Here is a 55,699-nt window from a genome sequence, read left to right on the forward strand (position 1 = left end):
AAAAACAGCAGGGGTGGCAAGCTTTTTTTGTCGAAAACCGCATAAAATCAATAAAAACTTAGGGTATGTCTTTAAAACTTTTGACAATACCCGTTAACATTTAGGGGGGATGATATGATTGAGCAATGCTGGCAAAAGTGGATTGATGCTCGCGATCGCGACGCTTGCGATCAATTGATTGAAAAATATATGCCACTTGTCGATTATCATGTGCAACGTATTGCTTCATCCCTTCCGAAAAGCGTGAAAAGAGAAGATTTAAAAAGTTTAGCCCTACTTGGCTTATATGATGCGCTAGAAAAGTTCGATCCTTCACGTGATTTAAAATTTGATACGTATGCTTCCTTTCGCATTCGTGGCGCGATTTTAGACGGATTGCGCAAAGAAGATTGGCTCCCGCGCAGCGTGCGAGAGAAAGCAAAAAAAATTGAAACGACTATTGAGCAGTTGCAACAAACATATATGCGTGACGTTAGCGCCAAAGAAGTGGCGGAAGCATTAAACATTTCAGAAGATGAAGTGTATGAGGTGATGAGCGAACAGTTTTTCGCCCATGTTTTATCGCTCGATGAGCGGCCGTTTGACGATGAAGATGACCAACCAACGTTTACGATTCGTGATGACCGATCTCCGTCACCTGAAGAACATATGTTGCGTGAAGAACAAATTGCGCAACTAGCGAATATTATTCAACAGCTAAATGAAAAAGAACAGCTAGTCATTAGTTTATTTTACAAAGAAGAATTGACGTTTACAGAAATCGGGCATATTATGGGACTGTCTACGTCACGAATTTCCCAAATTCATGCAAAAGCTTTATTTAAAATGCGTAAACTGATTGAGCAAGCGATATGAAAGTTTTTCATCACTTTTAAAGGAAGTGAGAACATGAGTTTAAAATTAGTCGAGTTACAAGTGGCGTTGCCGAAAACGCATGAACTCGGAAAATGGCAAGAACATATGCAACAGTACGGACAGCTTGCTCAGCAACAGCTTGCAACAGAAATGAAAAAGCAAGATGAGCGCATTCGGCAACAAGTGACGAAAGCGGAACAAAGCGAACGCGGGAAATGGAAAAAAGAGTCTGAGAAAAAAGAAAAAAGTAAACATCCTTACAAAGGAACACACATTGATTTTATCGGATAAGAGGGATCATATGACGACGTTTTTATGGTTGATCAGCTTCGTTTTGCATGGTGTTTCGCTGTTTCTCATTATTCTTTTATCGTTAAAATGGGCAAAAATTAAAGAGACGGAAAGAGAGCAAGCGGAGCTGATTCGCGAAATGGAAACGATGATGACGACATATTTAATGCAGTTTAAAGAGGAAAACGAACGATTTGTTAAACAAATGACATCATCGGCCGTTCGTCAAAAGAAAAAAGAATCTCCCCCTTTGCTTCGAGACGAACAAGTGCGACTTCCAGTTGACGACGTTGTTGACCGAGTAGAGTTATCGTCAACGACGCCGAAGGAAGAGCCCGCGCTCGAGTCGCTCATTTCAGAAGCGTTAAAGCTTCAACAACAAGGAAAAACAATAGATGAAATCGCGAAGGTGTTAAAGCGGGGGAAGACAGAAATAGAGCTTTTGCTTAAATTTCACCAAAAGTAGTTGAATGTGCTTTTTAATTATGATATAGTTCTATTTGGTGTGAATACACACGCTCATCGATTTAAGCAACGGTGCTGCTTTGCAGTCTTGCTTAAAAATGACGTGAGCGGAGGAAAAAAACCATCTAGGAGGATGAAAGATGTCTGTTATTTCAATGAAACAGTTGCTTGAAGCAGGGGTTCACTTCGGGCATCAAACACGTCGTTGGAACCCAAAAATGAAAAAATACATTTTCACTGAGCGCAATGGAATTTACATCATTGACTTGCAAAAAACAGTGAAAAAAGTAGAAGAAGCGTACAACTTCGTTAAAGAGCTTGCAGCAAACGGCGGCAAAATTTTATTCGTTGGTACGAAAAAACAAGCGCAAGATTCTGTGAAAGAAGAAGCAGAACGTTCTGGCATGTTCTATGTCAACCAACGTTGGTTAGGTGGAACGTTAACAAACTTCGCAACGATCCAAAAACGTATTAAACGTTTAAAAGAGATCGAAAGAATGGCTGAAGACGGCACATTTGATGTATTGCCTAAAAAAGAAGTGGTAAAACTAAAGAAAGAATTAGAGCGTCTTGAAAAGTTTTTAGGCGGTATTAAAGAAATGAAAGAATTGCCAGATGCGTTATTTGTTATCGACCCACGCAAAGAGCGCATTGCCGTTGCAGAAGCTCGTAAATTAAACATTCCGATCATCGGAATCGTGGATACAAACTGCGATCCAGACGAAATCGACTACGTCATTCCTGCGAACGACGATGCGATTCGCGCTGTGAAACTTCTTACAGCTAAAATTGCGGATGCGATTTTAGAAGCAAAACAAGGCGAAGAAGCCGTTGTCACAGCTGAGTAAACATGTGAAAGGTGATAAGAGGGGGAAGCCTTTTATCACCTTTTTTTAAGAAAAATCGGGCATACTAAGCATACAAACCGTTTCGGTTTGTGTACATACGATTTTGCACATAAAAAAGGAGGATGTTTCATATGGCAATTACTGCTCAAATGGTAAAAGAATTGCGCGAAAAAACAGGCGCAGGAATGATGGACTGCAAAAAAGCATTAACAGAAACAAACGGTGATATGGAAAAAGCGATCGACTGGCTTCGTGAAAAAGGAATGGCGAAAGCAGCGAAAAAAGCGGATCGTATCGCAGCGGAAGGAACAACGTTAATCGAAGTAGATGGAAATACAGCAGTGATTTTAGAAGTAAACTCTGAAACAGACTTCGTTGCGAAAAACGAAGGATTTAAAACATTAGTAAAAGAATTAGCTGACCATTTATTAAAGCATAAACCTGCAACAGTCGAAGAAGCATTACAACAAAAAATGGATAACGGCGCGACAGTAGAAGAACACATCAATGCAGCGATCGCTAAAATTGGTGAGAAAATTACGTTACGTCGCTTTGCGGTTGTTGAAAAAGGAGACAACGCGGTATTCGGTGCATATTTACACATGGGCGGACGCATCGGCGTATTAACTGTATTAGAAGGTACAACAAATAGCGACATTGCAAAAGATGTAGCGATGCACATTGCCGCAATTAATCCAAAATACGTCTCTCGCGATGAAGTATCTGCAGATGAAATCGCTCGTGAGCGCGAAGTATTAAAACAACAAGCATTAAATGAAGGAAAGCCTGAAAATATCGTTGAAAAAATGGTTGAAGGCCGTTTAGGTAAATTCTTTGAAGACATTTGCTTACTTGAGCAAAGTTTCGTGAAAAACCCAGATGTGAAAGTACGTCAATTTGTAGAGTCTAATGGCGCGACTGTGAAAAGCTTCATCCGTTACGAAGTAGGCGAAGGTATTGAAAAACGTCAAGATAACTTCGCTGAAGAAGTTATGAGCCAAGTTCGTAAGTAATGAAGACAAATAGGGAACACATATGTGTTCCCTATTTTTAAAGAACGGTATGGAGGTTTGCGATGGAAAGCCCAAAATATAAACGTGTCGTTTTAAAATTAAGCGGTGAAGCGTTAGCTGGAGATCAAGGATTTGGAATTAATCCGTCTGTCATTAAATCGATCGCTCAACAAGTAAAAGAAGTAGCTGAACTAGGAGTTGAAGTAGCGGTTGTTGTTGGAGGCGGAAACATTTGGCGTGGAAAAACCGGTAGTGAAATGGGGATGGATCGCGCCACAGCGGATTACATGGGGATGTTAGCAACGGTGATGAACTCGCTCGCGCTACAAGATAGCTTAGAGCAGCTCGGTGTACAAACGCGTGTGCAAACGTCGATTGAAATGCGCCAAGTAGCTGAACCATACATTCGCAGAAGAGCCATTCGTCACTTAGAGAAAAAACGCGTCGTCATTTTTGCGGCGGGAACAGGAAACCCATACTTTTCAACAGATACGACAGCCGCGCTTCGTGCAGCAGAAATTGAAGCGGACGTCATTTTAATGGCGAAAAACAATGTAGACGGTGTATATAGCGCCGATCCGAAAGTGGACAAAAACGCAGTCAAATATGATGAACTATCTTATTTAGACGTCATTAAACAAGGATTAGGTGTGATGGATTCCACAGCTTCGTCGTTATGTATGGATAACGATATTCCGCTCATTGTTTTCTCCATTATGGAAGAAGGAAATATTAAACGTGCTGTATTAGGCGAAAATATCGGAACAATCGTAAGGGGGAAATAACATGCAAGTATTAACAAACGCAAAAGAAAAGATGGATAAAGCCGTTCAAGCTTTTTCACGTGAACTTGCAACGATTCGTGCAGGTCGTGCGAACCCTGCATTATTAGAAAAAATTACAGTCGATTATTACGGCATGCCAACGCCAATTATTCAATTAGCGGGCATTCAAGTGCCAGAAGCGCGCCTTCTTGTCATTCAACCATATGACAAGTCCGTATTGAAAGAAATCGAAAAGGCGATTTTAGCATCAGATTTAGGTTTAACGCCTTCAAACGACGGTTCAGTGATTCGCATCGCCATTCCGCCGCTTACTGAAGAGCGTCGTCGCGAACTCGTTAAGCTTGTGAAAAAATATGCGGAAGAAGCAAAAGTGGCTGTGCGCAACATTCGTCGCGACGCAAACGACGAGTTGAAAAAGCTAGAGAAAAACGGCGAAATTACTGAAGATGAATTGCGCGGTTACACAGAAGATATTCAAAAGCTAACAGACGATCATATCGCAAAAATCGATGCGATCACGAAAGAAAAAGAGAAAGAAGTAATGGAAGTATAAGTCCCTCTATGTTTATAGAGGGTTTTTTGCTATAATTACAAAATAGGGCGCACAGCCTAATTTACGATCGATCGAAGCTGGAGGACATGCGCTTATGTTTGAAAAGATGAAAAGATGGAAAAACAAAGAAGAAGTATATTCAAAAGAAACCGTTTCACAAGGACCGATTCCCGCGCATGTGGCGATCATTATGGACGGAAACGGAAGATGGGCGAAAAAGCGGGCATTGCCACGGATGGCTGGGCATTATGAAGGCATGCAAACGGTGCGAAAAATTACGCGCTTTGCCAACGAACTCGGTGTGAAAGTGTTAACGTTATATGCGTTTTCAACAGAAAATTGGAAACGGCCGAAAACAGAAGTCGATTATTTAATGCAGCTTCCTGAACAGTTTTTAACGACGTTTTTGCCTGAGTTAATCGCAGAAAATGTGCAAGTGCGCGTCATGGGACATAAAGATCAACTACCTTTACATACGTTACGTGCAGTCGATCAGGCGATCGAAGAGACGAAACAAAATACCGGTTTAATTTTAAACTTCGCCTTAAATTACGGAAGCCGTGCCGAAATTGTACATGCCGTTCAAAAACTTGTTAATGATGTACAAAACGGAACGATTGAAGCAAACGATGTCGATGAACAGCTGTTTCATTCCTATTTAATGACGAATGATTTACCTGATCCTGATTTGCTTATTCGCACAAGCGGAGAAATTCGTTTAAGTAACTTTATGCTTTGGCAATTAGCGTATACAGAATTTTGGTTTACGGATGTATTATGGCCAGACTTCACAGAACAACATTTTTTACAGGCGGTACATGAATTTCAACAACGTAGCCGCCGATTTGGAGGCGTATAATTTCATATGAAACAAAGAATTGTGACGGCAATTATTGCAGCTTCAGTCTTTTTACCAATCGTCATATATGGCCGATGGCCATTTTTAGTCTTAACGTATATACTCGCTACGGTTGGTTTATTTGAACTTATTCGCATGAAAAAAATGTCGCTTTTTTCGTTTCCGAGCATTGTTAGTTTTCTTGTATTATGGCTCTTTTTATATCCGTATGAACATATGATAAACATATGGATGCTCATCATCGGGCTCTTTTTGTTGCTCATTTATACGGTCATATCGAAAAATGCGTTTACGTTTGATGATGTAGGATTTATGATTGCTTCTTTACTTTACGTAGGCGTTGGGTTTTATTCGTTTTTTCAAGTGCGTGAAGCAGGATTGTCATACATTTTTTATGCGCTCTTTTTAATTTGGGCAACGGATAGCGGAGCGTACTTTATTGGGCGAGCGTTCGGAAAGCGAAAATTATGGGAGCATATTAGCCCGAATAAAACGGTTGAAGGGGCTGTTGGAGGCATTTTATGTGCGCTTCTTGTCGTCAGTGTTTATGAGTGGCTATCGCCATTTGCTCCATCTTTTCCAATGTTACTCATTGCAACAGTCATTTTATCCGTTTTCGGCCAGCTCGGTGACTTAGTGGAATCCGCGTTCAAACGTCATTACGGAGTAAAAGATTCAGGAGCTATTTTGCCAGGGCATGGCGGTATTTTGGATCGCTTTGACAGTCTGCTATTTATTTTACCAATTTTACATTTGTTTTACCTTATTGCTTAAAAAGGAGTGGACAGTTTGCGAGCAATTAGTTTATTAGGAGCGACGGGCTCGATCGGGAGGCAAACATTAGACGTCATTCGTGCTCATCGCGATGCGTTCCGTCTCGTTGCTTTTTCAGCTGGACGAAATATCGAACAGGCACGGATCATTATTGAACAATTTTCACCGAAAGTGGTATGTGTTGCGCAAAAAGAAGATGCAGACACGTTACAAAGCGAATATATTGGACGAGTGCGCATCGTTTCAGGTGAAGATGGGCTCATTGAAGTAGCGACAATGCAAGAAGCCGACATTGTCGTCAATGCGGTAGTAGGAAGCGTTGGATTAGTGCCGACGTTGAAAGCGATTGAGGCGAAAAAAACAATTGCGTTGGCGAATAAAGAAACGTTAGTTACCGCAGGCCATCTTGTTATGAAGCATGCGGCCGATTACGGTGTGCCGATTTTGCCTGTGGATAGTGAACATTCCGCTATTTTTCAATGTTTACAAGGAGAGCAACAAAAAAATATCGAATGTATTATTTTGACGGCATCCGGCGGTAGTTTTCGCGATCGTACGCGCGAGCAGTTAGAACATGTCACGGTGGAAGAAGCGCTAAAACATCCGAATTGGTCGATGGGAGCAAAAATTACGATCGACTCCGCAACGATGATGAATAAAGGGCTTGAAGTGATCGAAGCACATTGGTTGTTCCATCTACCGTACGAACAAATTGACGTACTTTTACATAAAGAAAGCATCATTCATTCTATGGTGCAATTTCATGACGGAAGCATCATTGCCCAGCTCGGAACGCCAGATATGCGCGTACCGATTCAATATGCGCTAACGTATCCTGATCGTTTTCCGCTACATATCGAACGACTGAACTTGGCTCAAGTAGCTACGTTGCATTTTCAAAAAGTGGACATGAACCGGTTCCGTTGTTTACAATTTGCTTATGAGGCAGGAAACATAGGTGGAACAATGCCGACCGTATTAAATGCAGCAAATGAAGAAGCGGTGGCAGCCTTTTTAAATGGGCGAATATCGTTTTTAGCGATTGAACAATGCATTGAACAAGCGATGGAGCGGCACGTGCCGATTGCCCATCCAGATCTCGAGACGATTCGTGCGGTCGATCGTGAAACGAGACAATATGTAAAATCACTACACATGTAAAAGGTGGTTGAAACGTTGGAAACGGTTATTGCTTTTATCGTCATTTTTGGTGCGCTTGTGTTTTTTCATGAATTAGGGCACTTCATTTTCGCGAAACGGGCAGGCATTTTATGTCGCGAATTTGCGATTGGATTCGGTCCGAAAGTATTTTCAATGAAAAAAGGAGAAACGACATATACGATTCGTTTGCTCCCGCTTGGCGGGTTTGTGCGCATGGCCGGCGAAGATCCAGAAATGATTGACGTGAAGCGCGGTCAAGTTGTCGGCTTATTGTTTCATGCAGACGGAAAAGTGAAAAAAGTGATCGTCAATCATAAAGACGAATATCCCGATGCGAAAATCATTGAAGTGGAACGCGCTGATTTTGAACATGAGTTATATATTGAAGGATATGAAGGCGATGATGAGCGTTTACAACGCTTTGAATTAAGCGATCCAGCTTACATCGTCATCGATCGAGAAGAAGTGCAAATTGCGCCGTACGATCGTCAATTTGGTTCGAAAACGCTCGGACAACGCGCGATGGCTATTTTTGCTGGTCCGTTAATGAATTTTATTTTAGCGCTTGTCATTTTCATTGTTATTGGACTGCTGCAAGGTTATCCAGTGGATAAACCAGTCATTGGTGAATTGACTGAGGATGGCGCTGCACGTCAAGCTGGGTTACAACAAGGGGATATTGTCATTTCCATTGATGGCCAGACGATGTCTTCTTGGACGGATGTTGTGACGGTGATTCGAAAAAGCCCAGAAAAACCGCTCCAATTTCAAGTGAATCGCAACGGTCAAATGATCGATCTTACCGTCACACCAGAAAAGAAAACGATCGAAGGCGAGACGATCGGTTTGATCGGTGTATATGGACCGATGGAAAAATCGTTTTTCGGAGCGATCAAACAAGGAGCGTTAGAAACGTACTATTGGACAAAAGAAATTATCGTTGGATTAGGACATTTATTAACAGGAAAATTTTCATTTGATATGTTATCTGGACCTGTTGGCATTGCCGTTTCGACTCATAAAGTTGCCCAATCCGGCGTGTATTACTTAATGAAATGGGGAGCGATTTTAAGCATTAACTTAGGGATTATTAACTTGCTTCCACTTCCGGCGCTTGATGGGGGACGGTTAACGTTTTTTGCGATTGAAGCGTTGCGCGGAAAACCGATTGATCGCCAAAAAGAAGGCATCGTACACTTTATCGGATTTGCTCTTCTTATGTTGCTTATGCTTGTTGTTACATGGAATGACATTCAAAAATTTTTCTTATAATTCATGAAGTAAGAGGTGCTAAAAAAGATGAAACAAAGTATGTCGTTTATTCCTACATTACGTGAAGTGCCGGCAGATGCGGAAATTAAAAGCCATCAACTGCTGCTTCGTGCCGGCTTTATTCGCCAAAATGCAAGCGGAGTATATAGCTTTTTGCCGCTTGGTAAGCGCGTGCTACAAAAAATTGAAGCGATCATTCGTGAAGAAATGGAACGGGCGGGTGCTATTGAACTGTTGATGCCAGCGCTTCAACAGGCAGAATTATGGCAAGAATCAGGTCGTTGGTATTCATACGGACCAGAATTAATGCGTTTAAAAGATCGCCACGATCGCGACTTTGCGCTCGGTGCGACACATGAAGAAGTCATTACGGCGCTCGTTCGTGATGAAGTGAAATCGTATAAACGGTTACCGCTTACGCTTTATCAAATTCAAACGAAGTTTCGCGACGAAAAACGTCCGCGCTTCGGCTTGCTTCGTGGTCGCGAATTTATTATGAAAGACGCGTATTCATTCCACGCTTCACAAGAAAGTTTAGACGAAGTGTACAATAAAATGTACGAAGCATATGCGAACGTGTTCCGACGCTGCGGATTAAATTTCCGTGCCGTCATTGCGGATTCTGGTGCAATGGGTGGAAAAGATACGCATGAATTTATGGTTTTATCCGATGTCGGTGAAGATACGATTGCATATTCAGATTCCTCTGATTATGCAGCGAACATTGAAATGGCTCCGGTGATTACGACTTATGAGCGCAGTGATGAACCGCATGCACCGCTTGAGAAAGTGCATACACCAGAACAACGTTCCATTGAAGAAGTAAGCCAATTTCTTCAAGTACCAAAAGAAAAATGCATCAAGTCGTTATTATTTAAAGTAGACGATCGTTACGTGCTCGTTCTTGTGCGCGGGGATCATGAAGTAAATGATGTCAAAGTAAAAAATATACTAGAAGCAACTGTCGTGGAATTAGCAACGCCAGAAGAAACGAAGCAAGTGATGAACTGTGAAATTGGTTCACTTGGTCCGATTGGTGTTCGCGATGGTATAATCGTTTTGGCTGACCATGCGGTAAAAGCGATTGTCAATGGCGTGTGCGGAGCGAATGAAGCGCACTATCATTACAAGGGGGTCAATCCAGATCGTGACTTTGCTGCGCAATATGCGGATGTGCGTTTCATTCAAGAAGGAGATCCGTCACCAGATGGAAAAGGAACGATTCGTTTTGCGCGCGGAATTGAAGTTGGACACGTATTTAAACTCGGAACGCGTTATAGCGAAGCGATGAATGCCACGTATTTAGATGAAAACGGACGTACGCAGCCGATGATTATGGGGTGTTATGGTATCGGTGTATCGCGCACGCTTGCTGCGATTGCTGAGCAATATAACGATGAGCATGGACTCATATGGCCAACTGCGGTGGCTCCTTTCCACATTCATTTAATTTCTGTAAATCCAAAAGTGGACGAGCAACGGGAGCTTGCCGATGAATGGTATGTACGTTTGCAACAAGAAGGATTTGAAGTGTTGTATGACGATCGTGCCGAGCGTCCAGGAGTCAAATTCGCCGACAGCGATTTAATTGGGTTACCTGTACGCGTAACAGTCGGAAAGCGGGCAAATGAAGGAATTGTTGAAGTAAAAGTACGAAAAACAGGTGAAACAGAAGAAGTACACGTGTCGCAATTAGTTGAAACGTTGCGCCGTTACTTATAAGGCAGAGAGGGGGCTTCCCCCTCTTTCTGTCGTCTATCGCTCCCAAACGATGTATAAAAAAGAAGGGGAGGTGTACCGTTACATTTTTGTAACGAACAACGATGAGGGAAGAACAAAAAGAACGATTTTCGATTTTACTACAACAACTACAACTTTCTTCGCATATGGCAGAGGACTTATTGCACGGACGGATTGAAAAAGTAGTTGTTGATAAACGAATGAAATGTTGGCACTTTTATTTTCGCTTTCCTACGATCTTACGGGCGCACGTATATGCCGAGTTTCGTAAACGACTCATCGAACAATTTCGCCATATTGCCGATGTGCAATGCACGATAGAAGTAGAGGACCAAACGTTTACTGCTGAAGATGTTGTGTCGTACTGGCCAATATTTGTTGACACGATTCAACAAACATCGCCGCTTTTTTCACTACTTACACAACAGCAACCGGAAGTAAAAGGAACGAAAGTCACTGTACAAGCGCGCAATGAAGCAGAAGCGATCGCGTTAAAAAAGCGATTTGCGGAAATGTTCGCTGCGACGTATGTTTCTTTCGGATTTCCGCACTTGCAGTTAGAAGCGAGTGTAAAACACGATGAGCAGCAGTTTGAACAATTTTTAGCGCAAAAACAAAAAGAAGACGAAGAACGCGCGTTAGCCGCGTTTATAGAAGCGATGCCGAAACAAGAAGAGCCTGCTGTAAGTGAAACAAGCGGTCCGCTTGTGATCGGCTATCAAATTAAAGATGAGGAACATATTCGTCCGCTCGATCAAATTGTGGAGGAAGAGCGTCGCGTCGTGGTGCAAGGATACATTTTTGATGCTGAAGCAAAAGAACTAAAAAGCGGACGTACGTTATTGACGTTAAAGATGACGGACTACACAAATTCCATTCTTGTCAAAATGTTCTCGCGCGACAAAGAAGATGCCGAGCTTATGCAGCGTGTAAAAAAAGGAATGTGGGTAAAAGTGCGCGGCAGCGTCCAAAATGACACATTCGTGCGTGATCTTGTGCTTATTGCGAACGATTTAAATGAAGTGAAACCGAACGAGCGTCAAGATACAGCGGAAGAAAAACGGGTAGAATTGCACGTTCATACACAAATGAGCCAAATGGATGCGGTTGCATCGATCACAAAGCTTGTCGAACAGGCGAAAAAATGGGGACATGAAGCGATTGCTGTCACGGATCATGCGGTCGTTCAGTCGTTTCCGGAAGCATATAGTGCGGGAAAAAAATATGGTGTAAAAATTTTATATGGATTAGAGGCAAATATTGTCGATGATGGAGTACCGATCGCTTATAATGAAGCTCATCGACGGCTAATGGACGATACGTTTGTCGTATTTGACGTAGAAACGACAGGGCTTTCTGCTGTATATGATACGATTATTGAATTAGCAGCGGTAAAAGTAAAAAACGGGGAAATTATCGACCGTTTTGAGTCGTTTGCAAATCCGCATCATCCGCTTTCCGCAACGACAATCGAATTAACGAAAATTACAGATGACATGTTAAAAGATGCGCCAGATGTCGAAGAAGTGTTAGAAAAGTTTTATCATTGGATCGATGATTGTGTGCTCGTTGCTCATAATGCGACGTTTGATATCGGTTTTTTAAATGCAGGATTTAAAAAAATTCATCGCGGCAAAGTCAAAAACCCGGTCATTGATACACTTGAACTCGCTCGTTACTTATATCCAGAGTTAAAAAACCATCGTTTAAATACGCTTTGTAAAAAATTTAATATTGAATTAACCCAGCATCATCGCGCCATTTATGACGCAGAAGCGACCGGATATTTACTTATTCATTTGTTAAAAGAACTTGATGAAAAAGGAATTCAATATCTCGATCAATTAAATGAAGCATCGAAAGAACAAGGGGCGTTCCAACGTTCCAGACCGTTTCATGCAACGTTACTTGTACAAAATGAAGTCGGGTTAAAAAATTTATTTAAACTCGTTTCGTTTTCACATGTGAATTATTTTTATCGCGTTCCACGTATTCCACGTTCCGTATTACAACAACATCGCGAAGGGATTTTAGTTGGATCAGGTTGCGATAAAGGTGAACTGTTTGAAGCCATGATGCAAAAAGGAATCGAAGAAGCGGAGGCGATTGCGCCGTTTTACGACTTTCTCGAAGTGCATCCGCCAGAAGTATATGCGCCACTTATTGAGATGGAATATGTACGCGATGAAGAAGCGCTCAAAGAAATTATTACAAACATTGTGCAGCTTGGTGAACGGCTCGGCATTCCGGTTGTCGCGACAGGAAATGTGCATTATATCCATCGAGAAGATAAAATATATCGCAAAATTTTAATTCATTCACAATCTGGTGGCAATCCGTTAAATCGCCACGAATTGCCGAACGTTCATTTTCGTACGACAAACGAAATGTTAGAAGCATTTTCGTTTCTTGGTGAACAAAAGGCGAAAGAAATTGTTGTTACAAATACGAAAAAAATTGCCCATTCCATCGAAGAAGTGAAGCCGATTAAAGATGAATTGTACACACCGAAAATTGAAGGGGCGGACGAAGAAATTCGTCGGATGAGTTATGAACGGGCGAAAAGTATTTATGGTGATCCGCTGCCAGACATCGTTGAAAAACGATTAGAAAAAGAATTAAAAAGCATTATTGGCCACGGGTTTGCGGTCATTTATTTAATTTCTCATAAACTTGTAAAGAAATCGCTCGATGATGGATATCTCGTCGGTTCACGCGGTTCGGTCGGCTCATCGTTTGTCGCAACGATGACAGAGATTACGGAAGTGAACCCGCTTCCACCGCACTATGTTTGTCCGAACTGTAAACATTCCGAGTTTTTTGATGACGGTTCAGTTGGTTCTGGATTTGACCTACCAGATAAAAACTGTCCGCAATGTGGTGCGCGGTACAATAAAGACGGTCACGATATTCCGTTCGAGACGTTTTTAGGGTTTAAAGGAGATAAAGTGCCAGACATTGATTTGAACTTTTCAGGTGAGTATCAACCGCGAGCGCATAACTATACGAAAGTGTTATTCGGTGAAGATAACGTATATCGTGCAGGAACGATCGGTACCGTTGCTGACAAGACGGCATACGGATTCGTCAAAGGGTATATAAACGATCAAAACCTTCATGTGCGCGGGGCAGAAATTGATCGCTTAGCAGCAGGCTGTACAGGAGTGAAGCGAACGACAGGGCAACATCCAGGGGGGATTATCGTCGTTCCAGATTACATGGATATTTATGACTTTACGCCGATTCAATATCCAGCTGACGATACAAGTGCGGAATGGCGCACGACGCATTTTGACTTCCACTCGATTCATGATAACTTATTAAAACTCGATATTCTCGGACACGATGATCCAACGGTCATTCGGATGTTGCAAGATTTAAGTGGAATCGATCCAAAGACAATACCGACAGACGATCCGGAAGTGATGAAAATTTTTAGTAGTACACAATCGCTTGGCGTGACGCCGGAACAAATTATGTGCAACACTGGAACGCTCGGCATCCCAGAGTTCGGTACAAGATTTGTTCGTCAAATGTTAGAAGAAACAAAACCGAAAACATTTTCAGAGCTTGTACAAATTTCCGGACTATCACACGGAACGGACGTTTGGCTCGGCAATGCACAAGAGCTCATTCAAAATGGGACATGTACGCTATCAGAAGTGATTGGATGTCGCGATGACATTATGGTGTATTTAATTTATCGCGGCTTAGAGCCATCGTTAGCATTTAAAATTATGGAGTCCGTCCGAAAAGGAAAAGGATTAACGCCAGAGTTTGAAGAAGAAATGCGCAAACATGATGTGCCAGAATGGTACATTGAGTCATGTAAAAAAATTAAATACATGTTCCCGAAAGCGCACGCCGCTGCTTACGTGCTTATGGCTGTTCGCATTGCATACTTTAAAGTTCACCATCCGCTTCTTTATTACGCATCGTATTTTACTGTGCGTGCGGAAGATTTTGATTTAGATGCGATGATTCAAGGGTCTGCTGCGATACGTAGACGAATTGAAGAAATTCAAGCAAAAGGGCTTGATGCGTCCGCGAAAGAAAAAAGCTTGTTGACTGTGCTTGAAATTGCCCTTGAAATGTGTGAACGAGGATTTTCATTTAAAAATATTGATTTGTATCGTTCGCAAGCAACAGAGTTTGTGATTGACGGAAATTCGCTTATTCCGCCGTTTAATGCGATTCCTGGGCTAGGGACAAACGTTGCACAAAGCATTGTACGCGCTCGCGAAGAAGGGGAATTTTTATCGAAAGAAGATTTGCAACAACGCGGCAAAGTATCGAAAACGATTTTAGAATATCTCGAAAGCCGTGGATGTTTGCAGTCGCTACCAGATCACAATCAATTATCACTATTTTGAATGAGTTGCAATTTTTTTGCCAATATGTTATAGTTCTAGTGGAAATGGTAAAGATAATGGACAAAAAGAGTGGGGAAACCCACTCTTTCGTATTGATTCGAGATTCCTTGCCAGCGCAAGGGATTTTCTTGCAGTTAGGAGGACCAACATGAAAAAAGTGACGCACATCGTTGAGGAGCTCGTGACCCCGATCGTGACAGATATGGGGTTAGAACTTGTCGACATTGAATATGTGAAAGAAGGAAAGAACTGGTTTTTGCGCGTCTTTATTGATTCACCAACTGGAATTGATATCGATCAATGCGGTGTCGTAAGCGAGCGATTAAGTGAAAAGCTTGATGAAATCGATCCGATTCCGCACAATTACTTTTTAGAAGTATCGTCACCGGGGGCAGAACGCCCGCTTAAAAAGGCGAAAGATTTTGAACGGGCCGTTGGGAAAAACGTTTATGTGAAAACGTATGAGCCAATTGATGGTCAAAAAGAATTTGAAGGACGGTTAACTGCATTTGATGGTCAAACGGTGACCGTAGAAGTAAAAGTCAAAACAAAGAAAAAAATGGTGACGATTCCATACGAAAAAGTAGCTAGTGCACGGCTAGCTGTCATTTTCTCTTAATTCACATTAAAGGGGGACGACCGGTTCATGAATACAGAATTGTTAGATGCCTTAACGGCGCTTGAGCGCGATAAAGGCATTAGTAAAGAAGTGCTAATTGAAGCGATTGAAGCGGCCATTGTATCCGCATATAAACGTAATTTTAATCAAGCGCAAAACGTTCGTGTCGATTTTAATCAAGAGACAGGGACGATTCGCGTATTTGCTCGCAAAGAAGTAGTCGATGAAGTGTACGATTCGCGCTTAGAAATTTCACTTGATGAAGCGAAGCGAATAAACCCGAATTATCAAGTAGGCGATGTCGTTGAAATTGAAGTGACGCCGAAAAACTTTGGACGTATCGCTGCGCAAACAGCAAAGCAAGTCGTTACGCAACGCGTTCGCGAAGCAGAGCGTGGCGTCATTTATGCCGAATTTGTTGACCGAGAAGAAGATATTATGACAGGTATTGTTCAGCGGACGGATTCGAAATTTATTTACGTCAGCCTCGGCAAAATTGAGGCGTTGCTTCCGGTAAGCGAGCAAATGCCGAATGAAACGTATAAGCCTCATGATCGCATTAAAGTGTACATTACAAAAGTCGAAAAAACGACAAAAGGTCCACAAATTTACGTATCGCGCACGCATCCAGGGTTATTAAAGCGATTGTTTGAATTAGAGGTACCAGAAATTTATGACGGTACGGTAGAAATTAAATCGGTTGCACGCGAAGCAGGAGATCGCTCAAAAATTTCTGTTCATTCCGATAACCCAGAAGTCGATCCGGTTGGTGCATGTGTTGGACCTAAAGGACAACGGGTGCAAGCGATCGTAAATGAGTTAAAAGGCGAAAAAATCGACATCGTTCGTTGGTCAGCGGATCCAGTTGAATTTGTCGCTAATGCGTTAAGCCCATCTAAAGTGCTTGACGTCATCGTCAATGAAGAAGAAAAAGCGACAACGGTCATCGTACCAGACTATCAACTTTCACTTGCTATTGGGAAACGTGGACAAAACGCTCGTTTAGCAGCGAAATTAACAAATTGGAAAATTGATATTAAAAGTCAGTCTGAAGCGGAGCAATTAGGTATTTACCCTCGTTCTTCATCATCGTTCCAAGTTGACGAAGAGGAGATTAGTGAGGTGGAATAATATGCCAAAAAAAATTCCGATGCGCAAATGTGTTGTCACAGGGGAAATGAAGCCGAAAAAAGAGCTGATTCGCATCGTTCGTTCAAAAGAAGGCGACGTATCGATTGACCCGACAGGAAAAAAAGCGGGACGAGGTGCATACATTACGCTAAGTAAAGAATGCATTTTGCTTGCAAAAAAGAAAAATACGCTTGCGCATCATTTGAAAGCGACTATTGACGATTCGATTTACGAACAGCTATTACAGCTCGCCGAGAAGGAGAATGGAGAAACAAATGAATCATAAACCGTGGGCTTCTTTTCTCGGATTAGCGAATCGGGCGCGCAAAGTCATTTCGGGAGAAGAGCTCGTTGTGAAAGAAATTCAGCGTAAGCGCGTGAAGCTTGTCATTTTATCGGAAGATGCGTCAGAAAACACGAGAAAAAAAATTTCCGATAAATGTGCGTTTTATCGCGTTCCGCTTTGTTATGTAGACAATCGCCATGAATTAGGTGGAGCGATTGGCAAAGGAGCACGGGTCGTTGTAGCAATTACGGATGAAGGATTCGCACAAAAGCTAAAAACGATGCTCTAACATTTTGGGGGTGAATGTATGTCAAAAATGCGTGTATACGAATATGCCAAAAAACATAACGTGTCAAGTAAAGATGTCATCCATAAATTAAAAGAAATGAACATCGACGTATCGAACCATATGACGATGATTGAAGCGGATGTTGTCGAACAACTCGATCGTTCGTTCAAAAAAGAACAAAAGCAAGAGCAAAAACAAGAAACGAAAAAAGAAGAAAAGAAAGCACCTGTAAAAACACCTGTTTTAGAACAGTTTGAAGAAGATGACGATGAAGTCATTCAAACGAAAGTGCCGATCAAAAAAGCAGTAGTAAAAAATCGCGAAGGGAAAAAACACGACTTGCAAATTCAACAAAAAGAAAAGAAAATTTTCAATAACAAAAAAAATAAAAAACAAAAACCTCAACAAGCTCCACAACAAGAAGTGCAAAAGAAAAAAGAAAAAGAGCTTCCGAAAAAAATTACATTTGAAGGTTCTTTAACGGTCGCGGAGTTAGCAAAAAAATTAGGCAAAGAGCCTTCTGAAATTATTAAAAAGCTATTTATGCTTGGCATCATTGCAACAATTAACAAAGACTTGGACAAAGATGCGATCGAACTCATTTGCTCTGACTACGGTGTAGAAGTAGAAGAAAAGGTAACGATTGACGAAACAGAATTTGAAACGATCGAAATCGTTGATCATCCAGAAGATTTAGTTGAACGTCCGCCTGTTGTCACAATTATGGGACACGTTGACCACGGAAAAACAACGTTGCTTGACTCGATTCGCCATACGAAAGTAACGGAGCAAGAAGCTGGCGGTATTACACAACATATCGGTGCGTATCAAGTTGTTGTAAACGGCAAAAAAATCACATTTTTAGATACACCTGGTCACGAAGCGTTCACAACGATGCGTGCACGCGGTGCACAAGTGACAGATATCGTCATTCTCGTTGTCGCTGCAGATGACGGAGTGATGCCGCAAACGGTCGAAGCGATTAACCATGCGAAAGCGGCAAAGGTTCCAATTATCGTCGCGGTCAATAAAATCGATAAGCCTACAGCGAATCCAGATCGCGTCATGCAAGAGCTAATGGAATATGAGCTCGTTCCAGAAGAATGGGGCGGCGATACAATTTATTGTAAGCTATCTGCGTTAACAGGCGAAGGGATTGACAACTTGCTTGAAATGATTTTGCTTGTGAGCGAAATGGAAGAGTTAAAAGCAAATCCAAACCGTCGTGCGACGGGAACGGTCATTGAAGCGAAGCTCGATAAAGGTCGCGGTCCAGTGGCAACGCTTCTCGTTCAATCAGGTACGTTGCGCGTTGGTGATCCGATCGTTGTCGGTTATACGTACGGACGTGTACGGGCGATGACGAACGATCTAGGACGCCGTGTAAAAGAAGCGGGTCCATCGACACCGGTTGAAATTACCGGATTAAACGAGGTGCCGCAAGCAGGCGATCGCTTCATGGTGTTTGAGGACGAGAAAAAAGCACGTCAAATTGGCGAAGCTCGCGCACAAAAGCAAATTGTGCAACAACGAAGCGTAAAAGCGCGCGTTAGCTTAGACGACTTGTTTGAAAAAATTAAGCAAGGCGAAATGAAAGAATTAAATATTATTGTCAAAGCGGACGTACAAGGTTCTGTAGAAGCGCTCGTTGCGGCATTACAAAAAATCGAAGTCGAAGGCGTACGCGTGAAAATTATTCACTCCGGTGTAGGTGCGGTGACGGAATACGATATTATGCTTGCATCTGCATCAAATGCGATTGTCATCGGCTTTAACGTTCGTCCAGATGCGAACGCAAAACGTGTCGCGGAAGCAGAAAAAGTCGATATTCGTCTCCATCGCATCATTTACAAAGTCATCGAAGAAATTGAAGCAGCGATGAAAGGGATGCTTGATCCAGAGTACGAAGAAAAAGTGATCGGTCAGGCGGAAGTGCGTCAAACGTTCAAAGTATCAAAAGTCGGTACCATTGCAGGATGCTATGTGACAGACGGAAAAATTACGCGCGATAGCAGCGTCCGTCTCATTCGTCAAGGCATCGTTGTTTACGAAGGACAAATTGATACGTTAAAACGTTACAAAGACGATGTAAAAGAAGTCGCACAAGGATACGAGTGCGGGATCACGATTAAAAACTTTAATGACATTAAAGAAGGAGACGTCATTGAAGCATATATTATGCAAGAAGTGGAGCGCAAATGATCGGATACGTCGAATGTGAATGCATCATTTACGACGTCCAATCATTAAAAGAAAAACGAGCCGTGTTGCAACGCATTGTCACACGGCTTAAACAAAAATATAATATATCAGTAGCCGAAGTAGATTACCAAAACGTATGGCAACGAACGAAGCTAGGGATTGTAGCGATTACAGCCGAGCGAACAGCGACGGAACAAGAGCTACATCGGGCGTTACAATTTATCGATTCGTTTCCAGAAATCGAACGAACGGTTACAACATTCGAGTGGTTTTAATCGAGGTGATGACAATGAGTTTGCGAGCCACACGTGTAGGCGAACAAATGAAAAAAGAATTAAGCGATATTATCGGACGCAAACTAAAAGACCCGCGCATCGGTTTCGTTACCGTAACAGATGTTCGTGTAACGGGTGATTTGCAGCAAGCGAAAGTGTATATTTCTGTTCTCGGGGATGAAGAACAAAAGAAAAATACACTAAAAGGGTTAGCGAAAGCGACGGGCTTTATCCGTTCAGAAATCGGTCAGCGTATTCGTTTGCGCAAAACGCCAGAAATTTACTTTGAAATTGATGAAACGATCGATTACGGTCAACGAATTGAAAGCTTAATTAAACAAATTTCCGAAGAAAAAGAACATAAAGAAGAATAATGGATAGACGTGCGTCTATCCATTTCCGCTATTTTAGAGGTGAAGCGATGGACGGAGTGTTATTGTTACATAAACCTGCAGGCATGACGTCACACGACTGCGTCATGCGCATTCGTAAGCTATTTCAAACGAAAAAAGTTGGTCATACAGGAACGCTTGATCCTGACGTCAGTGGTGTATTGCCCATTTGCATCGGCAAAGCAACAAAAATCGTTGAACTACTAACAGCGGAGAGAAAAACTTATGAAGGGGAAGTGACGCTAGGCATAGCGACGACAACAGAAGATGCATCAGGTGACATCGTTTCCGAGAAGCCGATTGAACAGCCGATTTTTCGTCATGACATTGAACGAGTATTCGCTAATCTCACTGGGGACATTGAACAAGTTCCACCGATGTATTCCGCAGTAAAAGTAAATGGAAAAAAACTGTATGAGTATGCACGGGCAGGTATTGACGTAGAACGACCGAAACGAAACGTCCACATTTTTGAACTGCTCCTTCTTGATGACAGACAAGTATTTACGGGTGAAAGGATATCGTTTCGTTTTCGTGTGACATGTAGTAAAGGGACATACGTGCGTACACTCGCTGTCCAAATCGGCGAGCGACTTGGGTATCCGGCGCACATGTCACATCTTGTTCGCACAGCGTCAGGACCGTTTACGCTCGATCAATGCGTGTCGTTTGCTGACATCGAACAGCATGTCGTAGCTGGTACAGCGCATACGTTACTTTTACCGATTAAACGAGCGCTAGCTCATTTCCCAACGTATGTCATGAGTAAGGAAGAAGAGGAAAAAGTAAAACATGGGGCGCTTTTACCTATTCTACCTTCTATGCCAGAGCGTCTGTTAATGGTTAATGAACAAGGTGAAGCGTTAGCGATTTATATGCCTCATCCGACAAAGCAAAGCTATATGAAACCTTTAAAAGTATTGTAGGTGAAAAAGATGAAAACCATTTGGCTGTCCCATCCGTTAAACAAAAAAAATGATGATCCGCTTGTTATGGCGCTCGGTTATTTTGACGGCGTTCATCTTGGGCATCAAAAAGTCATTCAAACGGCAAAACAAATCGCTGATCAATATGGATACAAAAGCGCGGTCATGACGTTCCATCCGCATCCGTCGGTCGTGCTCGGACGCTCACAACAACATGTTCGATTTATTACACCATTAAAAGAAAAAGAAAAACAAATTGCAAAACTTGGCGTCGATTATTTATACGTTGTTGAATTTACGCCTGAATTTGCTTATTTGTTGCCGCAACAATTTGTCGATGCATACATCATTGGTCTTGGTGTGAAGCATGTGGTGGCAGGATTTGATTTTACGTACGGCCGCTTAGGAAAAGGGACGATGGAAACATTGCCATTTCATTCTCGTGAACAATTTACGCAAACCGTCATTCCAAAACAGACGTTTGGGGAAGAAAAAATTAGCTCCACATATATTCGGCAACGGTTAGCTGAAGGGGACGTCGAACAGCTACCTTATTTGCTCGGAAGATGGTATGAAGTAACAGGCACAGTCATTCATGGGGATAAACGGGGACGGACGATTGGATTTCCAACGGCAAACGTTGCGCTTGACGATGACTATATAATCCCGCGCATTGGTGTATATGCTGTCACGGTAACGATAGATGGCAACACGTGGACGGGAGTATGCAACGTCGGGTATAAGCCGACGTTCCACGCCCAACAACAAAAAGATCCAACGATTGAAGTGCATTTGTTTGACTTTTCAGCAGACATTTACGGTGCGCATGTATGTATTCAATGGCATAAACGATTGCGTGATGAACGAGCATTTTCTTCCGTTCACGAGCTCGTTGAACAAATTCATCGCGATGCTCAAGCGGCACGCGAATATTTTCAAAATCCCCTTGCATTTTATCGGAAAAACATGTATTCTATTTAATGTATGTTAACCATTGCTGGGCAAGACGAGTCACCGCCGTTTGCTCGGTAACTGGGGTTGAAAAAAGAGGAGGTGAACAAGGATGGCATTAACACAAGAGCGTAAAAACGAGATCATCAACCAGTTCAAAATTCACGAAACTGACACAGGTTCTCCAGAAGTACAAGTTGCTATCCTTACAGAGCAAATTAACAACTTGAACGAACATTTACGTGTTCATCGTAAGGACCATCATTCTCGTCGTGGTCTTTTGAAAATGGTTGGTCGTCGTCGTAACTTACTTACGTATTTACGTAACAAAGACATCAACCGTTATCGTGAATTGATTAACAAACTCGGATTACGCCGATAAGTAAAAAGCGGGAGCATTCCCGCTTTTTATTAGTATTTGCGCCGATATTTGCTTATACTAAAACAAATATGATTTTTTATTTGTACATAGAGAGGGGTACTCGGTTTATATGGAACAAGAAAAACATGTGTTTTCGATCGACTGGGCAGGTCGGCCGTTGACCGTTGAAATTGGCGAATTAGCCAAACAAGCAAACGGCGCTGTATTAGTGCGATACGGCGATACGGTCGTATTAAGTACAGCGACAGCATCGAAAGAACCAAAGAGCGTCGACTTTTTCCCATTAACAGTCAATTACGAAGAACGTTTATACGCTGTTGGTAAAATTCCAGGGGGATTCATTAAGCGTGAAGGACGTCCAAGTGAAAAAGCCATTTTAGCTAGCCGTCTCATCGACCGTCCGATTCGGCCATTATTTGCTGAAGGATTTCGAAATGAAGTGCAAGTTGTCAGCATGGTAATGAGCGTTGATCAAGACTGCTCACCAGAAATGGCAGCAATGTTTGGCTCTTCGCTTGCGCTAACGATTTCTGATATCCCATTTGAAGGACCGATCGCTGGGGTGACAGTTGGCCGTGTGAACGGTGAATTTGTGATTAACCCGTCTGTCGCACAAATGGAACAAAGCGATATGCATCTTGTCGTTGCTGGAACGAAAGATGCGATTAACATGGTGGAAGCAGGGGCGAATGAAGTACCAGAAGAAGTTATGCTTGAAGCGATTATGTTTGGGCATGAAGAAATTAAGCGGCTCATCGCATTCCAAGAGGACATTGCCGCAAAAGTTGGCAAGGAGAAGATGGAAGTCGTTCTGTATGAACTTGATGCCCAGCTTGAAGCGGACATTCGTGCTCGCGTGGAAGGTGAAGTGAAACGCGCGGTTCAAGTACCTGAAAAATTAGCGCGCGAAGCAGCAATTGAACAATTGAAAGCAGAAGTTGTAGCGGCGTACGAACAACAAGAAGCAGATGAAGAAACAATAAAGCAAGTGAAAGAAATTTTACATAAACTTGTTAAAGAAGAAGTACGACGCTTAATTACGGAAGAAAAAGTGCGTCCAGACGGACGAAAAGTAGATGAAATTCGTCCGCTTTCGTCAGCCGTTGGACTTTTACCACGCACGCACGGATCAGGCTTGTTTACACGAGGACAAACACAAGCGCTTAGCGTATGTACACTCGGTGCACTTGGTGATGTACAAATTTTAGATGGACTTGGCATTGAAGAAACAAAACGGTTTATGCACCATTATAACTTCCCGCCATTCTCAGTCGGAGAAACAGGAGCGATGCGTGGACCAGGACGTCGCGAAATCGGTCACGGAGCGCTTGGCGAGCGCGCACTTGAGCCGGTTATTCCATCTGAAAAAGAGTTTCCGTACACGATTCGCCTCGTATCAGAAGTGTTAGAATCAAACGGTTCGACATCTCAAGCGAGCATTTGTGCGAGCACATTGGCGATGATGGATGCGGGTGTGCCGATTAAAGCGCCAGTGGCTGGTATTGCGATGGGGCTTGTGAAAAGCGGTGAACACTATACGATTTTAACAGATATTCAAGGCATGGAAGATCATCTCGGTGATATGGACTTTAAAGTAGCAGGGACAGAAAAAGGGGTCACTGCTTTACAGATGGATATTAAAATTAAAGGTTTATCGCGTGAAATTTTAGAAGAAGCGTTGCAACAAGCGCGCAAAGGTCGCCTTGAAATTTTAAAACATATGATGCAAACGATTAGCGAACCGCGCAAAGAGCTATCGAAATATGCGCCGAAAATTTTAACGATGCAAATTAATCCAGATAAAATTCGTGACGTCATCGGTCCGAGCGGAAAACAAATTAACAAAATTATTGAAGAAACGGGCGTAAAAATTGATATCGAACAAGATGGAACAATCTTCATTTCATCCGTAAACGAAGATATGAATCAAAAGGCGAAAAAGATTATTGAAGATATCGTTCGTGAAGTGGAAGTTGGACAAGTGTACTTAGGAAAAGTGAAACGAATTGAAAAATTTGGTGCATTTGTCGAATTGTTTAGCGGAAAAGACGGTCTCGTACACATTTCCGAATTGGCGGAGGAACGCGTCGGAAAAGTGGAAGATGTCGTTTCGATCGGCGATGAAATTTTAGTGAAAGTAACGGAAATCGATAAACAAGGCCGTGTAAATTTATCGCGGAAAGCAGTATTGCGCGATCAAAAAGAAGCCGAGCAATAAAAACGGAGCCTTGGGTTCACATCCCCTTGGCTTCTTTGCTGTGTGTAAAATTTTTTGGCGTTCGTTCTACCTTGTCCCTCTTGCACATACCCTCTTTATTAGAAAAGGAGGGGACGAAGTGTGCGGCGAGCGTTCTTTTTAGTCATGATCATATGTATGGCGGCAATCATCGTACAAAATCCGTGGACGACAACGTATATTCACGAATTACGGCATATAACAGCAGCGAAACAAAGCGATCCGTTATACATTCAAATTATGGAACGAGCAAAACAATACAATATTCCTGCGCAAAACGCAAAAGTCGATCGCGTGTGGAAGGCGATTCCTGGCTACAACGGATTAGAAGTAGACGTTGAGGCATCATATAAACAAATGAAACGGAACGGAACATTTTCCGAGCAACAACTTGTATACAAACAAGTATCACCGACTATTCACTTGCATGATTTGCCTCCATCACCGATTTATCGGGGGCATCCAGATAAGCCGATGGTTTCTTTTTTAATTAATGTCGCATGGGGAAGTGAACATATCCCAAACATGTTACATATTCTTGAAAAATACAACGTTCGTGCCACATTTTTTTTAGAAGGTCGCTGGGTAAAAGAACATCCCCAACTTGCAAAAATGATTGCAGATGCCGGTCATGAAATTGGCAATCATTCATACAACCATCCAGATTTAAAAACGATGAGTAAACAAGCGATTCGTGAACAAATCGTCAAAACAAACGATGCCATTGAAGCAGCGACGGGAGTGAAACCTCGCTTATTTGCTCCGCCAAGCGGTAGCTATCGCGACGATGTCGTATATATCGCTCATGAGCTTGGGATGTACACAATTTTATGGACGGTCGATACAATTGATTGGCAAAAACCGTCCCCGTCTGTTATAGTGGAACGAGTAACATCAAAAGTGCATAACGGAGCGATGATTTTAATGCATCCAACCGTATCGACGGTACAGGCGTTAGAGCCGTTAATTCAATCATTACAAAAACGAGAATACGCCATAAGCAATGTGTCCACATTATTAAGTGAGGAAAGAATTGTAAAAAGTAGGAGGAAGGGACTTGATTAAAACATATACATGTCAAAATGGGGTAAGAGTTGTACTCGAGCATATTCCAACTGTTCGATCTGTGGCGATCGGAATTTGGATCGGCACAGGATCACGTAACGAAAACGAACGAAACAATGGCATTTCACACTTTCTTGAACATATGTTTTTCAAAGGAACGAAAACGCGTACAGCGCGAGATATTGCAGAATCGTTTGATCGCATCGGCGGTCAAGTGAACGCATTTACATCGAAGGAGTATACGTGCTATTACGCAAAAGTGTTAGATACGCATGCGTCATTTGCGTTAGATATATTGGCGGACATGTTTTTCCATTCAACGTTTGTAGATGAAGAATTACAAAAAGAAAAAAATGTTGTATTTGAAGAAATTAAAATGTATGAAGATACACCAGATGACCTCGTTCACGACTTGTTGAGCAAAGCAAGTTATGGCAATCACCCGCTCGGTTATCCGATTTTAGGAACGGAGCAAACGTTAGCGACATTTACAGGTGAGACGTTGCGACAATATATGCATGAAACGTATACGCCAGATCGAGTTGTCATTTCAGTTGCGGGCAATGTTGACGACTCGTTTATTCAACAAGTAGAAGCTTATTTCGGATCATTTACAAGACAAAAAGGTGACGATGCGCATATCACACCAACGTTTTATCCAAATAAAATCGCGCGCAAAAAAGAGACCGAGCAAGCACACTTATGTATTGGATTTAACGGATTGCCCATTGGTCACGAAGATGTGTATAGCTTAATTATTTTAAACAACATTTTAGGCGGAAGCATGAGCAGTCGCCTTTTCCAAGAAGTACGTGAGCAACGTGGATTAGCTTATTCTATTTTCTCTTACCATTCTGCATATCGCGACGGAGGAATGGTAACGATTTACGGGGGCACAGGAAGCCAACAGCTCGATCTTCTATTCGATACGATTCAACAAACGATTGAACAATTAAAACAAGAGGGCATTACCGAAAAAGAGCTAGAAAATAGCAAGGAACAAATGAAAGGGAACTTAATGTTAAGTTTAGAAAGTACAAATAGCCGCATGAGCCGGAACGGAAAAAATGAGTTGTTGTTAGGGCGGCATCGCTCGCTTGATGAAATCATTGAAAGCATCGATCGCGTGACGAAAGAAAGCGTTGATCGGATGGCTCAAACGATTTTTACAGACAACTTCTCCGTTGCGCTTATCAGTCCAGAAGGAACATTGCCAAAAAGCCTGCAACAATAAACTTGCAGGCATTTTTTTATGCCTTTTTTTCTACAATGATAAAGAAAGGGGGGGAACATGTGCGACTAAGTGAACTGAGCGGAAAAGAAATTGTCGATATGAAAAGAGCAGAGCGGCTCGGCATTTTAGGACAGACAGATTTAGAAATTCATGAGCGAACGGGGCAAATTCAAGCGCTTCTTATTCCAACAACAAAATGGTTTGGGTTTCGAAAAGAAGGGACAGATATACGTGTACCGTGGAGCCGCGTAAAAAAAATCGGCTCGGATATGATTTTAATTGATGTCGATGATTAGACACCTCAAGCAGGGGTGTCTTTTTTCATTTTACGCTCACCGTTTGATGACCGGCATCATAAGATGTGAAAGTAACGATGGGCAAAAAACTAGATGTATAAGAGGGTGAATGAACTCATGCTGACAGGAATGCACGTTGCGATCATCGGTGGAGACGCTCGGCAGCTTGAAGTCATTCGGAAATTGATGGAACTTGACGCGAAATTGTCACTCGTTGGCTTCGATCAATTAGACCATGGCTTTGCTGGAGTAACAAAAATGAAAATTCATGAAGTAGATTTCCATGATGTAGACGCCATTGTTTTACCTGTCCACGGAACGAACATGGACGGTGAAATTCAAACGGTGTTTTCAAATGAAAAAATGACATTTACGGAAGAGTTACTTCGTCAAACACCGACGCATTGCACCGTTTATTCAGGGATTACAAATGACTATTTAGACCGTGTCGTCAAGTCGGTTGGGCGAAAACATGTTCAACTATTTGAACGGGATGATGTGGCGATTTATAACTCGATCCCGACGGCAGAGGGAACGGTTATGATGGTTATTCAACATACAGATGTGACGATTCATGGATCGCGCATTGCTGTTTTAGGATTAGGACGTGTAGGCATGACAGTCGCGCGGACGTTTGCCGCTTTAGGTGCACGAGTAAAAGTAGGGGCTCGCCGCTCCGAACATTTAGCGCGCATTGCAGAGATGGCGCTAGAGCCGTTTCATTTAAACGATTTAGAACAACACGTAAAAGATATTGATGTTTGCATTAATACGATTCCTCATCCCGTTGTGACCGCCAGTGTCATTGCGAAAATGCCCGCACACACATTAATTATTGATTTAGCTTCAAAACCGGGCGGTACCGACTTTCGCTATGCTGAAAAACGGGGCATTCAAGCGTTATTAGCGCCAGGGCTTCCTGGCATTGTTGCTCCGAAAACGGCGGGTCAAATTGTCGCGAACGTATTGTCGCAACTTCTTTCTGCAGATTTGAAAAAACGAAAGGAGAATAAAAAATGAACGTACAAGGAAAGCGGATTGGCTTCGGCTTAACAGGCTCACATTGCACATATGAGGCGGTGATGCCGGAAATTGAAAAATTAATTGCTAAAGGGGCGGACGTCATACCGATCGTTTCGTATACGGTGCAGTCGACAAACACGCGGTTTGGCAAAGGGGAAGAATGGGTGAAAAAGCTTGAAGAGATGACAGGCCATCAAGTCATTGATACAATTGTAAAGGCGGAGCCATTAGGACCGAAATTACCGCTTGATTGTATGGTCATTGCACCGTTAACGGGAAATTCGATGAGCAAATTAGCGAATGCGATGACAGATTCCCCTGTATTAATGGCCGCGAAAGCGACGATGCGCAATCATCGTCCGGTTGTTGTCGGCATTTCGACAAACGACGCGCTCGGTTTAAATGGGGTAAATTTAATGCGATTAATGGCCGCGAAAAATATTTACTTTATTCCGTTCGGTCAAGACGATCCATTTAAAAAGCCAAATTCAATGGTCGCTCACATGCCATTGTTGCTTGATACGGTAGAAGCCGCACTAGAAGGTCGGCAAATTCAACCGGTCATCGTCGAATATCGCCGTTCATAAATAAACAGTTGAAAGAAAATTTATAAAAAACGTCTCTCCTTTATGAATGAATGTGCTAAAATAAATGATATTAAAATTGTCTATGAGTTGGAAGGAGAAGGAGAAATGGAGCAAAAAGGATTACATGTCGCAGTTGTCGGCGCAACGGGAGCTGTCGGACAACAAATGATTCAAACGTTAGAAAAAAGAAATTTCCCGATTGCTAAACTATCTTTACTTTCATCGGAACGTTCAGCAGGGAAAAAAGTCATGTTTAAAGGTGAAGAAATTGAAGTGCAAGCAGCAAAGCCAGAAAGCTTTGAAGGGGTGCATATCGCGCTATTTAGCGCAGGGGGAGCAGTATCTAAACAACTCGCTCCGGAAGCGGTGAAACGCGGAGCGATTGTTGTTGATAATACGAGCGCGTTTCGTATGGACGAAAACGTGCCGCTCGTTGTTCCTGAAGTGAATGAAGCAGATTTACATGGGCATAACGGAATTATCGCAAATCCAAACTGCTCAACGATTCAAATGGTCGTTGCGCTTGAACCGATTCGTCAAGCGTTCGGATTAAAGCGCGTCATCGTCTCAACATACCAAGCGGTGTCAGGAGCAGGAGCGCAAGCGGTAGAAGAGTTAAAAACACAAACAGCCAACATGTTAAATGGTGAGGAAGTCACACCGGAAATTTTACCGGTTAAATCGGATCGTAAACATTATCCGATCGCATTTAACGCCATTCCACAAATCGATAAATTTCAAGATAACGGATTTACATTTGAAGAAATGAAAATGATTAATGAAACGAAAAAAATTATGCATATGCCCGATTTAGAAGTAGCAGCAACGTGCGTGCGCATTCCGGTCATGACGGGACATTCTGAATCTGTGTATATTGAAATCGAGCAAGAGGGCGTAACAGTTGATGAGTTGAAAGCATTATTAAAAGAAGCGCCAGGCGTCGTATTGCAAGATGATCCGAGCGAACAGCTATATCCGATGCCGCTATATGCAACGGGACAAAACGATGTATTTGTCGGCCGCATTCGTAAAGATTTAAATCGCGACACAGGGTTCCATTTATGGATCGTTTCTGATAACTTGTTAAAGGGAGCGGCGTGGAACTCTGTTCAAATCGCTGAAAGTCTTTTAAAATTAGGGCTTGTAAAAGCGTAAAATCATCATCGAGGTGTTGACGTTGAAAATAATCGTTCAAAAGTTTGGCGGCACGTCCGTTCGAGATGAACACGGCCGAAATTTAGCGCGCAAACATATTGAAAAAGCGCTGCAAGACGGTTATAAAGTGGTTGTCGTCGTTTCAGCCATGGGGCGAAAAGGAGATCCGTATGCAACGGATACGCTCCTTAGCCTCATTGACGGGGCGAATGCGCATGTGACAAACCGTGAAAAAGATTTGTTGATGGCGTGTGGGGAAATTATTTCAAGCGTCGTGTTTACAAACATGTTGAATAAGTGTGGGATAAAAGCGACAGCCTTTACCGGAGGGCAAGCAGGCTTTCGCACGAACAACGATCATACGAACGCGAAAATTATTGATATGCGTTGCGATCGTTTGTTGCGTGCTTTAAAAGAGAACGATGTTGTCGTTGTTGCAGGTTTTCAAGGTGTCGCTGAAAACGGAGATGTGACAACGATTGGGCGCGGAGGAAGCGACACGTCTGCGGCTGCGCTCGGTGCCGCACTCGGTGCGGAATGGATCGACATTTTTACCGATGTAGAAGGCGTGATGACTGCAGACCCACGCATTGTAGAAAACGCACGACCGCTTGATGTCGTCACATATACAGAAATTTGCAATATGGCGTATCAAGGAGCGAAAGTGATCCATCCGCGTGCCGTCGAGATTGCGATGCAAGCAAAAGTACCGATTCGCATTCGCTCCACGTATTCGGATGCGCCAGGGACGCTTGTCACATCGATTGCGAAAAAAGGAAGCGATGTAAAAGAGCGATTAGTGACAGGGATTGCCCATGTTTCAAATATTACGCAAATTAAAGTGCCAGCAAAAGAGGGACATTACGATTTACAAGCAGAAGTATTTAAAGCGATGGCGAATGAAGGAATTAGTGTCGACTTCATTAACATTTCGCCAAATGGTGTCGTATATACGGTATCGAGTGACGTGGCAGATCGAGCGATTGCTACGTTAAAAAGGCTCGGTTATGAACCGACCGTCACGCGCGGTTGCGCAAAAGTGTCGACTGTTGGTGCGGGGATCGCTGGCGTCCCGGGTGTGACAGCAAAAATTGTTACAGCATTATCGGAACGCGGTATTCAAATTTTGCAATCGGCTGATAGCCATACAACGATTTGGGTGCTAGTGAAGGAAGAACATTTAAAAGAGGCGGTCAATGCATTGCATGATGCGTTTCAACTTGCGGAACAGAAACAATACGACTTGAGTTAGGAGTGAAAAATTGTGGTTCAATTTGGTCAAATTGCCACAGCGATGGTCACCCCTTTTGACAATAAAGGGAATATCGATTTTGCGAAAACGACGCAATTAGTGAACTATTTAATTGAAAACGGCACGGATTCTCTTGTTGTCGCTGGAACGACTGGAGAATCTCCGACGTTAACGACGGAAGAAAAATTGGCGCTTTTTCGCCACGTCGTCGAAGTCGTTGCCGGACGTGTACCAGTCATTGCTGGAACGGGAAGCAATAATACCCGCGCATCGATTGAATTGACGAAAAAGGCAGAAGAAATAGGTGTCGATGCAGTTATGATCGTCGCACCTTATTACAATAAGCCAAATCAAGAAGGAATTTATCAACATTATAAAGCCATTGCAGAGAGTACGTCGTTGCCTGTGATGGTGTATAACATTCCGGGACGGGCGGTTGTGAATATTTCTGTTGAAACGATTGTGCGTCTGTCACAAATTCCGAACGTTGTCGCTGTGAAAGATGCAAGCGGCAACTTAGACGCGATGACAGAAATTATCGCAAAAACGCGCGATGATTTTATGTTGTATAGCGGAGATGACGGATTGACACTTCCTGTATTATCTATTGGCGGAAGCGGTGTCGTTTCCGTTGCCTCGCATATTATTGGAAACGAAATGAAGGAAATGATTCAAGCGTTTATGCGTGGAGACAATAAGGAAGCAGCGAAGTTGCATCAGCGTCTATTGCCGATCATGAAAGCATTATTTGCCGCTCCAAGCCCTGTCCCAGTCAAAACGGCTCTACAAATGAAAGGGTTAGATGTCGGCTCTGTCCGTCTTCCGCTTGTGCCACTTACGGAGCAAGAGCGTTTGCAGCTCATGCATGTGTTACAAGGTTAAAAGAAAGGGAATTCATCCCTTTCTTTTTTATTGTTGAATCAGTTATAATGGATGTAAGTGACTTTGAGCGGGTGAGTTTGTTTGACTGTAGGAGGATTTTAAAGATGAAACAAGCAGAGAAAATTCGTGTATTTGCCCTCGGCGGCGTTGGAGAGGTAGGAAAAAATATGTATGTCGTCGAGGTGGATGAAGACATTTTTGTCTTAGATGCAGGACTCATGTTTCCAGAGGATGAAATGTTCGGCATTGATATGGTCATTCCTGATATTACGTATTTAGTAGAGCAACAAGAACGCATTCGAGGCATTTTTTTAACGCACGGCCATGACGATCATATTGGGGCGATCGCGTATGTACTGCGGAAAATTACTGTCCCTGTGTACGGGGCGAAATTGACGCTCGCGCTCATGGAAGAAAAATTAAAAGAGCAAGGAATTACATCGAAAGCAAAGCGCATCGAAATAAACGCGAATAGCGAAATTGTATTCGATAAGGCGGTCGTATCGTTTTTTCAAACAAATCATAGCATTCCAGATTGTCTCGGTGTAAGCATTCATACGTCCCAAGGCGCCATTGTATATACGAGCGATTTTAAATTTGATCAAACGCCTGTTGGCATATGCCGTACGGATTTTGGTAAAATGGCGCAAATCGGAGCACAAGGAGTGCTTTGCTTACTATCCGATAGCACGAATGCGGAAAAACCGGGATATACGGGTTCTGAAGCGATTGTCGGACAAGAAATTTCCGATGTGATTTACAATGCAGATGGACGCATTATTGTTGCTTGCTTTGCATCAAACATTACGCGCATTCAACAAGTGTTAAATGCTGCACGCGATCATAGACGAAAAGTCGTCATTATGAGCCGTCATATGCATAAAGTAATTGATATTGCTGTGCGTCTTGGATATTTAAAATTCGATGAAAATATGATCATTCCGATGAGCGAAGTAGATCGTTACGATGATCGTGATTTAGTCATTTTAACGACAGGCAACCAAGGAGAACCAATGGCGGCGCTTGCACGCATGGCCAAACAGGCGCACAAATACATCAATATTAAAGAAGGAGACACAGTGATTGTCGCTTCTTCTCCAATGCCGGGACATGAGTTATTTATTGCTCGTACAATTGATGCTTTATACCGTGCAGGAGCGAATGTCGTGTACGGTCAACGTCAAGTGCATGTGTCTGGACACGGATACCAAGAAGAATTGAAGTTAATGATTAATTTCATGAAGCCGAAATATTTTATTCCGGTACATGGAGAGTTTCGTATGCAAAAGGCGCACGGGAAAATTGCCCAAGCGGTCGGCATTCGCCAAGATGCGATCTTCTTAATTGAAAAAGGAGAAGTGATCGAGTTCCGTAACGGTCACGCCCGTTTTGGCGGCAAAGTGCCAAGCGGTCAAATTTTAATTGACGGATTAGGCGTTGGCGATGTAGGAAATATCGTGTTGCGCGATCGTCGCTTACTTTCACAAGATGGAATTATGATTGTTGTTGTCACATTAAGTAAACAACAGAAACGCATTGTTGCCGGTCCAGAAATGATTTCTCGCGGCTTCGTATACGTGCGTGAATCGGAAACACTCTTTGAAGAATCCGTTAAAATTGTGAAAGAAATTGTTGAAAAAAGCATGGAAGACTACGTTATGGAATGGTCTTCATTAAAAACAAACATTCGTGATGCACTAAGTCAATATTTATTTGAAAAAACAAAACGAAAGCCGATGATTTTACCAATTATTATGGAAGTGTAAAACAACATGCTCAAAGTCAAGAAAACACCTGCATTTCGCAGGTGTTTTTTGTATGAACAAGACGATGTTCACGTATACTAACGACATCATGTAACAGAAAGGGGATTATGATGGAAGAACGAGATGTACCTCAAGAGGAAACAAAGCCGTCTCCGGCAGAAAATATTGTTCAGCTCGGTCAAACAAATGTCCCGCAGCTTTCTTCCGATTCAACGATCCATTGTTTAACGATCGTCGGACAAATTGAAGGGCATATTCAATTACCTCCGCAAAACAAAACGACAAAATATGAGCATATTATTCCGCAAATTGTAGCAATTGAACAAAATCCAAATATTGAAGGATTGCTTGTCGTATTAAATACAGTTGGAGGAGATGTGGAAGCGGGGCTAGCCATTGCGGAAATGTTAGCATCGATGTCCAAACCGACTGTTTCTATTGTGCTTGGTGGAGGACATTCAATCGGAGTGCCAATTGCTGTGTCGTGTGACTATTCGTTTATTGCAGAAACGGCGACGATGACGATTCATCCGATTCGTTTGACGGGTCTTGTCATCGGTGTCCCACAAACGTTTGAGTATTTAGATAAAATGCAAGAGCGCGTCGTCAATTTTGTTGTGAAACATTCAAACATTAGCGAAGAAAAGTTTAAAGAACTCATGTTTTCTAAAGGAAATTTAACGCGTGATATCGGAACGAATGTGGTGGGAACAGATGCGGTAAAGTACGGGTTAATTGACGAGGTCGGAGGGCTGTCGCAGGCGATGCGCAAATTGCGGGAATTAATCGATCATTCTAATCAACGAGGGGCGATGTTACAATGATTTTACATACTATCGTTCCGGAATTTATCGTTTTTCAAACGAATGAGGCGGAGTATAAAAAACAACGCACCGTTCAATATAACGGGGTGTCTTTACTTGTGCAGCAAACAGAAACGAATGAGTATGAAATTGTGCGGGTGCTAAGCAGCGATCCACAACATTATTTAACGTATGAACCGGGCACAAAACTTTATGCGACATCACTACAATTTATGGTATAATAAGAACAAGCAGCCACGCTTTACTGTTGGCTGCTTTTTCACCTTATATGTTGGAGTGGGCGAAATGGGAAAGAAAAATAAGCGTCGCACAAACAAACAAGATCAATGGAAAAAAACATTGCGCTTTGAATTCATCGGATTGACGATGCTAGCATGTACAGTCATCGCGATGGCAAACGTCGGAGCTGTCGGGCGTTCACTCGTTTTTGCTACTCGCTTTTTTATGGGAGAGTGGTATATCGTTGCGTTATTAGGAGCGCTTGCTATATCGCTATACGTGATTTGGAAGAGGGCATGGCCTCCGTTCTTTCAACGTGTTCTTGTTGGATTGTACTTGATCGTTCTTTCATTATTGTTGTTTAGCCACGAAGCGCTATTTCACATTTTATCGAGAAATGGAAAATTAATAAACCCGAGCATTATTCGAACGACGTGGGAGTTGTTTTGGAAAGATGTGCGCGGGGAGAGCGGTTCTTTTTCTGACTTAGGTGGTGGTATGCTCGGCGCTTTATTGTACACAATTAGCTATTATTTATTTGATCAATTAGGAACAAAATGGATTGCTTCGCTGTTGATGATACTTGGCGTGTTGCTTTTGACAGGAAAAACGTTACGTGATACAGCAGGAAAAGGAATTGAATGGTTTGTTTCGTTTATGCGGAAGCAAACGAAAGCGGTTATCGCCGATGTTCGTTCATTTTTCAATCGTCCGAAAAAAGAAAAGCAACAGCAGCCACATATTGAAGTAGTGACAGCGCTGGAGGAAAAAGAGGAAGAGGAAGACGAAACGATCGTCGTGGAAGGTCCTGTCATTTCCAACTTCAATGAAGGAGCGGAAGAAGAAAAGCCGATCGTATTTACGCAAACACATGAAACAGATTACGCGTTGCCGCCCATTGATTTGCTTTCTCCTCCGAAGGCAGTTGATCAATCGCGGGAAAAAGAAAGTATTTATGAAAATGCCCGCAAGCTTGAAAAAACGTTTCAAAGCTTCGGTGTAAAGGCAAAGGTAACGAAAGTGCATATCGGTCCAGCTGTCACAAGATACGAAGTATATCCAGATGTCGGTGTGAAAGTAAGTAAAATCGTTAGTTTAAGTGACGATTTAGCGCTCGCTCTAGCGGCAAAAGACATTCGCATTGAAGCACCGATTCCCGGAAAATCAGCGATCGGCATTGAAGTGCCAAATGAAGAAATTGCGATGGTTTCTTTACGCGAAGTATTAGAAGCGAAAGAAGCCGATAAACGAGAGGCGAAACTGTTAATCGGACTTGGGCGCGATATATCGGGACAAGCGGTGCTTGCTGAACTAAATAAAATGCCTCATTTACTTGTTGCTGGTGCGACGGGAAGCGGGAAAAGTGTATGTATTAACGCCATTATCGTTAGCTTGCTTATGCGCACGAAACCGCATGAAGTGAAAATGATGATGATTGATCCGAAAATGGTGGAGTTAAGTGTATATAACGGCATTCCGCATTTGCTTTCTCCGGTCGTAACCGATCCGAAAAAAGCGTCTCAAGCGTTAAAAAAAGTAGTGAGCGAAATGGAGCGACGATATGAGCTCTTTTCGCATACGGGCACGCGCAATATTGAAGGATATAACGAATATATCGATCGTCATAATGAAACAGCAGAAATCAAGCAACCGCTTTTACCGTACATTGTCGTCATCGTTGACGAACTAGCCGACTTAATGATGGTTGCTTCAAGCGATGTAGAAGATTCCATCACTCGTCTTGCTCAAATGGCGCGCGCAGCAGGCATTCATTTAATTATCGCCACGCAGCGTCCATCTGTTGATGTTATTACAGGCGTCATTAAAGCAAACATTCCGTCTCGCATTGCATTTAGCGTATCATCACAGACGGACTCCCGAACGATTTTAGACATGGGTGGAGCTGAAAAATTGCTTGGGCGAGGTGACATGCTCTTCTTACCTGTCGGTGCGTCTAAACCTGTTCGGGTTCAAGGAGCTTTTGTGTCCGATCAAGAAGTAGAAAATGTCGTACAATATGTCATTTCACAACAAAAAGCACAATACGAAGAAACGATGATCGCGCAAGATGATGAACCGACAGAAGCGTTTGATGATGAGTTGTTTGATGAAGCGGTTCAGCTCGTCATTGATATGCAAAGTGCATCTGTTTCGATGTTGCAGCGACGATTTCGTATCGGTTATAACCGAGCAGCACGTCTAATTGATGCGATGGAAGCTCGCGGCATTGTTGGACCTTATGAAGGAAGTAAACCGCGCGCTGTGCTCGTATCGTCAAACGATCAAGCAAAAACGTCATGAAAGAGGCTGAAAAACAAGCCTCTTTTTTGTATAAATGGGGCATAATAATGATATATTATTAAAATCGCTTACATATGATTTCATACGACTTTTTTCGACATTTTTTTATTCCCTATTTATTTATGAACGAAAAAATGTTATATTATTAATAAGAAATTTGTCTAACATCAGATGTCTGATATCTAAGGTGGGGGATGGTGAATGTCTGTTAAATCTGATCATCGACACTTATATTTACAAGTGATTGATCGTATTAAAAAAGATATTGAAAAAGGGGTATATAAGGAAAAAGAAAAACTCCCTTCTGAGTTTGAGCTAGCAAGACAGTTAGGAGTAAGTCGAGCGACATTGCGGGAAGCATTACGCGTATTAGAAGAAGAAAATGTCATCATCCGCCGCCACGGTGTCGGGACGTTCGTTAGTTCCCGCCCGATGTTCACCTCAGGTATTGAACAACTAAGTAGCGTGACGGAGATGATTCGCCAAGCCGGGCGTAAACCGGGGACGATTTTTTTATCTTCTTCTATTCAAAAACCGACTGAAGATGATATAAAGCGCTTTCAATGTCATAAAGAGGAAGATTTACTTGTTGTTGAGCGGGTACGAACAGCGAATAATGAGCCGGTCGTTTATTGTATTGATAAAGTTCCGTGTAAATATTTACCTAAAGGAATTGCTTATGAAAATGAGTCGTTATTAGAAATATTACATAATGAAGCGAATCGGTATATCGCGTATGCGGTTACACACATTGAACCGCTTGGCTATCACGAAAAAGTGTCACCGATTTTACAATGCGAGCCGGAAACAGCGCTTTTAGTTTTAAAGCAAATGCATTTTGACGAAAATGACGAGCCGATTTTATACTCAATCGACTACTTCAAATCAGATAAGTTTAGTTTCCACGTGTTAAGAAAACGCGTGTAGCTTATAAAAGCGCTTATCCTGTTAAGGAGGTGACGTTGGAGGGAGAAGGATATTTTGCATTTCACTTTTTACTAATCCATATTTCATTTGAGGGGGTAATGATTGATGAAGAAAAAGCGTTTTGGATTGTCGATGTCTTTATTATTGACTGCCGGTATGCTTCTTGGCGGCTGCGGACAGGCGAAAGAAGAGCCGAAAAAAGAGGAAGGAAAAGCGTCTGAGTTTAGCGTAGCGATGGTTACAGACGTTGGTGGAATTGACGATAAGTCGTTCAACCAATCAGCATGGGAAGGATTACAAAAATTTGGTGAAGAAAACGGTTTGAAAAAAGGAAAAGGTGGCTATGACTACTTACAGTCAAAAGGCGATGCGGATTACGCAACAAACTTAAATAAACTTGTACGTAACGATTTTGACCTCATTTACGGTATCGGTTTCTTAATGACAGATGCCATTACAGAAATTGCAGACCAAAAACCGGACAATAAGTTTGCGATCGTCGACAGCGTTGTTGAAAAACCGAATGTCGCAAGCATTACATTTAAAGAGCATGAAGGTTCATTCCTTGTCGGTGTTGTCGCTGGTTTAATGACAAAAACGAATAAAATCGGTTTCGTTGGCGGTGTTGAAATGCCGCTAATTGAAAAATTCGAAAGCGGCTTCATTGCAGGGGTAAAAGCGGTAAACCCAAACGCGACAGTTGAAGTGCAATATGCGGGTGCGTTTGACAAAGCAGACAAAGGAAAAGCAATTGCTTCAAGCATGTATGCATCTGGTATCGATATTATTTACCACGCGGCCGGTGGAACAGGAAACGGTGTATTTTCTGAAGCAATTGACTTGAAAAAACAAGATCCGAACAAAGAAATTTGGGTCATTGGTGTTGACCGCGACCAATATGAAGAAGGAAAAGTGCCTGGGACAGATAAAAGCGTAACATTAACGTCAATGGTAAAACGTGTTGACGTTGCAGTATACGACTTAGCAACAAAAACGAAAAACGGCAACTTCCCTGGCGGTCAAGCTGTGGAGTACGGCTTAAAAGAAGATGGTGTAGGCATTGCGCCGACATCGAAAAACAACGTCCCTGAAGACGTATTGAAACAAGTGGATGAGTGGAAACAAAAAATTATTAACGGCGAAGTGAAAGTACCTACAACTCGTGCTGAATTGAAATAAGCAAATGGCTGTTCTCCGAAGAGCGCGTTTCTTCGGAGAACCACTAAATGAAGAGTTGCAACATGTTGCAGCTTTTCATTTAGTGATTTTAACAAGCTCACATAAGGAGTGGATCACGTTTGGAATACGTAATTGAAATGTTAAATATCCGCAAAGTTTTCGGGAATTTTGTGGCAAACGATAACATTACGTTGCAATTGAAAAAAGGGGAAATTCATGCGCTATTAGGTGAAAACGGCGCAGGAAAATCGACGTTAATGAACGTACTATTCGGTTTATATCAGCCGGACGGTGGGGAAATTCGTGTCAAAGGGAAAAAAGTAAATATCGCCAATCCGAACGTCGCCAACGACTTAGGAATCGGAATGGTGCATCAACACTTTATGCTCGTTGATACATTTACAGTAACGGAAAACATCATTTTAGGAAGCGAACCGAAAAAAGGTGGACAAATCGATATTGAGCGCGCAGAAAAAGAAGTGCGCGAGCTGTCCGAACGTTACGGTTTGGCAGTTGATCCGAAAGCGAAAATTGCAGACATTTCTGTCGGGATGCAGCAACGTGTAGAAATTTTAAAAACGTTATATCGTGGGGCAGATATTTTAATTTTTGACGAACCAACAGCAGTGTTAACGCCACAAGAAATTCAAGAACTTATCCAAATTATGAAAGCGCTTGTACGTGAAGGAAAATCGATTATTTTAATTACGCACAAATTAAAAGAAATTATGGAAGTGTGTGATCGTGTTACGGTCATTCGACGAGGAAAAGGCATCGGCACACTAAACGTATCGGAAACAAACCCAAACGAACTCGCTGCACTCATGGTTGGACGTGAAGTGCATTTCAAAACAGAAAAACAACCTCCGAAAGTCGGAAAACCTGTCCTTGAAATTGAAGATTTAGTCGTGAAAGATTCACGTGGCATTACGGCAGTCGACCATTTACATCTAACTGTCCATGCAGGAGAAATTGTCGGAATCGCAGGGGTAGACGGAAACGGACAGACGGAGTTAATTGAAGCGATCACCGGTTTAATAAAGTCAGAATCGGGTTCTATTCGTTTAAATGGAAAAGAGATTCGCAATTTAACACCTAGACAAATTACGGAAACGGGTGTAGGCCATATCCCACAAGACCGCCATAAACATGGTCTTGTGCTAGACTTCCCAATCGGGGAAAACATGGTGCTCCAAACGTATTATAAAGAGCCGTACTCAAAACGCGGCATTTTAAACTTTAAAGCGATTTACGATAAAGCACGTCAGCTTATTCAAGAATTTGACGTTCGTACGCCAGACGAATATACGAAAGCGCGGGCTTTATCAGGAGGAAACCAACAAAAAGCGATTATCGGACGCGAAGTAGACCGCGACCCAGATTTACTCATCGCCGCGCAACCGACACGCGGACTTGACGTGGGAGCGATCGAATTTATTCATAAACGTCTTATTGAACAGCGTGATAAAGGGAAAGCGGTATTGCTCGTTTCATTCGAATTAGATGAAATTATGAACGTCAGCGATCGCATTGCCGTAATTTATGAAGGAAAAATTGTAGCTATTGTCGATCCGAAAGAAACGACAGAACAAGAGCTTGGCTTGTTGATGGCAGGAAGCAAACGGAAGGAAGCGGGTGTATCATCATGAGTGAAAATCGTTTAACGAACATTCTCGTCCCTGTTTTTGCAGTTATTCTTGGAATTATTGTGGGCGCAATTGTCATGATCGTGAGCGGTTATGACCCAGTGGCCGGATATTCTGCTTTATTGTACGGGGCTTTTGGTGATCGATATTATATTGGGGAAACGATTCGTCAAGTGACGCCATATATTTTAGCCGGGTTAGCGGTTGCGTTTGCGTTTCGTACAGGGCTATTTAACATCGGGGTAGAAGGACAACTCATCGTCGGTTGGCTTGCGGCCGTTTGGGTCGGTGTTGCCTTTGAGCTTCCAAAAGTGATTCACTTGCCACTTGCAATTGTTGCGGCAGCACTTGCAGGGGCGCTTTGGGGATTTATTCCTGGGTTTTTAAAAGCGCGCTTCCGCGTTCATGAAGTCATCGTGACGATTATGATGAACTATATTGCACTATACGTATCGAATGCGGTCATTCGTTCTGTTTTATCCGATCAAGGCTTTAAATCGGAAAAAATTCATCCGTCCGCATCGTTACGTTCAGAGTTTTTACAGTCTTTAACCGATTACTCCACGCTTCATTACGGCATTATTATTTCGTTAATTGCGGCTGTTGTCATGTGGTTCTTGCTTGAGAAAACGACGACAGGATATGAACTTCGTGCCGTCGGTTTTAACCAACATGCATCTCATTATGCAGGGATGAACGTCAACCGCAATATTATATTAGCGATGGTTATTTCAGGAGCATTTGCAGGCATTGCTGGAGCGATGGAAGGGCTAGGAACGTTTGAAAACGTCTCGGTCAAGGCTGGATTTACCGGAGTCGGATTCGATGGAATTGCGGTTGCCCTCCTTGGTGGAAATAACGCATTCGGAATTATTTTAGCAGCGATCTTATTTGGAGCGTTAAAAGTTGGAGCGCTTGAAATGCCATCAGCAGCCGACGTGCCAACAGAACTTGTTGACATCGTCATTGCGTTGATTATTTTCTTCGTTGCTTCAAGCTACTTAATTCGTCTTGTGCTTACGCGCTTCAAAAAGGAGGGAAAATAAATGTTACACATCCTTGAAATTATTATTCCTTCCGCGATTTTCTTTGCGGCACCTCTTATTTTTACGGCGCTTGGTGGCGTATTTAGTGAACGTTCCGGCGTTGTCAATATCGGATTAGAAGGATTGATGGTCATCGGTGCATTTACCGGTGTCGTGTTTAACTTAACGTTTGCCGATCAGTTCGGTGAATGGACACCATGGCTTGCGATGCTTGTGGCGATGGTTGTTGCTTCGATTTTCTCGCTTATGCATGCGGTCGCGGCGATTTCGCTTCGCGCGGACCAAGTCGTTAGCGGGGTGGCGATCAACTTTTTAGCACTAGGATTATCGCTGTTTCTTGTGAAAATGTGGTATGGAAAAGGTCAAACTGACCAAGTGCAAGTTGGTTTTGATAAAATTGACATTCCAATTTTAAGCAAAATTCCGATTCTCGGTCCGATTTTATTCTCAAACGGATATATCCCATCTTACTTAGCGATTGTATTAGCATTTGTCGTATGGTACGTCATTTACAAAACGCCGTTTGGACTTCGTCTTCGTGCTGTTGGGGAACATCCGATGGCGGCGGATACGATGGGAATTAACGTTACAAAAATGCGGTATATCGCAGTGATGTTAAGCGGTGCGCTTGCAGGAATTGGCGGTTCGATTTATGCAACGATTATTTCACGCGACTTTAGCCATGCGACGATTTCTGGACAAGGATTTATGGCGCTTGCGGCGATGATTTTCGGAAAATGGCATCCACTTGGTGCGATGGGAGCAGCGCTTTTCTTCGGGTTTGCGCAAAGTTTAAGTATCGTTGGACAGGCGATTCCGTTTTTGAAAAACGTACCAACTGTTTACTTGCTTATTTTGCCTTATGCGTTAACCATTTTAGCGCTAACTGGATTTATCGGACGTGCAGATGCGCCAAAAGCGCTCGGTACGCCGTACGTAAAAGGAAAACGTTAATAGGGAAAAGACTTCGGGACAGCCCGAAGTCTTTTTTTCACGCCTTTGATCACGCATAATAAAAGCAAGGAGGGGATTTCATTGCATAAATTAGTTGATCAATTATTTTTTGAACTGCAACATCCCGTAACGATTGAATCACGCGATTTTGAATTGCTTGCATATAGCGGTCATCACGATGAAACGGATGAAGTGCGCATGCGTACGATTTTAAGCAAGCGAGCATCCGCTCATGTTTACCATTATTTACATGAACACGGATGGATGAAAAAAATTGAACAAGCAGACGGAGTCGTTAGCATTCCTCCACTCCCTGAGATTGATCTTGGTGCACGCGCTGTCGTTTGTTTAAAACATGCTGGGAAAGTGTACGGCTATCTTTGGGTGCAGGTAGCACTCCACGATTTGACAGACGAACAACGGAGACGTATCGAAGAAGTAGCAAAAGAGGCTGCTCAAATATTACACGAGCAAATGGGGAAAAGATACAAACGGCAAGAAGAAGTTCATGACCTTTTTCTACGCTTTATTCAATATCGTGATATGAGCGAACGAGACGTTCAAATGGAACTACAGTTGCTTGGGGTAACGTTTCCTTCGCGATTTGCTGTTGTCGTTTTTCATGTCGAACATCATGAGAGCATAGATGACGTTCGCCAATATGTAACATGGGTGTCAAAAACGACACATGCCCCAATCTTTTTTATTCATCACAATCATCCGTTTTTGCTTATTGTCGGGGAAACACCGACGCAACGCCCGATCGATGTAGTGAACATGATGATCACAAAATTGCAACAAGATTTTCATTGTCGAATCGATCACGATGTTCTCATTGGCATTGGCAATGAATATAACGGGCTGCAAAAACTGCGCGACAGCTATAAAGAGGCGATGGAAGTCATTCATTTGAAAAAGCATATGGATGAGCCGTTACCGCATGCTTATCGTGATTTAGGTATTTATCGCATCGTTCCATTTATATACGAACAGTATAAACAGCGTCGCTATAAAAACGAAGCAATTATGAAACTAAAAAAGCATGATGAACAACATGGAACCGATTTTTTACATACGCTTCGTGCGTACATTCAACACGACTGCAACATGAAACAAACAGCTGAAAGTTTATACATTCATCCGAATACGTTACATTATCGACTAAAGCGCATGCAGTCGATCACAACGCTTCCGCTGCACGATTTTGAACAACGAATGATGTTATATATCGATCTCCTTTTATACAAATATAAGGAAAGTGTTGTGGATGAGCAACAAAAATAAGTAGAAATGATTATATATTGACGACAAACAATTTTCAGAAAGTATAAATTATAATGAATCGTAGAATATGTGACAAAATCGTGAAAGGATCGATGCATGTGACTGTACCATACAAACATGAACCGTTTACAAACTTTACAATTGAGCAAGAAGCAGCTGCGTTTCGTCAAGCGCTTGCTTATGTTGAAACACAACTAGGACAAGCGTATCCAATCATTATTGGAGGAAAACGAATCGTTACGGAAGAAAAAGTGGTGTCGACGAACCCAGCGAATAAACAGCAAGTGGTTGGGGTCGTATCAAAAGCGACGAAAGCGCTTGCTGATGAAGCGATGGAAGCGGCACTTTCTGCATTTGAAACGTGGAAACGTGTATCGCCAAAGGCGCGCGCCGATGTGTTGCTGCGCGCAGCAGCGATGTTAAGAAGAAGAAAACATGAATTTTCCGCATGGTTAGTGAAGGAAGTCGGCAAGCCGTGGAAAGAAGCAGATGCGGATACAGCGGAAGCGATTGACTTTTTAGAATATTACGCGAGACAAATGATTTCCCTTGCAGAAGGTGTGCCTGTGCTTAGCCGCCCGGGAGAGTCCAATCGATTTTTTTATGTGCCGCTTGGTGTCGGGTTAATTATTTCACCGTTTAATTTCCCGCTTGCGATTATGGCTGGAACGACGGTTGCGGCGATTGTGACAGGAAATACGGTCATTTTACGACCATCCGATCGCGCCCCAATTGTTGCTGCAAAGTTTGTTGAACTGATGGAAGAGGCCGGTCTCCCGCAAGGAGTATTAAACTATTTGCCGGGAGGAGAAGCAGAAGTTGGAGAATATATTGTCGAACATCCGCAAACGCGCTTCATTTCTTTTACAGGATCGCGTGCCGTTGGATGTCGCATTTATGAACGGGCAGCTATCGTTCAACCAGGACAAAAATGGTTGAAGCGTGTCATCGCAGAAATGGGTGGAAAAGATGCGATCATCGTTGATCGGGATGCGGATCTTGAATTAGCCGCACAATCGATCGTTGCTTCCGCATTCGGTTTTTCAGGGCAAAAATGCTCGGCATGCTCGCGTGCCATCGTTCTTGAAGATGTATATGACGAAGTGCTTAGTCGCGTCGTTGAGTTAACAAAGCAATTAAAGGTCGGCAATCCACAAGAGCAAAGCACTTTTATGGGACCTGTCATTGATCAAGTATCGTACGATAAAATTATGAGCTATATCGAAATTGGCAAGCAAGAAGGGAAGCTTATGACAGGGGGAGAAGGAGACGATACGACAGGATTTTTTATTCAGCCAACCGTATTTGCAGATGTTGCCCCAACTGCTCGAATCATGCAAGAAGAAATTTTTGGTCCGGTCGTTGCGTTTACGAAAGTGCGTACGTTTGATGAAGCGCTTGAAGTGGCGAACAATACAGATTACGGATTAACAGGGGCAGTCATTTCAAACAATCGTGCTCATTTAGAAAAAGCACGCGAAGAGTTTCATGTTGGAAACTTATATTTTAATCGCGGTTGTACCGGAGCGATTGTCGGCTATCATCCGTTTGGCGGGTTTAACATGTCAGGAACAGATTCTAAAGCAGGTGGTCCAGACTATTTATTGCTCCATATGCAAGCAAAAACAGTCAGTGAAATGTTTTAAAAGGGGGAATGGCCATGCTTGCACAACTATCGAAAAATATTTTTTTATATGCTTCACAAAGTAAAATGTTAAATCAAGCGGCGAAAAAATGGGGGCTCCGTTTCGGAGCTTCCCAAGTTGTTGCAGGGGAAACGATTGAAAGCGCTATCAAAAAGGTTCGTGAACTAAATGAAAAAGGGCTCGTTTGTACGCTCGATCATTTAGGAGAGTTCGTTTCAAGTCGCGAAGAAGCCATTGAAGCGACACAATATAACATCCGCACGTTAGAAGCCATTCATCGTGCAGGCGTTCAAAGCAACTTGTCCGTCAAATTGACGCAGCTTGGGCTTGATATTGACTTTGATTTTTGCTTAAACAATATGCGTCAAATTGTTGAAACGGCGAAACGATATAACAACTTCGTGCGCATCGATATGGAAGATTCAGCGCATTGCCAAGCGACGCTCGATTTATTACACGAACTACGCCGCACGTACGACAACGTTGGAACGGTCATTCAAGCATATTTATATCGCGCTGAACAAGATGTAAAAGATTTGAAAGGAGTATCGCTTCGTTTAGTGAAAGGAGCGTATAAAGAGCCGCCAGAAGTGGCGTTTCAAGAGAAACAACAAATTGATGAAAACTACATGAATATGATTCGTCTTCACTTATTAAGCGGAAGTTATACAGCGATTGCCACACATGATCATCATATTATTGAAAAAGTAAAAAAGTTTGCGAAAGAAAATAATATTCCGCGTAACCAATTTGAGTTTCAAATGTTATATGGCTTTCGAACAGATATGCAACAACAGCTTGCAAAAGAAGGCTATACGATGCGCGTATACGTTCCATTCGGGAATGATTGGTTCGGCTATTTCATGCGCCGATTAGCAGAACGTCCACAAAACGTCGCGTTCGCATTAAAAGGCTTTTTTGGAAAATAATTTTTTGTACAAATTGTGAACATATTTTAGTATAATGATACGTACAAAGGGGTTTTTATAGACAACAAAGGAAGGGGAGATTGTTTTGGTTATTACATCTGTCGTTGTGTATATGGTGGGGATGTTATTCATCGGATATTGGGCGTATAAACGGACATCGAACTTGTCTGATTATATGTTAGGCGGACGAACGCTCGGTCCAGCCGTTACCGCATTGAGCGCGGGAGCATCGGATATGAGCGGTTGGTTGTTGCTCGGATTGCCGGGAGCGATGTATGCGCAAGGGTTAAGCGCTTCATGGATTGTGATCGGATTAGCTCTTGGAGCGTATGCGAACTGGTTATACGTTGCTCCACGTTTACGAGTATATACAGAAGTAGCGAACGATTCGATTACGATTCCATCGTTTTTAGAAAACCGTTTCGGTGATACATCGAAGTTATTGCGTCTCGTTTCTGGATTCGTCATTATGATTTTCTTTACCTTTTACGTTTCTTCTGGTCTCGTTTCTGGCGGGGTCATGTTTAAAAATTCGTTTGGCACAGATTATCATACAGGATTATGGATTGTAGCTGGTGTTGTTGTCGCGTACACATTATTCGGGGGATTTTTAGCGGTCAGTTGGACGGACTTTGTGCAAGGACTCATTATGTTTATTGCGCTTATTCTCGTGCCGGTTGTGACGCTTATGCACATTGGGGGATTAACTGAAACGACGACAACGATTCGCGATATGGATCCGAACTTGCTTGATTTGTTTAAAGGGACAAGCGTTGTCGGTATCATCTCGCTATTTGCATGGGGACTTGGTTATTTCGGTCAGCCACACATTATTGTTCGTTTTATGGCGATTTCATCAGTGAAAGAAATGAAACAAGCACGCCGCATCGGAATGGGCTGGATGATCTTTTCATCTGTCGGTGCGATGTTAACAGGTCTTTTTGGAATCGCTTACTTTAAACAAGCAGGCATGAAGTTGGAAGACCCAGAAACAGTATTTATTAAACTTGGAGAAATTTTATTCCATCCGCTTATTACAGGATTTTTACTTGCAGCCATTTTAGCGGCAATTATGAGTACGATTTCATCTCAATTGTTAGTAACATCTAGTTCACTAACGGAAGATTTATATAAAATTTTATTCCGTCGCTCAGCGTCTGATAAAGAGCTTGTATTTGTCGGTCGTTTATCTGTCCTACTTGTATCGATTGTTGCCTTATTGCTCGCATACGAGCAAAATAATACCATTTTAAATCTTGTCGGTTATGCATGGGCAGGATTTGGGGCTTCATTCGGTCCTGTGATTATATTAAGCTTGTACTGGCGCCGTATGACAAAATGGGGAGCGCTTGCGGGAATGATTGCAGGGGCAACGACAGTCATCGTCTGGGCGAATTCCTCATATGCAAGCGTCATGTACGAAATGGTGCCGGGCTTTATCGCCAGCTTTGTTGCGATTGTCATTGTCAGCTTATTCACAGCTACACCTGAAAAACGTGTGACAGAGCAATTTGATACGTTTAAACGTACGATTTCATCATAAGAAAAAGGTGTCCGAACAGGGCACCTTTTTTGTGCTTGCATGACTTCGAGCAATGCTCATACAATGGGATTATATATATTTTTTGTAATTATGTGCATAGAAAGGGGAGTTGACAGTGAACACATTTGGAGCAATGATCGCATTTTTACTAGCTATTATTTTTATTTTACGGAACGTTCCGGTAGGGTATGGGATGATGTGTGGGGCGTTTATTGGCGCTTTACTTGGCGGGGCTTCGATCGATGAGGCCGTTCGTTTCATGATAGATGGTGCAAAAGAAATGATCCCTTCTATTTTGCGCATGTTAGCTGCTGGTGTGCTAGCTGGCGTATTCATGCAATCAGGGGCGGCTGTCGCGCTGGCAGAAAAACTTGTGCAAGCGTGTGGAGAAAAATATGCACTGTTTACGCTATGTTGTACAGCGATGATGTTAACGGCTTGTGGAGTGTTTGTTGATGTTGCCATTATGACAATTGCCCCTGTTGCGCTTGCAATTGCGCATCGGCTTGAGCTGTCGCGCTTTGCGATATTGCTTGCATTAATTGGTGGAGGGAAAGCAGGGAATATCATTTCCCCGAATCCGAACACGATCGCCGCAGCAGAAGCGTTTCATGTGCCGCTTTCTTCACTGATGATTGCCGGCATCGCGCCAGCTGTTGTCGCCCTTTTTGTCACGTATCAGCTTGCGAAACGATGGTCTCGTGACGTCGTACATAGCGTACAAGTCGAAACAGTGAAAAAAGAAACACTTTCATGGCAAAAGGCAATCGTTGCCCCTCTTGTTGCCATTAGTCTGTTGTTGCTCCGTCCACTTTTTAGCATCGCGATTGATCCGCTCATCGCATTGCCAGTCGGTGCGCTCGTTGGCGTAGTTGTAATGAATAAAACGAATGAGCTAAACATGTTTTTGCGCGTGGGTATGGAAAAAATGAGCGATGTTGTGTTGATGCTTATAGGTACAGGAACGCTAGCCGGCGTCATAGCAAATTCATCGTTACATGAAACGTTTATGGATACGTTTCAGTCTCTCGGCCTTTCTCCATATGTCATCGCTCCGTTCGCCGGTGCATTATTATCAGGCATGACTGCATCAACAACAGCCGGTGCGGCAGTAGCGAGCCACGTATTCGGAAAAGCGTTAATGGAAGCAGGCGTCTCGCCGCTCGCCGGTGCGGCGATGGTACATGCGGGCGCAACGGTGCTTGATCATTTGCCACACGGCAGTTTTTTTCATGCTACAGCAGCAAGCGTGCATATGTCACCGAAAGAGCGTCTCCAATTGCTTCCGTCTGAAACGCTCATCGGCTTAACGATTGCAGCAACATCTACGATTGTTTTTACTTTACTTTTATAAAACAATGTTCTAAATCATCAACAAATAAAATAAAAAAAGGACTTTCCATCCATATGTAGAAAAATGATATATGAAAGGGGAGTGGAGAAGTGAGAAACGTATATATTTTTATATTTGTCTGTCTGTTTTTATTTGCACATCCTGCTTGGGCACAAGGAGAAACGAGCATTACATTAAGCGTCGCAGGCGATGTGACGCTTGGTCGCGATGACAACTATGGCTATACATATTCGTTTGATCATGAAGCGAAAAAAAATGGTCTTGCTTTTTTTACAAAATATATTGAACCGATTTTTAAGAAAGATGATTTTACAACCGTCAATTTGGAAACAACGTTAACAAATGCAACGCAAAAAGCGGAGAAAAAGTTTCGTTTTCGAGGCGATCCGTCGTACGTTAACATTTTAACACGCGCGAGCATTGAAGGGGTCAATCTTGCGAATAATCATACGTTGGACTATGGACAAAAAGGATATATAGATACGATTGCTACGTTAAAACGAGCGAACGTCGGATATTTCGGGAACGGAATACGGCTTGTGAAGACCGTCAAAGGAGTGAAAATCGGTGCGCTCGGCTATAAAGGATGGAGCGATACGAAGGCGGTGCGACAGCAAATGGAAAACGACATAGATGCCCTACGAAAACAAGGAGTCCAAATCGTTCTCGTTCATTTCCATTGGGGTGAGGAGCGAAGCTATGTGCCAAATAGCACGCAAAAAGCGTTAGGAAAATTTGCGATCGATAGCGGAGCAGATCTTGTCGTTGGCCATCATCCGCACGTCATTCAAGGAATGGAGCAATATAAAGGAAAAATGATCGTTTATAGCTTAGGCAATTTTATGTTTGGAGGCAATAAAAATCCGAGCGATAAAGATACGTTCGTTTATCAACAAACATTTTATTTTGTTAACGGAAAAAAACAGCCGAAAACAACGATTCGCATCATTCCATTTCGCATCTCATCTGTCACGACGCGAAACAACTATCAGCCGATTCCACTTCAAGGAAAAGAAGCAAGTCGCGTAAAAACAAAAATTGTTCATCTATCAGCAAAAATTAACAAACCAACATGGCTCGTATATGAAAAATAAAGTATAATGGAAAGAAAAGGAGTTGATTTTATGTACATCGGGGACATTGTATTTCAACTCGTGATGCTCGGCACGTTGTTTGGGGTTTTTGCTGTGTTTGTTTTTGGTTCTGTATGGTTGATGCGGTCTATAAAGGGAAAAAGAGGGTAAAAAAGTTTAGTGAGTATCTTTTTATGTTAGAAGATTAAAACCGAGCGATATGCTCGGTTTTATAACGCCTTTCCGCAAGATGGACAAAAGCGAAAATCTGTTTGTACGTTTGTTCCGCAGTAAGGGCAAAACTTCCCTTCTTCATGATGGGCGAAGCGAGCATTTAGCGGATCTTTTTCTTCATTTTCGTCAACGATATCGACGATGGACATCCGTTCTTTCCCTGTAGCGTTTTTATAATGATATACCGCCTGAAAAATACCGATACCAATAACGATCAATCCGAAAAAAGGAAAGATTTGTGTTCCTGCAATTGGAGATTCTTTTGTAATGGAAAAAGTCATAAACGTCCAAAATATGCCGAATAAAATGGTGGCGATACTGCCAATAAAACCTTGCATGGACGGTCCACGGCCAGGCTTTATACTTTTCATGTGTATTCCCTCCAATTTGTTTGATACATCCATTATATACAAGAAATAGATAAAGTTCATGTTGTTTTTAAATAAAAGGAGTAGAATGTATGCTAGAATGAGTATTGATGCCATAAAATATATGGTAAGCATCATGACACAGAAGGAGGGTTTTATGATATGTCATTATCATCATTAAGGCGTGAAGCAAGGAAAGCATTGAAAGGAAAATGGGGGAGCGCGGTGCTTCTCATACTTGTTTATGCCCTTGTAACGATGGTTGTTCCTTTCGGTGTTGAGGTTGTGTTCAGTGGAGGATGGGAAGCGTGGCTTTATCAAGAAACTGTACCGGCATCTGCCTCGATTGTAAGCATGTTTGTTTCGTTTGCACTCATCCCGCTTAGTGTCGTCTTGTATTGGGTGTTTTTAGATGCGTATCGCAATGAGCCTATTCGTATCGCTCCGCTATTTACTGTTTATCAAAACGGAAAATTAGCTTTAAAGCTGATTGGTACTTCGCTTTTATTCGGGCTTTTCGTCTTTTTATGGAGTTTATTGCTCATCATCCCGGGAATTATTAAATCGTTATCTTACTCACAAACGTTCTTTTTATTAAAAGATCATCCAGAGTACAGTGCACTTCAAGCGATTAGCGAAAGTAAAAAACGAATGAAAGGGTATAAAGGAAAGTTATTTTTACTATATTTGAGCTTTATCGGTTGGGGACTTCTCTCAATGCTCACGTTTGGTATCGGATTTTTATGGCTCGTCCCATACATCTACACATCGCTTGCTGCGTTTTATGATCAATTTATTCGTACGCAAGAAGCACCGGCTGAATAAAACGAACAAGGGCGCCCTTGTTCGTTTTATTTTTTTGAAATAAAGCTAGTAAAATATCGAATTGTTTTGTAAAATCATTAAAAAAAGAATATTGTTTCTTTTTGTCGAACATATGCAAGGGTAGAGGTGTTTTGATTTAACGATATAACTACGTTTGTAAAATAAACAATAATAGTGACATACTATAATTGAAATGTGTTATAATAAATACGGAGAAGTTTTTGATCGAATCGATGGGATTTAGGGGGTCCAATGATGAAAACAGATGTCATTTTAATTGGTGCGGGGATTATGAGTGCGACTTTAGGGACGTTGTTAAAAGAATTGGCACCAGAGTGGGATATTGCGGTATTTGAAAGATTAGATCAACCAGCAGATGAAAGTTCGAACGAATGGAACAATGCCGGAACCGGTCATGCCGCACTTTGTGAACTAAACTACACAGTGGAAAAAGCGGACGGATCAGTTGATATAAGCAAAGCGATTAAAATTAACGAACAATTTCAAGAGTCGCTACAATTTTGGTCTTATCTCGTTCAAAATAAGCACATTCGCAACCCGAAGGAATTTGTTATGCCAATCCCGCATATGAGTTTCGTGCAGGGAGAAGAAAACGTCGCGTTTTTAAGAAAGCGCTTTGAACAGATGGCTAATCATCCGTTATTTAAAGGGATGGAGTTTTCTGACGATCCGCAAAAATTGAAAGAGTGGATTCCGCTGATGATGGAAGACCGCATCGTCACAGAACCGATTGCTGCCACGCGCATGGAGTCAGGGACAGATGTGAACTTTGGAGCTTTAACGCGCATGTTATTTGAACATTTAGAACATAAGCATGTCAATTTATATTATAAACATCATGTTGAAGATATGAAACGGACAAGCGACAATTTATGGGAAGTAAAGGTGCGCAACCTCACAACCGGCGAGGTCGAAGTCCATACAGCGAAGTTCGTCTTTATCGGTGCAGGCGGCGGAAGCTTACATTTACTACAAAAATCCGGCATCCCTGAAGGAAAAGGAATCGGTGGATTCCCGGTAAGCGGACTATTTATGGTGTGCAACAATCCGGATATCATTGCTCAACATCATGCGAAAGTGTACGGAAAAGCGAAAGTTGGTGCACCGCCGATGTCTGTCCCACATTTAGATACGAGATTCATAGGCAATGAGAAAATGTTATTATTTGGACCGTTCGCTGGGTTTTCGCCAAAGTTTTTAAAGAACGGTTCGATATTCGACTTAATTACGTCTGTCAAACCGCACAACGTGCTGACGATGCTTGCAGCAGGGGCGAAAAACATGGCGCTTACAAAATATTTAATTGAACAAGTCATGTTATCAAAAGAACAACGCATGGAAGAATTGCGCGAATTTATCCCGAATGCGAAAAGCGAAGATTGGGATGTTATTATCGCTGGTCAGCGCGTGCAAGTCATTAAAGATACAGAAGCAGGTGGCAAAGGAACGCTTCAATTCGGTACGGAAGTTGTTGCCGCCCATGACGGCTCCGTTGCTGCTTTACTCGGTGCATCACCAGGCGCTTCAACGGCTGTTCATGTCATGCTTGAAGTCATTGAAAAATGCTTCCCAAATGAAATGAAACAATGGGAACCAAAAATTAAAGAAATGATCCCATCATACGGTGTATCACTGATGAAAAACGAAACACTTTTACGCGACGTACAAATGCTCGCTGCTGAAACGCTTGGCCTAAAAGAAAATATGCCTCTCCAAATTGCATAAATGCGAAAGGCAGAAGTCGGAGGACTTCTGTCTTTTTTGTAGCGTTCATGCACACATTTGTTATAATGAGGAAATAATTTACCTTTGTTTCGTCTTAGGTTGGACTAGGATGTTATAAACGAGGAGAAAAATATTTTTTGTTTTTAGTTGCAAAATGCAAATAATGACGTATAATAAAGTCAAGAGGTGAGGAAATGGAAAATGTTCGCGAACTATTCCACACGATGACAAAACGTCTCGGGCTGTTAGACCGAAATTGCTGTACGGTTGGTGGGGTTGAATTATCGCTTGTGCAAAGCCATATTTTATACGAAATTGACCGGATGAACGAACCATCGATGCAACAAGTGGCTGATGCGTTAGCCATCGATATTACGACGTTCAGCCGGCAAATTCAAACGCTTGTCAAAATGAACTTAGTGAAAAAAACACCTTATTCCCAAGACCGCCGCGTCTATATTTTATCGTTAACGCCGGAAGGAAAATACGTCACAGCAAAAATTGACGCGGAAGTGAACGAATATTTAGGTGAAGTATTTTCACATATGAGCGAGTTTGAACGCGAAACGGTTATTCGCTCCATTCAGTTGTTGAATGAATGTATGGCCAAATCAACAGTCTGTTGCAAACCGTTATTTTAAGGCAAGAGAAATCTTGCCTATTGCTTGAACAAATACTTGCATTTTGCAAATAAAGGAGAGAATTCATTTGGAAACGATACAATCGTTTTTCTTTTTAGCGTTAGAGCTTACGTTCCTTTTTCTTGTTATTTCGTTTTTTATTCAATTCATTGAGGGATACATCCCGTATGATCGCATGCAACAGCTGTTGGCAGAGCGCCATCCGCTCATTGGGGCAATCATTGCTGTCATGTTTGCATTTGTGACTCCATTTTGTTCATGTTCGACCATCCCGGTCGTCGTGTCTCTCTTAAACAAAAACGTTCGGTTCGGGCTTGTCATGATTTTTTTATTCGCTTCCCCTGTACTTGATCCGACGATTTTAACGTTAATGACCGCATTGCTTGGCATCAAAGTAGCCGTCGTATATACGTTATTGACGGCGATGCTTTCGATTCTCATCGGTTTTATGCTAGAGGCTTTTGGATTTGAACGCGCAGTCAAACGCGTGATTGTGAAAGGAAACGTGGATATCGGAAAAAAACGGACGTTGAAAGAAGCGTGGCATGAGACGCTTCATCTCATGAAAACCGTATATCCGTATTTATTGTTAGGTGCTGGCATTGGCGCATTCATCCATGGCGTTGTGCCAACGGACTGGATTTCAACATATATGGGAGGTGATACATGGTGGCTTGTTCCGCTTGCGGCAATCATCGGCATTCCTTTGTACATCCGTCTCTCTACGATGATACCGATTTCGCAAATGCTACTTGCAAAAGGGATGGCGCTCGGTCCGATGATGGCGCTCATGATTAGCTCCGCAGGCGCAAGCTTACCAGAGATTACACTACTGCATAGCATTTTTCATAAGAAACTCGTTTGGGCGTTCATCGCCTCGGTCATCTCGATGGCGACTTTGTCAGGATTTTTGTTTTACATCATATAAAACGGTAGCGTCAAAAAATCTATGAAAAGTCATCATGGTCTACCTGTTGAAGGAAAATAAAGAGGATAGTGGAATTGGATTCGCCCTTGACCAA

52 protein-coding genes are annotated in these 55,699 nt (G+C 42.5%); 51 read left to right on the forward strand and 1 reads right to left on the reverse strand.

Annotated features, from left to right (window positions below):
- Positions 1 to 114 precede the first annotated feature (114 nt).
- From EKC99_RS07480 to EKC99_RS07710, 47 genes are all read left to right on the forward strand, one after another.
- Complete coding sequence (locus EKC99_RS07480) at positions 115 to 855, forward strand: FliA/WhiG family RNA polymerase sigma factor (protein ID WP_163151254.1); 741 nt, start codon at positions 115 to 117, stop codon at positions 853 to 855.
- Between the two features lie 33 nt (positions 856 to 888).
- On the forward strand, positions 889 to 1,146 hold the full coding sequence (locus EKC99_RS07485; RefSeq protein WP_163151256.1) for a hypothetical protein: 258 nt from the start codon (positions 889 to 891) through the stop codon (positions 1,144 to 1,146).
- 10 nt (positions 1,147 to 1,156) lie between these two features.
- The gene (locus EKC99_RS07490) at positions 1,157 to 1,612 is read left to right on the forward strand and encodes a hypothetical protein (protein ID WP_163151258.1); all 456 of its coding nucleotides are present in this window, start codon (positions 1,157 to 1,159) and stop codon (positions 1,610 to 1,612) included.
- Between the two features lie 139 nt (positions 1,613 to 1,751).
- On the forward strand, positions 1,752 to 2,459 hold the full coding sequence (gene rpsB, locus EKC99_RS07495; RefSeq protein ID WP_021094186.1) for a 30S ribosomal protein S2: 708 nt from the start codon (positions 1,752 to 1,754) through the stop codon (positions 2,457 to 2,459).
- A 131-nt stretch (positions 2,460 to 2,590) separates the two neighbouring features.
- Entirely contained in the window at positions 2,591 to 3,472 is an 882-nt protein-coding gene (gene tsf, locus EKC99_RS07500; protein WP_009732916.1) for a translation elongation factor Ts, read from the forward strand.
- A gap of 62 nt (positions 3,473 to 3,534) precedes the next feature.
- Entirely contained in the window at positions 3,535 to 4,257 is a 723-nt protein-coding gene (gene pyrH / locus EKC99_RS07505; RefSeq protein ID WP_163151260.1) for a UMP kinase, read from the forward strand.
- 1 nt (position 4,258) lies between these two features.
- The gene (frr, locus tag EKC99_RS07510; RefSeq protein WP_009732918.1) at positions 4,259 to 4,810 is read left to right on the forward strand and encodes a ribosome recycling factor; all 552 of its coding nucleotides are present in this window, start codon (positions 4,259 to 4,261) and stop codon (positions 4,808 to 4,810) included.
- Between the two features lie 94 nt (positions 4,811 to 4,904).
- The gene (locus EKC99_RS07515) at positions 4,905 to 5,669 is read left to right on the forward strand and encodes an undecaprenyl pyrophosphate synthase (RefSeq protein ID WP_163151262.1); all 765 of its coding nucleotides are present in this window, start codon (positions 4,905 to 4,907) and stop codon (positions 5,667 to 5,669) included.
- A gap of 6 nt (positions 5,670 to 5,675) precedes the next feature.
- Positions 5,676 to 6,443: a phosphatidate cytidylyltransferase gene (locus EKC99_RS07520; RefSeq protein ID WP_163151264.1), complete on the forward strand. Its 768-nt coding sequence runs from the start codon at positions 5,676 to 5,678 to the stop codon at positions 6,441 to 6,443.
- A gap of 6 nt (positions 6,444 to 6,449) precedes the next feature.
- Positions 6,450 to 7,604, forward strand: coding sequence for a 1-deoxy-D-xylulose-5-phosphate reductoisomerase (dxr, locus tag EKC99_RS07525; RefSeq protein WP_163151266.1), 1,155 nt, complete (start codon positions 6,450 to 6,452; stop codon positions 7,602 to 7,604).
- Positions 7,605 to 7,619: 15 nt separating this feature from the next.
- The gene (rseP, locus tag EKC99_RS07530; RefSeq protein ID WP_163151268.1) at positions 7,620 to 8,876 is read left to right on the forward strand and encodes an RIP metalloprotease RseP; all 1,257 of its coding nucleotides are present in this window, start codon (positions 7,620 to 7,622) and stop codon (positions 8,874 to 8,876) included.
- A gap of 27 nt (positions 8,877 to 8,903) precedes the next feature.
- Entirely contained in the window at positions 8,904 to 10,598 is a 1,695-nt protein-coding gene (locus tag EKC99_RS07535; RefSeq protein WP_163151270.1) for a proline--tRNA ligase, read from the forward strand.
- Positions 10,599 to 10,699: 101 nt separating this feature from the next.
- Positions 10,700 to 14,989: a PolC-type DNA polymerase III gene (locus EKC99_RS07540; protein ID WP_163151272.1), complete on the forward strand. Its 4,290-nt coding sequence runs from the start codon at positions 10,700 to 10,702 to the stop codon at positions 14,987 to 14,989.
- A gap of 148 nt (positions 14,990 to 15,137) precedes the next feature.
- Positions 15,138 to 15,608, forward strand: coding sequence for a ribosome maturation factor RimP (rimP, locus tag EKC99_RS07545; RefSeq protein ID WP_026011822.1), 471 nt, complete (start codon positions 15,138 to 15,140; stop codon positions 15,606 to 15,608).
- A 27-nt stretch (positions 15,609 to 15,635) separates the two neighbouring features.
- Positions 15,636 to 16,739 carry a transcription termination factor NusA gene (gene nusA, locus EKC99_RS07550; RefSeq protein WP_006322329.1) on the forward strand — a complete coding sequence of 368 codons (1,104 nt, stop codon included), beginning with the start codon at positions 15,636 to 15,638 and terminating at the stop codon, positions 16,737 to 16,739.
- 1 nt (position 16,740) lies between these two features.
- Complete coding sequence (rnpM, locus tag EKC99_RS07555) at positions 16,741 to 17,025, forward strand: RNase P modulator RnpM (protein WP_009732926.1); 285 nt, start codon at positions 16,741 to 16,743, stop codon at positions 17,023 to 17,025.
- Positions 17,015 to 17,314, forward strand: a complete 300-nt coding sequence (locus EKC99_RS07560; protein ID WP_163151274.1) for a YlxQ family RNA-binding protein — start codon at positions 17,015 to 17,017, stop codon at positions 17,312 to 17,314. The genes rnpM and EKC99_RS07560 overlap by 11 nt, the downstream gene beginning before the upstream one ends.
- 18 nt (positions 17,315 to 17,332) lie before the next feature.
- A complete protein-coding gene (infB, locus tag EKC99_RS07565; RefSeq protein WP_163151276.1) occupies positions 17,333 to 19,516 on the forward strand; it encodes a translation initiation factor IF-2 in 2,184 nt (727 codons plus the stop codon).
- Positions 19,513 to 19,791, forward strand: coding sequence for a DUF503 domain-containing protein (locus tag EKC99_RS07570; RefSeq protein ID WP_009732929.1), 279 nt, complete (start codon positions 19,513 to 19,515; stop codon positions 19,789 to 19,791). The genes infB and EKC99_RS07570 overlap by 4 nt, the downstream gene beginning before the upstream one ends.
- 14 nt (positions 19,792 to 19,805) lie before the next feature.
- Positions 19,806 to 20,165 carry a 30S ribosome-binding factor RbfA gene (rbfA, locus tag EKC99_RS07575; RefSeq protein WP_003394813.1) on the forward strand — a complete coding sequence of 120 codons (360 nt, stop codon included), beginning with the start codon at positions 19,806 to 19,808 and terminating at the stop codon, positions 20,163 to 20,165.
- A gap of 47 nt (positions 20,166 to 20,212) precedes the next feature.
- Positions 20,213 to 21,109, forward strand: coding sequence for a tRNA pseudouridine(55) synthase TruB (gene truB, locus EKC99_RS07580; RefSeq protein WP_035065813.1), 897 nt, complete (start codon positions 20,213 to 20,215; stop codon positions 21,107 to 21,109).
- 9 nt (positions 21,110 to 21,118) lie between these two features.
- The gene (gene ribF / locus EKC99_RS07585) at positions 21,119 to 22,090 is read left to right on the forward strand and encodes a bifunctional riboflavin kinase/FAD synthetase (protein WP_163151278.1); all 972 of its coding nucleotides are present in this window, start codon (positions 21,119 to 21,121) and stop codon (positions 22,088 to 22,090) included.
- 82 nt (positions 22,091 to 22,172) lie between these two features.
- Positions 22,173 to 22,442: a 30S ribosomal protein S15 gene (gene rpsO, locus EKC99_RS07590; protein WP_003394805.1), complete on the forward strand. Its 270-nt coding sequence runs from the start codon at positions 22,173 to 22,175 to the stop codon at positions 22,440 to 22,442.
- Between the two features lie 109 nt (positions 22,443 to 22,551).
- Positions 22,552 to 24,660, forward strand: a complete 2,109-nt coding sequence (gene pnp / locus EKC99_RS07595) for a polyribonucleotide nucleotidyltransferase (RefSeq protein ID WP_009732932.1) — start codon at positions 22,552 to 22,554, stop codon at positions 24,658 to 24,660.
- A gap of 120 nt (positions 24,661 to 24,780) precedes the next feature.
- Positions 24,781 to 25,743: a polysaccharide deacetylase family protein gene (locus EKC99_RS07600; RefSeq protein WP_205597800.1), complete on the forward strand. Its 963-nt coding sequence runs from the start codon at positions 24,781 to 24,783 to the stop codon at positions 25,741 to 25,743.
- Positions 25,736 to 26,977 carry a M16 family metallopeptidase gene (locus EKC99_RS07605; RefSeq protein WP_163151280.1) on the forward strand — a complete coding sequence of 414 codons (1,242 nt, stop codon included), beginning with the start codon at positions 25,736 to 25,738 and terminating at the stop codon, positions 26,975 to 26,977. The genes EKC99_RS07600 and EKC99_RS07605 overlap by 8 nt, the downstream gene beginning before the upstream one ends.
- Before the next feature lie 59 nt (positions 26,978 to 27,036).
- Positions 27,037 to 27,273 (forward strand): YlmC/YmxH family sporulation protein, encoded by a 237-nt coding sequence (locus EKC99_RS07610; protein ID WP_003394797.1) that lies wholly within the window; start codon positions 27,037 to 27,039, stop codon positions 27,271 to 27,273.
- Positions 27,274 to 27,390: 117 nt separating this feature from the next.
- Positions 27,391 to 28,293 carry a dipicolinic acid synthetase subunit A gene (gene dpaA, locus EKC99_RS07615; RefSeq protein WP_240468826.1) on the forward strand — a complete coding sequence of 301 codons (903 nt, stop codon included), beginning with the start codon at positions 27,391 to 27,393 and terminating at the stop codon, positions 28,291 to 28,293.
- The gene (gene dpaB, locus EKC99_RS07620; protein ID WP_009362530.1) at positions 28,290 to 28,883 is read left to right on the forward strand and encodes a dipicolinate synthase subunit B; all 594 of its coding nucleotides are present in this window, start codon (positions 28,290 to 28,292) and stop codon (positions 28,881 to 28,883) included. Before dpaA ends, dpaB begins: the two co-directional genes overlap by 4 nt.
- 105 nt (positions 28,884 to 28,988) lie before the next feature.
- Entirely contained in the window at positions 28,989 to 30,038 is a 1,050-nt protein-coding gene (gene asd, locus EKC99_RS07625; protein WP_009362531.1) for an aspartate-semialdehyde dehydrogenase, read from the forward strand.
- 22 nt (positions 30,039 to 30,060) lie between these two features.
- On the forward strand, positions 30,061 to 31,290 hold the full coding sequence (gene dapG / locus EKC99_RS07630; RefSeq protein ID WP_009362532.1) for an aspartate kinase: 1,230 nt from the start codon (positions 30,061 to 30,063) through the stop codon (positions 31,288 to 31,290).
- 12 nt (positions 31,291 to 31,302) lie between these two features.
- The gene (gene dapA, locus EKC99_RS07635; RefSeq protein WP_163151282.1) at positions 31,303 to 32,172 is read left to right on the forward strand and encodes a 4-hydroxy-tetrahydrodipicolinate synthase; all 870 of its coding nucleotides are present in this window, start codon (positions 31,303 to 31,305) and stop codon (positions 32,170 to 32,172) included.
- 104 nt (positions 32,173 to 32,276) lie between these two features.
- Entirely contained in the window at positions 32,277 to 33,938 is a 1,662-nt protein-coding gene (locus EKC99_RS07640; protein ID WP_163151284.1) for a ribonuclease J, read from the forward strand.
- Between the two features lie 110 nt (positions 33,939 to 34,048).
- Positions 34,049 to 34,762 carry a ClpP family protease gene (locus EKC99_RS07645; RefSeq protein ID WP_019418460.1) on the forward strand — a complete coding sequence of 238 codons (714 nt, stop codon included), beginning with the start codon at positions 34,049 to 34,051 and terminating at the stop codon, positions 34,760 to 34,762.
- Positions 34,759 to 34,983: a YlzJ-like family protein gene (locus tag EKC99_RS07650; protein WP_021095414.1), complete on the forward strand. Its 225-nt coding sequence runs from the start codon at positions 34,759 to 34,761 to the stop codon at positions 34,981 to 34,983. Before EKC99_RS07645 ends, EKC99_RS07650 begins: the two co-directional genes overlap by 4 nt.
- A 64-nt stretch (positions 34,984 to 35,047) precedes the next feature.
- Positions 35,048 to 37,282 carry a DNA translocase FtsK gene (locus EKC99_RS07655; protein ID WP_163151286.1) on the forward strand — a complete coding sequence of 745 codons (2,235 nt, stop codon included), beginning with the start codon at positions 35,048 to 35,050 and terminating at the stop codon, positions 37,280 to 37,282.
- Between the two features lie 201 nt (positions 37,283 to 37,483).
- A complete protein-coding gene (locus EKC99_RS07660; RefSeq protein ID WP_021095412.1) occupies positions 37,484 to 38,209 on the forward strand; it encodes a GntR family transcriptional regulator in 726 nt (241 codons plus the stop codon).
- Between the two features lie 105 nt (positions 38,210 to 38,314).
- A complete protein-coding gene (locus tag EKC99_RS07665) occupies positions 38,315 to 39,388 on the forward strand; it encodes a BMP family lipoprotein (RefSeq protein ID WP_021095411.1) in 1,074 nt (357 codons plus the stop codon).
- A 119-nt stretch (positions 39,389 to 39,507) separates the two neighbouring features.
- Complete coding sequence (locus EKC99_RS07670; RefSeq protein WP_021095410.1) at positions 39,508 to 41,037, forward strand: ABC transporter ATP-binding protein; 1,530 nt, start codon at positions 39,508 to 39,510, stop codon at positions 41,035 to 41,037.
- Positions 41,034 to 42,080 carry an ABC transporter permease gene (locus EKC99_RS07675; protein ID WP_009362541.1) on the forward strand — a complete coding sequence of 349 codons (1,047 nt, stop codon included), beginning with the start codon at positions 41,034 to 41,036 and terminating at the stop codon, positions 42,078 to 42,080. Before EKC99_RS07670 ends, EKC99_RS07675 begins: the two co-directional genes overlap by 4 nt.
- Positions 42,081 to 43,034 (forward strand): ABC transporter permease, encoded by a 954-nt coding sequence (locus tag EKC99_RS07680; protein ID WP_163151288.1) that lies wholly within the window; start codon positions 42,081 to 42,083, stop codon positions 43,032 to 43,034.
- Positions 43,035 to 43,115: 81 nt separating this feature from the next.
- Positions 43,116 to 44,318 carry a PucR family transcriptional regulator gene (locus EKC99_RS07685; RefSeq protein WP_163151290.1) on the forward strand — a complete coding sequence of 401 codons (1,203 nt, stop codon included), beginning with the start codon at positions 43,116 to 43,118 and terminating at the stop codon, positions 44,316 to 44,318.
- A gap of 98 nt (positions 44,319 to 44,416) precedes the next feature.
- Complete coding sequence (pruA, locus tag EKC99_RS07690; RefSeq protein ID WP_163151302.1) at positions 44,417 to 45,964, forward strand: L-glutamate gamma-semialdehyde dehydrogenase; 1,548 nt, start codon at positions 44,417 to 44,419, stop codon at positions 45,962 to 45,964.
- A 14-nt stretch (positions 45,965 to 45,978) separates the two neighbouring features.
- Positions 45,979 to 46,893, forward strand: coding sequence for a proline dehydrogenase family protein (locus EKC99_RS07695; RefSeq protein ID WP_009362545.1), 915 nt, complete (start codon positions 45,979 to 45,981; stop codon positions 46,891 to 46,893).
- Positions 46,894 to 46,978: 85 nt separating this feature from the next.
- The gene (gene putP / locus EKC99_RS07700; RefSeq protein WP_019418467.1) at positions 46,979 to 48,436 is read left to right on the forward strand and encodes a sodium/proline symporter PutP; all 1,458 of its coding nucleotides are present in this window, start codon (positions 46,979 to 46,981) and stop codon (positions 48,434 to 48,436) included.
- A gap of 109 nt (positions 48,437 to 48,545) precedes the next feature.
- Positions 48,546 to 49,790 (forward strand): GntP family permease, encoded by a 1,245-nt coding sequence (locus EKC99_RS07705; protein WP_163151292.1) that lies wholly within the window; start codon positions 48,546 to 48,548, stop codon positions 49,788 to 49,790.
- 104 nt (positions 49,791 to 49,894) lie between these two features.
- Entirely contained in the window at positions 49,895 to 50,884 is a 990-nt protein-coding gene (locus EKC99_RS07710) for a CapA family protein (RefSeq protein WP_483296096.1), read from the forward strand.
- A gap of 209 nt (positions 50,885 to 51,093) precedes the next feature.
- Here the strand turns inward: EKC99_RS07710 and EKC99_RS07715 are convergent, their stop codons facing one another.
- Positions 51,094 to 51,468 (reverse strand): zinc ribbon domain-containing protein, encoded by a 375-nt coding sequence (locus tag EKC99_RS07715; protein WP_042894122.1) that lies wholly within the window; start codon positions 51,466 to 51,468, stop codon positions 51,094 to 51,096.
- Positions 51,469 to 51,627: 159 nt separating this feature from the next.
- On the opposite strand from EKC99_RS07715, the gene EKC99_RS07720 reads away from it, so the two are divergent.
- From EKC99_RS07720 to EKC99_RS07735, 4 genes are all read left to right on the forward strand, one after another.
- Positions 51,628 to 52,290 (forward strand): DUF975 family protein, encoded by a 663-nt coding sequence (locus tag EKC99_RS07720; protein WP_163151296.1) that lies wholly within the window; start codon positions 51,628 to 51,630, stop codon positions 52,288 to 52,290.
- A 255-nt stretch (positions 52,291 to 52,545) separates the two neighbouring features.
- Entirely contained in the window at positions 52,546 to 54,036 is a 1,491-nt protein-coding gene (mqo, locus tag EKC99_RS07725; RefSeq protein ID WP_163151304.1) for a malate dehydrogenase (quinone), read from the forward strand.
- Positions 54,037 to 54,230: 194 nt separating this feature from the next.
- A complete protein-coding gene (locus tag EKC99_RS07730) occupies positions 54,231 to 54,677 on the forward strand; it encodes a MarR family winged helix-turn-helix transcriptional regulator (protein WP_163151298.1) in 447 nt (148 codons plus the stop codon).
- 67 nt (positions 54,678 to 54,744) lie between these two features.
- Positions 54,745 to 55,605 (forward strand): permease, encoded by an 861-nt coding sequence (locus EKC99_RS07735; protein ID WP_009362558.1) that lies wholly within the window; start codon positions 54,745 to 54,747, stop codon positions 55,603 to 55,605.
- The last annotated feature ends 94 nt before the right edge of the window (positions 55,606 to 55,699 follow it).

This window comes from Anoxybacillus sp. MB8, assembly GCF_011006755.1.
Taxonomy (GTDB): domain Bacteria; phylum Bacillota; class Bacilli; order Bacillales; family Anoxybacillaceae; genus Anoxybacillus; species Anoxybacillus gonensis.

Bases quoted from the DNA above. Each gene is read 5' to 3' on its own strand.
- EKC99_RS07480 (WP_163151254.1), top strand. From the start codon at position 115: ATGATTGAGCAATGCTGGCAAAAGTGGATTGATGCTCGCGATCGCGAC.
- EKC99_RS07485 (WP_163151256.1), top strand. From the start codon at position 889: ATGAGTTTAAAATTAGTCGAGTTACAAGTGGCGTTGCCGAAAACGCAT.
- EKC99_RS07490 (WP_163151258.1), top strand. From the start codon at position 1,157: ATGACGACGTTTTTATGGTTGATCAGCTTCGTTTTGCATGGTGTTTCG.
- rpsB (WP_021094186.1), top strand. From the start codon at position 1,752: ATGTCTGTTATTTCAATGAAACAGTTGCTTGAAGCAGGGGTTCACTTC.
- tsf (WP_009732916.1), top strand. From the start codon at position 2,591: ATGGCAATTACTGCTCAAATGGTAAAAGAATTGCGCGAAAAAACAGGC.
- pyrH (WP_163151260.1), top strand. From the start codon at position 3,535: ATGGAAAGCCCAAAATATAAACGTGTCGTTTTAAAATTAAGCGGTGAA.
- frr (WP_009732918.1), top strand. From the start codon at position 4,259: ATGCAAGTATTAACAAACGCAAAAGAAAAGATGGATAAAGCCGTTCAA.
- EKC99_RS07515 (WP_163151262.1), top strand. From the start codon at position 4,905: ATGTTTGAAAAGATGAAAAGATGGAAAAACAAAGAAGAAGTATATTCA.
- EKC99_RS07520 (WP_163151264.1), top strand. From the start codon at position 5,676: ATGAAACAAAGAATTGTGACGGCAATTATTGCAGCTTCAGTCTTTTTA.
- EKC99_RS07535 (WP_163151270.1), top strand. From the start codon at position 8,904: ATGAAACAAAGTATGTCGTTTATTCCTACATTACGTGAAGTGCCGGCA.
- EKC99_RS07540 (WP_163151272.1), top strand. From the start codon at position 10,700: ATGAGGGAAGAACAAAAAGAACGATTTTCGATTTTACTACAACAACTA.
- rimP (WP_026011822.1), top strand. From the start codon at position 15,138: ATGAAAAAAGTGACGCACATCGTTGAGGAGCTCGTGACCCCGATCGTG.
- nusA (WP_006322329.1), top strand. From the start codon at position 15,636: ATGAATACAGAATTGTTAGATGCCTTAACGGCGCTTGAGCGCGATAAA.
- rnpM (WP_009732926.1), top strand. From the start codon at position 16,741: ATGCCAAAAAAAATTCCGATGCGCAAATGTGTTGTCACAGGGGAAATG.
- EKC99_RS07560 (WP_163151274.1), top strand. From the start codon at position 17,015: ATGAATCATAAACCGTGGGCTTCTTTTCTCGGATTAGCGAATCGGGCG.
- infB (WP_163151276.1), top strand. From the start codon at position 17,333: ATGTCAAAAATGCGTGTATACGAATATGCCAAAAAACATAACGTGTCA.
- EKC99_RS07570 (WP_009732929.1), top strand. From the start codon at position 19,513: ATGATCGGATACGTCGAATGTGAATGCATCATTTACGACGTCCAATCA.
- rbfA (WP_003394813.1), top strand. From the start codon at position 19,806: ATGAGTTTGCGAGCCACACGTGTAGGCGAACAAATGAAAAAAGAATTA.
- truB (WP_035065813.1), top strand. From the start codon at position 20,213: ATGGACGGAGTGTTATTGTTACATAAACCTGCAGGCATGACGTCACAC.
- ribF (WP_163151278.1), top strand. From the start codon at position 21,119: ATGAAAACCATTTGGCTGTCCCATCCGTTAAACAAAAAAAATGATGAT.
- rpsO (WP_003394805.1), top strand. From the start codon at position 22,173: ATGGCATTAACACAAGAGCGTAAAAACGAGATCATCAACCAGTTCAAA.
- pnp (WP_009732932.1), top strand. From the start codon at position 22,552: ATGGAACAAGAAAAACATGTGTTTTCGATCGACTGGGCAGGTCGGCCG.
- dpaA (WP_240468826.1), top strand. From the start codon at position 27,391: ATGCTGACAGGAATGCACGTTGCGATCATCGGTGGAGACGCTCGGCAG.
- dpaB (WP_009362530.1), top strand. From the start codon at position 28,290: ATGAACGTACAAGGAAAGCGGATTGGCTTCGGCTTAACAGGCTCACAT.
- asd (WP_009362531.1), top strand. From the start codon at position 28,989: ATGGAGCAAAAAGGATTACATGTCGCAGTTGTCGGCGCAACGGGAGCT.
- EKC99_RS07640 (WP_163151284.1), top strand. From the start codon at position 32,277: ATGAAACAAGCAGAGAAAATTCGTGTATTTGCCCTCGGCGGCGTTGGA.
- EKC99_RS07645 (WP_019418460.1), top strand. From the start codon at position 34,049: ATGGAAGAACGAGATGTACCTCAAGAGGAAACAAAGCCGTCTCCGGCA.
- EKC99_RS07650 (WP_021095414.1), top strand. From the start codon at position 34,759: ATGATTTTACATACTATCGTTCCGGAATTTATCGTTTTTCAAACGAAT.
- EKC99_RS07655 (WP_163151286.1), top strand. From the start codon at position 35,048: ATGGGAAAGAAAAATAAGCGTCGCACAAACAAACAAGATCAATGGAAA.
- EKC99_RS07660 (WP_021095412.1), top strand. From the start codon at position 37,484: ATGTCTGTTAAATCTGATCATCGACACTTATATTTACAAGTGATTGAT.
- EKC99_RS07665 (WP_021095411.1), top strand. From the start codon at position 38,315: ATGAAGAAAAAGCGTTTTGGATTGTCGATGTCTTTATTATTGACTGCC.
- EKC99_RS07675 (WP_009362541.1), top strand. From the start codon at position 41,034: ATGAGTGAAAATCGTTTAACGAACATTCTCGTCCCTGTTTTTGCAGTT.
- EKC99_RS07680 (WP_163151288.1), top strand. From the start codon at position 42,081: ATGTTACACATCCTTGAAATTATTATTCCTTCCGCGATTTTCTTTGCG.
- EKC99_RS07695 (WP_009362545.1), top strand. From the start codon at position 45,979: ATGCTTGCACAACTATCGAAAAATATTTTTTTATATGCTTCACAAAGT.
- EKC99_RS07715 (WP_042894122.1), bottom strand. From the start codon at position 51,468: ATGAAAAGTATAAAGCCTGGCCGTGGACCGTCCATGCAAGGTTTTATT.
- EKC99_RS07720 (WP_163151296.1), top strand. From the start codon at position 51,628: ATGTCATTATCATCATTAAGGCGTGAAGCAAGGAAAGCATTGAAAGGA.
- mqo (WP_163151304.1), top strand. From the start codon at position 52,546: ATGAAAACAGATGTCATTTTAATTGGTGCGGGGATTATGAGTGCGACT.
- EKC99_RS07730 (WP_163151298.1), top strand. From the start codon at position 54,231: ATGGAAAATGTTCGCGAACTATTCCACACGATGACAAAACGTCTCGGG.